The organism is Muribacter muris, assembly GCF_004569585.1.
GTDB lineage: Bacteria > Pseudomonadota > Gammaproteobacteria > Enterobacterales > Pasteurellaceae > Muribacter > Muribacter muris.
Window position 1 is genome coordinate 1 of the sequence record NZ_SPPA01000013.1, and the last position, 57671, is coordinate 57671.

The window sequence follows — 57671 nt, forward strand, 5'->3', positions numbered from 1 at the left end:
CCATGATCAAACTCTTCAATTCAAAAGTTTAATCGCTCAATAAATACTGACTAAAAAATCATTCTAAATGAATTTCAAGTTAAGCACTTATCAAGACTTCAAAATTAAAATATTCTTTTCAAAATCCGTCAACAAGTGCCCACACAGATTGTCTGATACTTTGTTAAAGAGCAAAAAAGAACGACGCACCGTAATTTTAACTTCTTCACAACAGTGCGTCGTTGTGTGGTGTGCATTATAGAGAAATCCAAAACCAATGCAAGCGGTTTTTGAGAAAAAACCGCAAAAAAATCGAAAAATCTTACCGCTTGGTGAAAACACGCTCAAAGAGATAACTATTTAGACGGAAAGCGGTGAGATTTTCACAATCTCTTACCTTTATCTGACTTTGGATAATCTTCTTAAACACTTTCATCAAATTCTAAAGAGTAAAATCAATAAGAAATCTCTCCTTTATATAATGAAAATCCTCTATAATGCCCTTTTTATCTCAACAAGTGACAAGTGGTCAGATCTTGCAAAAAATCAGCTAAATCTCACCGCTTGTTCGTGGTTCGTGAACCTCCCACGCAAAAAAACTAAGGATATGTATGCAACATTCAAATAAAGCCGCCGTGATTTTTTCCGGCGGGCAGGATTCCACCACCTGCTTATTACTTGCTATTCATGAATTTGGCAAGGAAAATGTGGAAGCTATCACCTTTCAATACGGGCAACGCCACGCCATTGAACTGGAAAAAGCTGCTTGGATCGCACAAGATCTTGGCATTAAACAAACGCTAATTGATACTTCTGTCATCAAAGCCATTACCCATAATGCGTTAATGGATGAAAACGCCACTATTGCACAAAATGGGAGTACGCCAAATACTTTTGTGGACGGTCGCAATGCGCTTTTTCTCCTTTACGCCGGTATCTATGCCAAAAGCCAAGGTATTCAAACCCTTTATACCGGCGTGTGCGAAACGGATTTCAGCGGCTATCCCGATTGCCGTGATGTGTTCGTCAAATCAATGAATGTAACGATGAATTTGGCAATGGATTACAATTTCAATATCCGCACGCCGTTGATGTACCTCACTAAAAAAGAGACTTGGGCATTAGCTGATGAGTTAGGGGCGTTTGACTATATCCGCCAGCACACCCACACCTGCTATTTAGGCATAGAAGGTGGCTGCCACGACTGCCCAAGCTGTCAGCTACGGGAAAAAGGGCTGAATGATTACCTTGCGGAGCGTGCCAATGTTTAAAATCGCCAAAGAATTTAGCTTTGATATGGCACATATGTTGGACGGGCACGACGGCAAGTGCCAAAACCTGCACGGTCATACTTATACTTTACAAGTGGAAATCCGTGGCGGACTGCACACCGAAGGGGCAAAACGGGGAATGGTGATGGACTATAGCGATTTGAAATCTATCGTCAAAACCGAGATCCTAGATAAAATGGATCACGCCTTTATTTATGACACCACCAGCGAAAAAGAGTGCAAAGTGGCGCAATTACTCGCCGAACTAAACTCCAAAACATTCGGTATTCCAGCCCGCACGACAGCTGAACAAATGGCAAAACATATCTTCGATACTCTGAGCGATGTCGGACTGCCTGTCAGCCTGATTCGTTTGTGGGAAACGCCAACCTCTTATTGTGAATACCAGCGATAACTCAAACAAGCGGTCGGATCATAGGCATTTTTTGCAAATATTCACAGACATCTTACCGCTTGCAACCTCAAATAATAAAAATGAACCAAACAGAAATTAACTACCGCATTGTCGAAATTTTTGAAACGCTGCAAGGCGAGGGATTTAATACCGGAATACCGAGTATTTTTATCCGCTTCGGCAAATGTAACCTGGCTTGCCCTTGGTGCGACACTAATTACAATCAATTTGAAATGATGAGCCTCACGGCAATTTTAACCAAAGTGGCACAGTTTTCCGCTCGAAATATCATCATTACTGGCGGCGAACCGACCATTCAACCGCATATTGAAATCCTGCTGGATGCACTCAAACAGCAGGGTTATTTTCTGGCAATCGAAACCAACGGCTTAAAACCTGTGCCGCCACAAATTGATTATATCGCCACTAGCCCGAAACGGCTTTATCAGAAAAACTACCTAAAGCATCATATTCCAACAGCAAACGAGGTGCGTATTGTGGTGGACGGTGATGTATTAGATTTCTGCGAGCAGATTGAAAACAGTATTCAGGCACAACGCTACTACCTTTCGCCGTGCGAAAAAAACGGCGAAATGAATATGCTCGCCACTATCACGCAACTTGGGCGACTCAACCAACGCCCGAATAAACCACGCTGGCAACTGAGCATTCAGACCCACAAAATCGCAGGGATTGCGTAATATAAAAAAATCCCCAAACAAAACGTTTGGGGATAATGCTTAAAAATAAGTATTACTACTTCTAACTTAACCAAGGAAATATCTATGAAAACAGTAAATCTTCCACTTAAAAATGGCGGTGAGAGGGGGATTCGAACCCCCGATACGGTTTCCCATATACACGCTTTCCAGGCGTGCTCCTTCAACCACTCGGACATCTCACCTTACCAATTACACCCTATAAAAACGGGCGTTTGAAATATTTTGAAATTATACCTATTTTTTTCTGATCGACAACTATTTTTTTCGCTAAAGAAAATAAATCGATAAAATTTAACCAATTTATTGCCCGACACCAACACAATTTGGCGATAGCGGTGCATTTTCTCCCCACTCACGCCATTCATTCGGCGTATAAAGATGTAAAGCCAAAGCGTGTACGCCGTTTTCCAATTCAACGCTTAGAGTTTGATAAACCGCTTGATGACGTGCAACTGCCCGTAACGGTTCAAAGTAATCGGATACTAAAATTACCTTGAAGTGTGATTCTGCCCCTCGCCCTGAACTATGTTTATGGCTTTCATTCTCAATTATTAGCACCTGAGGTACAAATTTTTCGGTCAGTTTTTCGATAATACATTTTTCAACAAACATTTTCTGTTCTCTCTTTGCAAATTTAGCAAAAATCATACTATACTTTGCTATCGTTTTACCAATAAAAAAGGACTCACCAATGAAATCTATGTCTAAAATCACCTTAGTCGCATTAACCCTCTCTGCGGCTTTATTAACCGGCTGCCAAAGCCAGTCTAATACATTGACTTTCAGTACACCATCACCAACCGCTACTTTTAATACCTATAATCAAACGGCTATCGTTAATGTTACCACGCAAGATCAACGACCATCATCAGAAGTGGCTAGTTACACAAGTAGCGGTAACGTTACCCGCTTAAATGCAATGCCGGAAGTCGCACAAATGTTCCAACAAGCAATGCAGCAAAATCTCAATAGTAAGGGATTTAAAGTTGTAGAAGGGGCAAGTAATGCTAACGTAACTATAAATATCAAAAAGTTTTTCGCAGATGTTGAACAAGGCAACTTACGTCATAAAGTCACCGCTAACATCAATGTAGAAATCGCCGTACAAGGCATAAAAGGCAATTTTACCAAAAACTTCAATACTTCTCGGAGTTATGAAGGTGCATTTGGAGCAGATAATAGTAATATCCAAAAAGTCTTGGAAGAGGCTTACCAAGATTCTATCCGCTCAATCTATAATGACAATGAAATCGGTCAGGCGATTCATCAATTTAAATAGATCTTCTTTATAAAAAATAAAAGGCTAAGTGTTAGATTTTCACTTAGCCTTTTTAATACATATTGTTATGAGGGATTACATCATACCGCCCATTCCACCCATACCGCCCATTCCGGCGCCTAGGTCGGCTTTTTCTTCTTTCGGCAGATCGGTGATCATACATTCGGTTGTAATCATCAAACCTGCGATAGAAGCAGCAAATTGTAATGCGGAACGGGTTACTTTAGTCGGATCTAAAATCCCCATTTCGAGCATATCGCCATACTGTTCGGTTGCGGCGTTATAACCATAGTTGCCGTTGCCGTCTTTAACATTGCGAGCTACAACGGAGGCCTCTTCACCGGCATTGGTTACGATTTGACGCAATGGCGCTTCCATTGCACGAAGGGCAAGTTTAATCCCTACATTTTGCTCTTCGTTATCGCCTTTTAAGGTTGCCACCACTTTATTTGCAGCACGTACCAGTGCAACACCACCACCAGCTACCACGCCTTCTTCAACGGCTGCACGTGTTGCGTGTAGTGCATCGTCAACACGGTCTTTTTTCTCTTTCATTTCAACTTCGGTTGCCGCACCGACTTTAATCACAGCGACACCACCTGCAAGTTTAGCAACACGCTCTTGCAGTTTTTCTTTATCGTAATCTGAAGTTGAATCTTCGATTTGTTGGCGGATTTGTGCAACGCGACCTTTAATTTGCGCTTCATCACCTACACCATCAATGATAGTGGTGTTATCTTTGCTGATGACAACGCGTTTTGCCTGACCGAGTTCTTCTAATGTTGCTTTTTCAAGCTCCATACCGATCTCTTCAGAAATAACCGTACCGGCAGTTAAGATCGCAATATCTTGGAGCATTGCTTTACGGCGATCGCCAAAGCCCGGTGCTTTCACTGCTGCCACTTTTACGATACCACGCATTGTATTAACCACGAGGGTAGCTAACGCTTCGCCCTCAATGTCTTCAGCGATAATTAACAACGGTTTGCCCGCTTTTGCGACAGCTTCCAAGACCGGTAAAAGTTCGCGGATATTGGATACTTTTTTATCTACCAATAAAATATACGGATTATCTAATTCAACTGTACCCGCTTCTGGTTTATTGATGAAGTAAGGGGATAAATAGCCACGATCGAACTGCATACCTTCTACAACATCTAAAGCATCTTCTAAGCCTGTGCCGTCTTCAACGGTGATCACGCCTTCTTTACCGACTTTATCCATTGCTTGTGCAATCAATTTACCGACAACACTGTCGCTATTTGCTGAGATTGTGCCGACTTGCTCAATTTCTTTTGAGGTTTCACAAGGTTTAGAGAGAGCTTTTAATTCTTCCACAACCGCTGTAACCGCTTTATCGATCCCACGTTTTAAATCCATTGGGTTCATACCGGCGGCAACAGCTTTTAAGCCTTCATTCACAATCGCTTGTGCAAGGACAGTGGCGGTTGTTGTACCGTCTCCCGCTGCATCATTGGCTTTAGAGGCAACCTCTTTTACCATTTGTGCGCCCATATTCTCGAATTTATCTTCCAATTCAATTTCACGGGCAACGGATACGCCGTCTTTAGTGATGGTCGGTGCGCCAAACGCCTTATCTAATACAACATTGCGTCCTTTTGGACCTAACGTAACTTTTACTGCATCAGCTAATACGTTTACACCGTTTAACATTTTGACGCGTGCATCGTTACCGAATTTTACATCTTTTGCTGCCATTTTCTCTTCCTCTCCAATTTTATTCAACAATCGCTAAAATATCGTTTTCAGATAAAATTAACACTTCTTCGCCGTCAATTTTTTCTGTTTTTACGCCATAGCCTTCATTAAAAATAACCACATCACCGACTTTAACGTGCATCGGGTGCACCGTGCCGTTTTCTAAAATGCGACCGTGCCCGACCGCTAACACTTTGCCACGGGTAGATTTAGTTGCCGCTGAACCGGTTAAAACGATACCGCCGGCGGATTTGGTTTCCACTTCTTCACGCTTTAAGATAACTTTGTCGTGTAATGGACGAATTTTCATTGCATTTTTCCTCTTAAGTGAATTTAACATTCTGTGTCATCGGCTTTGAAAAATGACACAACGCCACCCTATTTGGAGTTCTCTCGGCTGATTTCAAGGGGATAAAGCATATTTTTGCAAATTTTTCAGCGAAATCGACCGCTTGCAAAAGCCTAAAGTAGATTTGTCTGACAATAAAGGCTATTAAATCGGCACTTCCGTTTAATAGCCTTTATTTTAATGGTTGAAATTACAGTTCTTCTTCGCTGAAAACATCGTTTTCCACATCATTATCATCGAACTCAATCTCATCATCTTTATCTTTCTTATTTTTGCTTTTTTTAGATGTCTCTAAAATCAGCGCTTTCTCAGGATTGTTCGCAAGCAATTCTCGAATATCCTGTTCCAATTTAACCGCAATTTCACTGTTATCGCTGAGCCATTTGATCGCATTATTTTTGCCCTGCCCGATTTTCTCGCCATCAAAAGAGAACCACGCACCGGATTTTTTGATGAAACCGTGGGCTTCCGCAAGAATTAACAATTCACTCATTCTGGAGATCCCTTCACCGTACATAATATCAAATTGGACTTCACGGAACGGCGGGGCAACTTTATTTTTAACCACTTTCACTTTCGTTTGGTTGCCGATAATTTCATCGCCGTTTTTCACTACACCGGCACGGCGGATATCTAAGCGTACCGAGGAATAGAATTTAAGCGCATTTCCGCCCGTAGTCGTTTCCGGATTACCGAACATCACGCCGATTTTCATTCGGATTTGGTTAATAAAGACAACCAAACAGTTCGTATTTTTGATATTTGCCGTTAATTTACGCAAGGCTTGGGACATCAAACGTGCCTGCAAGCCCATATGGGAATCACCCATATCGCCTTCAATTTCGGCTTTCGGTGTCAGCGCTGCCACAGAGTCCACGATAATCACATCGACCGCACCAGAGCGGACTAAAGCATCACAAATTTCCAATGCTTGCTCGCCGTTATCTGGTTGAGAAATCAATAACTCATCGGTATTCACCCCTAGTTTACGGGCATAAATCGGGTCAAGGGCGTGCTCGGCATCAATAAAGGCACAGGTTTTTCCCGCTTTTTGTGCCTGCGCAATGGTGGAAAGGGTCAGCGTAGTTTTACCGGACGATTCCGGACCATAAATTTCCACAATTCTTCCCATTGGCAAGCCGCCAATACCCAGTGCCAAATCCAGTCCTAAAGATCCTGTTGAAATGGATTCAATATCAAGGTGTTGGCTTTGACCGAGCGTCATAATCGACCCTTTGCCAAACTGTTTTTCGATTTGTGCCAGTGCGGCGGCAAGGGCTTTTTCTTTATTTTCCGGATCAACCTGTTTTACAACTGCAGTCGCTTTAGAGGGTTTCTTCTCTGCCATAATCGTTTCCTTAATGTGATGAAGGCGGTGTTAATGTATGCCTAAAAACTGTAAATTATTATACTGTTTAACCATACAGTTTCAAGTCTTTTTCTAAAATTTTTGATCAGTATGGCTTAACATCGTATTGTGCTTTTGTTAATCGGTATTGCACGTCTTGGATCAAAAGGATTAAGCGCATTGATCATCATTATCTGCTGATAGTCGTACAAATTATGTTGAGCAATCTCCGTCAGAATAACCTGTTTTTTATCAATTAGTTGGCTTAGCTGCGTTCCTTTTAATAAATAGTGTGTCGGGCTGTGCCAAATACCGTTTTTTAAAAACAGAAGATTGCCGATAGTACAATCACTAATAAAGCCGTTTTTTATAATAATAAGCTCTTCTCCACTTTTTTTCGGAAATTGTTCGAATAATTGCCGATCGGTATATTTGAATGTATACTCTGCGTCATTAAGTTGTACACAACGAAAATAATCTATCTCTCTTTTCAGATAAGGAAAAAACTCAATACAATATGAACTTTTATTGTAGCTGATTTTACACCTTACTATTCCCGTCTGATAAGATATTGGAATATGAATAATATCCGCTAAATTAACCGTATTTTCTGTGTTAAAATACAATCGCATTGCCTGCTCATAACGTTTTTGATGATAATAAATGTTTTGAACAACGCCATCAATAATTGCGATCGTTTCAAATAGAGGATATTGGCACATAAACTTTTTCCAAAATTTCATTATATTCTGCGCTTAACTCGCTTGATATGGTAATGCCGCCACCGCTACGAAAATAGAGCTGTTGATCTTTTTGTTCAATATAACGAATAGCCACCGCACTTTCTAAGGATTCACCGTCAAAATAGCCAAAAATACCGGTATAGTAACCCCGTATTTGCCCTTCTGCCTGTTGAATAATCTCCACAGTCTTCTGCTTCGGCGCACCACTGATTGAGCCTGCCGGAAGCAGTTTGGCAAGCATTGTGCCGATTTCTGCCTGCCAATTTTCCTTTAATTGCCCACAGATTTCGGAACTGGTTTGATAAATCGCACCACGGTGTGTTTCCACTTTCTCAAGATAACGGTATTTTGACACTTGAATATTGTGTGAAACAAGAGCAAGATCATTACGAATTAAATCGACAATAGTATTATGTTCGCTTAATTCTTTTTCAGAATTTAATAATTTTTCTTTAGCATTTCGTTCATTGGCATTTATTGTCCCTTTCATCGGATAAGAGTAAATTTTATTATTCTCAATCCGAATAAAACATTCCGGCGAAAAGCAAACAAAGTGATCCTCTAAATAACATTTATATTTTGCTTGGCTGGCAATATATAATTCTGCCAAACTATAATTAGTGTCAATTTTAGTCGGATAGGTTAAATTCAATAAATAGCTATTGCCTTTTTGAATTTCACTTTTTACCCGCTCAAAGCCTTTTTGATATTCAGCAAACGGCATTGGCGAAAAGCTAAATTCAAACGCTTTATCTATATTTATCTGCCTATGAGGTTCGGTTTTTTTGCAAAAAAAATCGAAAAACAGACCGCTTGTTTGGGTGTCTTCAAGGGGTAGAATTAAAGGCTTTTGCTGTTCAAAATCAATCAAAAAGAAAAACGGACGTTTGGCTTGCCCGAATTGGTTGGCGGTATGGATAAATGTTTGCATTATTCATTGAATAGTAATAAAAGCACCGGAGCGCTAGTTATAATTCAATTCTAGGGAGATTACAATAGCCAAGAAGAGAGATTCTGTTTGCTTATAATCTTTACATTTTCTATCTTTAGACTACAATACTTTTCAAGTATTTCATCCATAAATATAGGTAAACACTATGAAAAAATCTCTAATAATGACACTTTGCGCCGGCTTATTTTTATCCGGATGCGCAACTGAAGGTAATCGGGTTGTGGAAACGCCTAAAGTCGCAAGCTATAACACAACCTATTCAGGGGTCAAAGCACCGATTTCCGTTGGCAAATTTGATAATAAATCCAGTTACAATAACGGTATCTTTGCAAGCGGTGAAGATCAGCTTGGTAATCAATCAAAGACGATCTTAATGGCTCATTTACAACAAACGGGGCGTTTTAGTGTTTTGGATCGTACTAATTTAGCTGAAACAGCGGCAGAAGCAAAAATTAAGGGTAAGAAGCAAAATCTGAAAGGTGCAAATTATGTTGTTACCGGTGATGTAACGGAATTTGGTCGTAAAGTAGTTGGTGATCATCAATTATTCGGTATCTTAGGAAAAGGTAAAGAGCAGATTGCTTACGCAAAAGTTACGCTAAATATTGTCAATGCTCAAACATCTGAAATCGTCTATTCCGTTCAAGGTGCAGGGGAATATAGCCTGTCTAATCGTGAAATTGTCGGTTTTGGCGGTACTGCCGGCTATGATTCAACTTTAAATGGTAAAGTGCTGGATTTAGCCATTCGTGAAGCGGTCAATAATTTGGTAAACGGTATTGAATCGGGTAGATGGCAACCGGCTAACTAATCATTGAGGTAAATTATGATTATCAATAAAAAACTTGCAATGATTGTTTGCATAATGGGTTTAACGGCTTGTGGTACACGCAGTGAAAAACACTCTATTTATCACTGGGATAGCGATTATAGTCAATCTGTTTATCAAACATTACTACAAGAGGGTAATCCGCAAGAGCAATTGCAATCGTTGGAACAAATGGTTGCTAAAGGTGAAGGTAAAACGCCACCCGGGTTATATGCACAAATTGGTTTGCTTTATAATCAAATTGGTAATGTTTCAAAAGCAAAAGAAGCCTTTACTAAAGAAACCCAGCTATTTCCTGAATCAAAACAGTATATTCAATTTCTGCTCACAAATGGGGTAAAAGGAGTGAAAAAATAATGAAACTGTTTAAATTGCTTGCACTATCTCTCTCTGCAGTTTTACTTGCTGCCTGTGGTGCAAAAACACCTTACGATTACAGTGCATTACAAGAAAGTAAGCCGCGTTCAGTGCTTGTTTTAATGCCAACGGATCAAACCACCGAAGTTAAAGCGGGTGCCGCCGTGCTGTCAAATATTACCGCCCCTCTTGCAGAGGCGGGTTATTATGTTTTTCCGTCAGCATTGGTATATGAAACCTTTAAGTATAATGGATTAACACAAGCTCAAGACATTCATAATGTCAAATTGGATAAAATCAAAAGTATCTTTGGTGCCGATGCGGTTTTATACATTGATGTTGAAAATTACGGCGTGAGCTACCAAATTATTAACAGTGTAACGAGAGTGTCAATGAATGCTAAATTGGTTGATACTAAAACAGGCAAAACCTTATGGACAGGTAAAGGCTATGCCAGTGTCGATAGTAGTGATAATAACAGCGGTTTGCTAGGAAATCTAATTCGGGCTGCGGTAAGCCAAGTGATGAATCATATTAATGATAAAAGCTATGACGTTGCCGGTTTTGCCAGCTGGAATTTACTCCGTACAGGTCAATCCCCTAACATTCTTTATGGTCCGTATCATCCTAATTACGGCAGAGATCCTCAGTTAAATAAGACTAAGTAAAGGTCTTAATTTTACTTAAAATCGGTAGTTAAATACTACCGATTTTTTGATTGCTTATTTGCTCACCGCTTTCTGCCAAGTGGCTAACCATTGTTTGACCGTATCAGTTTCGGGCTGATGAAATTCAATTTGGGTGTAATTCGGCAGGGTTTGAAAGAGCGGATCGGCTTGGCTGCTCACCACCGGCTTCATCACATTATGGTAGGAAATCACTTTTTGGGATTCCGGTTGGTGTAAGAAAGCTAAAAATTGCCGTGCCAATTCAGGCTGCTTACTCGCTTTGGTAATGGCAGCGACTTCCGTTTGCACTAAATGCCCTTCCTCAAAATTTAAGGCGACATAATCTTGGCTTTTCTCGTGCCATTGGTGATAGAGCGGCGAAGTCGCATAACTTAATACTAAATCTGCTTCCCCTTTTAAAAACGCACCGTAAGTTTCCGACCAACCTTTTCCAACCGTTACCGTATGTTTTGCAAGGCTTTGCCACGCAGTTTCAGCCTTGTCGCCATAAACTTGATTAACCCAAAACAGTAAACCACGCCCTACGGTACTGGTGCGGGGATCTTGATAAATCACGCGTAAGTCCTGCCTTTCCACCAGTTCTTTCAGGCTTTTCGGCGGATTAGCCAATTTCTGTTTATGGTAGATAAAAGCGTACTCGCCGAAATCGTAAGGGATAAAGGTGCTATTCATCCACGGTTGTTTGAGGTCGAGCGAACTTGTATCCAGTTGATGCGCAATAAATAGCCCCGTTTTTTCGGCCTCCGGCATCACAAAATTATCAATCCCCAGCATAACGTCCACTTTAGTTTTATGTCCTTCCAGACGAATGCGGTTGAACATTGTAACCCCGTCTTCAAAGGGCATAAATTTCACATCGCAACCGCATTGTTGTTCAAACATTTTTTCTAATTTAGGCGCAGGTCCCCATTCCGATGTGAATGAATCGTAAGTATAAACCGTCAATGTTGGGGAGTCGGCAAAGGCGGATAGGGCAAGAAAAAGACCGGAAAGCGGCAAAATTTTGGTAAGTTTCATAAGTGTTCCTTCTAAAATGGAGATAAATAGAAGGATCTAAAACAGAATACGGCGAAATTGTCTGTCTCAAATCCCTACGCTGATATTAGTCAGATCAGGTTCTATGGGTATTTCTCAGCGTGATATATCACGCACCCCAATGAGAACATTCGCATTCTACTATAAAGAAAGCGGAAAATCGCTTAAAATATCGCAAATTTTTCATTTGTCGATTTTGCCGGTCTAACGACCGCTTGTAAAAAGGATCACGATTTGAACGAACTGATTATTACCCTTGAACCGCAGGATAACGTCCGGCTCCAAGCCTTTTGCGGCGCTTTTGATGAGAATTTAGCCCTTATCGAAAAAAGTTTTAACCTCTGCATCGCCCGCAACGCTTTTACGCTCACCTTACAGCCACAACCTGAAACCGACCATTCCCCCCAACTTTTACAAAAGGTTGCCAAGCTGCTACAACAACTCTACAACGAAACCGCCCCTCTAAAAGGCAAAGTAAAAGAGTTAGATCTTGAAGATGTGCATCTTGCCATTCAAGAAAGTCGCTTAATGTTGCAATCTGCCGACACCTCAACGGCGTATGAGATCGCAATCAAAACCAAACGGGGGGTGATTAAACCGAGAGGCGAGCATCAGCAAGCCTATTTACGCAATATTTTACGCCACGACATTAGTTTTGGTATTGGGCCGGCTGGCACAGGCAAAACCTTTTTGGCGGTCGCCGCAGCGGTGGAATCACTAGAGCGTCAAGAAATCCGCCGCATTCTGCTAACACGACCAGCGGTTGAGGCGGGCGAAAAACTGGGGTTCTTACCGGGGGATCTTGGGCAGAAAATTGAACCCTATTTACGCCCGTTGTACGATGCACTGTTTGAAATGCTGGGCTTTGAACGGGCGCAAAAATTGATGGAACGCAATGTAATTGAAATTGCGCCCCTTGCCTATATGCGCGGGCGGACATTAAACGATGCGTTTATTATTTTAGACGAAAGTCAAAATACCACGATTGAGCAGATGAAAATGTTTTTGACCCGTATCGGCTTTAATTCCAAAGCGGTAATCACCGGCGATATTACGCAGGTCGATCTGCCCCGCTCGCAAAAATCGGGGCTGAAACACGCTATCGAGGTGCTGAGCAAAGTGGAAGATGTCAGCTTCAACTATTTTGACAGCCAAGATATTGTACGCCACCCGATCGTAGCGAAGATAGTGCAAGCCTATGATGCGTGGGAGGCGGAAGATGAAATCCGCCGAGAAAATCGCCGTTTGGAAAAACTGGCATTAGAGCAAGAAAAAATTCTCGCACAGGCGGAAAGTTTATAACACAACGGCGTGATCACATCACGCCGTTTTCTGTTTACAGTGCTTTAAGCACATTAACCATTTCGATTGCGCCTAAGGCACATTCTGCGCCTTTGTTACCCGCTTTTGTGCCAGCACGTTCAATCGCTTGCTCGATATTTTCGGTGGTTAAGACCCCGAACATCACCGGTACGCCTGTCTCTAAGCTCACTGCACCGATGCCTTTTGCCGCTTCGTTACAGACATAATCGTAGTGAGTGGTTGAGCCGCGAATAACTGTGCCTAAGCAAATCACCGCATCATATTTGCCGCTTTGCGCCATCTTTTTGGCAACCAGCGGGATTTCAAATGCTCCTGGCACCCAAACGGTGTCAATATCGGCTTCGCTTGCACCGTGGCGAACCAACGCATCTACTGCGCCGGATAATAATTTGTCGTTAATAAAATCGTTGAAACGGGCGCAGACAATGCCGAATTTTAAGCCTGTCGCCACTAAATTACCGCTGATTTTTGCCATTTTGGTATCCTTATTCAATAAAAGTAAATCTTGTCTTTGCAAGCGGTCGCTAACGCTTGCCTATTTGCAAAAGTCCGACATCATATAGCGATTGCATCATAAGTAGAGGCACTGCCTGCCCCTCAACTATCGGATTTTGCAACGGCGGCATATACCGCCAAAGTCTCTTCAAATTAGACGTTCAGTAAATGCCGCATTTTATGCTGCTTGACCTTGAGATAGCCCAAATCGTGTTCGGTCGGTTCGACTTGGATCGGCTCTCGGGCAGCAATATTCAACCCGACCTGTTGTAATCCCTCAATTTTTGCCGGATTATTGGTGAGTAGCCGAATAGTTTTAACCCCAAGGCTACGGAACATTTGTGCGCCGATATGGTATTCCCGCTCGTCATCGCCAAAACCTAGCGCCAAATTCGCCTCTACGGTATCCATTCCTTGATCCTGCAATTCATAAGCACGCAGTTTGTTGATTAAGCCGATACCCCGCCCTTCTTGGCGGAGATAGAGTAACACGCCGCGCCCTTCCTGCTCAATCTGCTGCATTGCAGCGGCAAATTGTTGCCCGCAATCGCAGCGTTGAGAGCCGAACGCATCGCCGGTCAAACATTCCGAGTGAATGCGGCACAGAACATTTTCACCATCGCCGATCTCACCTTTCACCAGTGCAATATGCTCTTTGCCGCTGATCGTTTCCACAAAACTGTGAGCAGTAAACTCGCCGTATTTGGTCGGCATTTTTACCACGGAAACAGGTTCAACCAAGCCGTCCTTCGCTCTGCGGTAATCTTGTAATTGTTGAATGGTGATAAACGGCATTTGGTGGGCCGTGGCGAAGGCTTGCAGATCCGCCATTTTCATCATTGTGCCGTCCTCCGCCATAATTTCACAGCATAGCCCCGCCTGCTTTAAGCCGGCAAGCCGCATTAAATCGACCGTTGCTTCCGTGTGTCCGTTGCGTACCAATACGCCCCCTTGTTTGGCTAACAGGGGGAACATATGTCCCGGACGGCGAAAATCACTCGGTTTTGCCTGTTCTTCGACCAATTTCATCGCCGTGAGGGAACGCTCAAACGCCGAAATGCCAGTGCCGGTGTCAATGTGATCGATGGAAACGGTGAACGCCGTTTCGTGATTATCGGTGTTATGTGCCACCATTTGCGGCAAATCCAGTTTTTCCGCAATGGTTTGGGAAATCGGCATACAGATCAGGCCCTTGCCGTATTTCGCCATAAAATTGATATTGTCCGGTGTGGCAAATTCGGCGGCACAAATGAAATCGCCTTCGTTTTCCCGATCTTCGTCATCGCTGACTAAAATGATTTTGCCTTGACGCAATGCGTCCAAAGCCTGCTCGACAGTTGAAAATTGAAACATTGATTTTCCTTGTTAATGGCAATGGGGCAGAAAGCGGACATAAAAAACGCCCTGAACAATCTGCCAGAGCGTCTAAAAAGCGTAAAATATCACACTTAAACCCAGTTTAAGTGTGTCTTACTCTTCTCCCATCCAGACTTTTACTGTCGGTTTTGGAATTTCACCAAATCCTGCTTCGGTTGTGCCAAAGCTCGCAGACTATCACTGCCGGTCGGGAATTTCACCCTGCCCTGAAGATTAAAAATTAGGGGAAATTCTGCGTAAATCCGCCGTTGATGTCAAGTATAAAAATGCAAGCGGTCGGTTATCGGCTAAAACGTGTAAAATCAGAAACCTGCATTTTTGAGAAACGCTTCGCTTAAGCGGCTATTAGGTTGGCTATTCGGCGAGCGCAATAATTTCTCCACATATTTCCCGATGATATCGTTTTCCAAATTAACCCGACTGCCAATCTTTTTCGTGCCGAGGGTCGTGTGAGCAAGGGTATGGGGAATAATAGAAACACGGAAACCGCCCTCATCGCAATCGACCACGGTTAAACTGATGCCGTCAATCGTAATAGAGCCTTTTTCAATGATATAACGCATCAACGCCGGTGCGGCTTTGATCCGATACCACACCGCATTACCTGCCGGCGTAATACTGATAATCTCACCTGTGCCGTCAATATGCCCTGACACAATATGCCCGCCGAAGCGTCCGTTTGCCGCCATTGCCCGCTCTAAATTGACCGGACTATTCGGCTGCAATTCGCCAAGTGCAGTACGGTTAAGGGTTTCCGACATCACATCGGCACAAAAATGGTGGCTGCCAAACTCGGTAACGGTTAAGCAAACGCCGTTTACCGCAATACTGTCGCCAAGCTGCATATCGCTAAAAATTTTACTACCGGTGATGGTCAGCACGGCAAATTCGCCTTGCTTATGGATTTTGGCAACCTTGCCGACTTCCTCAATAATGCCTGTAAACATCAGTGGATAACCTCAAAATCTAATAAAATATCCTCGCCGTGTAGGCTAATTTGCGGTGAGCCGAGTTTAACCGCCGCTGCCAACGAAGCGATCCCCTCTCCGCCGATCGGTGTTTTGGCTTGCATACCGCCGATTAACTTCGGTGCAAGGTAACAATGCACCCGATTCACCACGCCGGCACGCAAGGCACTGAAATTGAGCTGCGAGCCGCCTTCCAGTAGTACACTGTCGATCCCAAGTTGCCCGATTTTTTGCAAAAGATCGGCTAAATCGACCCGCTTGTGTTGTTCGGCAACAGGCAAGATTTCCACCCCAAATTGACGATACTCGGCGTGGCGGTCAAGATCTTGATTGAGCGTGGCAATAATGGTGCGGTATTGATGTGCCGTTTGCACGATCTGACAATCAAGCGGCGTGCGAAGTTGGCTGTCGCACACAATGCGTACTGGCTGCTTCCCATTCGGCATCCGGCTGTTAAGCATCGGGTTATCTGCTAATACTGTGCCGACCCCAACCATAATCGCACTGTATTGGTGGCGGGTACGTTGTACGTTCTTCCTCGCCGCTTCGCCCGTAATCCATTTGGATTCACCGCTTGCGGTAGCAATTTTGCCGTCTGCGGTCATCGCATATTTCATCAGAACATAGGGGAGTTTGGTTTGAATATAATGAAAAAAGATCGGGTTAAGCCGATCGCATTCATCGCGTAGCACATCTTCCACCACCTCAATGCCTGCTTGACGCAGTTGTGCCGCCCCTTTGCCCGCTACCAGAGGATTAGGATCACGCGAGCCGATTACCACTTTTTTAATCCCGCTTTCAATGATTAAATCACTGCACGGCGGCGTGCGTCCGTGATGGCAACAGGGTTCAAGGGTAACATACAGCGTTGCGCCTTCGAGATCCTGCCGACAATTTAAGATTGCGTTTCGCTCGGCGTGCCAGTCGCCGTAACGGGCGTGATAACCTTCGGCAACAATGTTGCCCTGTTGCACGATAACACACCCAACCAACGGGTTCGGGTTCGTCCAGCCTCGTCCTTGTTCGGCAAGGGCGATGGCACGTTGCATAAAATCAGCGTCAGTCATTGGAATAATTGAAAAGTGAAAACAAGCGGTCGGTTCGGTCTGTTTTTTAACACAACACAGGGACAGATTGTGTCCCTGTCAGTTCTTAGGTTACGGCTGGTTATCGCCTTCTAACTGTTTGATAAAATCGGGATTGACCTCAATTTTTGCCCGCTCACGCAAGTCTCGCAGAAAATCTTGACGCAGCACTTGTTGATCGACTTGGGCAAATTGTGCGGCGTACGGTGTAAACTCTGCAACGTCGCCGTCTGTTACTTTATCCAATGCGATCACAATCACATCGCCGTGAACATTGCGTGCCGTGTGGTATGTGGCTTTATCCGTTGGTTTTGCCATTTGGAACACCGTTCGGGCAAATAGCGGATCTTGTTGTTGCGCACTAGCAAACACCAATTCACGCGGGGCAGCAAACGCAAGAGACGGGGTTTCACCGGCTTGCAAGGCTTTCACATCTTCTTGTGCTTTTGCCAGTAACGCTTTTTCCGCTTTTTCAAATTTTACGGCATTTTCAACCGCTTGTTTGGCTTGTTCAAAGGTTTGTGGCTGCTCGGCTTGGTAATCGGTTACCCGCACAAACAAGGTTTTCGGATTAGCGTGATCGCCGATTTCAATCGCTTCGGAGTTCTGCCCGCTCTGTTTTAAATCGCCGCTAGAGAGCGCTTTAATGGCGGCATCGTGTTGCAGTGCCTCCGGCACATTTTCACGGCTAAAGGACTCGGTTTTGTGTAAGGATACGCCCGCTGCCTCGGCAACTTTTTCGAGCGAACCGCTATTTTCAAAAGCGGTATTGGTCATTTCACGCACGGCGTTGGCATAATCGGTGATCACGGCTTCATCGTTAATAGCGTCATTACGAATAGCGGTTTCAACTGCGCCTCTTACTTTTTCAAGCGGTGCAACATTTTCGGCTTTGCGAGCGAACACTTTGATAATATGGAAATTACCGTCCACCTTGACCGGTTGGCTGACCTGTCCGATTTGTAAAGCAGCCGCCACATCTTCAAAGGCTTTCGGGAATGTGCCGGTTTTTGCCCAGCCCAAATCTCCCCCTTGAGCGGCAGAAATTTTATCCTGTGAGTATGTTTTCGCTAATGTTGCAAAATCTTCGCCGTTATTGACCGCTTGCATCACACGGTTTGCCGTGGCTTCGTCCGCTACTTGAATGTGGGCAAGGTGTGATTCACCCTGTACGCCAAACTGCGCTTTGTGGCGATGATAGTAATCCTCAATTTGCGCATCGCTCACCTTCATTTTTGCGGCTAAATCCGCCGGTGAGAGCGTTACATATTCAACGGTCAGTTTTTCAGGATTGATAAAGGCGTTTTTATTCGCTTCATAGTAGGTTTGTAACTCTTGCCCTGTTGCAGATTGTTTTGCGGCTTCATCTTGAATCGGGAAGGTGGCTAACCGCACTTGGCGTTTTTGCAGTAATAATTTAGCCAATAACGCTTGTTGTGCCGGAACGCTAAATTGCGATCCTAAAATACCTTCTTGAATTTGTGAAAACAACATTCCCTGCCCGACAATCGCCGCATAGCCGTCTGCTGTGATGCCGTTATTACGCAGGTTTTGTTGATAGAGTGCGTTGTTGAACTTGCCGTCTTGTTGGAAAGCCGGACTATTCACAATTTCCGCTTTGATTTGCTCGGCGCTGATGCCCAATTTAAGCTCTTGGGCGTATTGGCGGAGCAATTCATCGTCCACTAATCCGTTAATAATGCTGTCGTGGAATTGTTTGGCATAGAGCGGATTATCCATTGAATCCCAGAACTTTTCGCCAAGTTGTTGATTTAAAATATTCTGTTGGCGACTTTTGGCATCATTAAACTGTTGTTGGGAGATTTCTTCCCCATTGACTTTCACGGCGGAGGTATCCGTTGCCATCAATGTGCCGCCGATGCCGCCCAAAACGAAAGACAACGAAACCAAGGCGAAAATCACCTTAAACACAGGCCCGTTCGTCTTGTCGTGCATTTTTTCAATCATTGTTGCGTTCCTAAGATTAAGCTAAAAAATTGTGCCGATTATACTGACAAAGTGGCAAATGCTCAAATTTGAATTTTGCAATATTCAGTGCGAAATTGACCGCGTGTTTGTCAATGCGTTCACTTTCGACTTTGCAATTTAGGCGGAAATTTGGTTTAATTTGCGCCCGATTCAATTATCTTTTCTCAACATAAATAGGGATACCGTATGGGTATTTACGCTTATATCTGCTTTCTCTCCGCCTTGTCGATTTTACTCGGCTTTGTCACCAGCAAAATCAGTGCGAAAGTGCAATCGACTATTGCCATTACCGCAGCGGCAATGGTTGGCTCAATGTTACTGCTACTGCTTGGCGCTCTGGGTTGGTTCAATTTGGATAAAATCGCCACCGAGGTAATGGAGCAAATTGATTTCAAAAGTTTCTTATTAAACGGGATCTTAGGCTTTCTCTTGTTTGCCGGCTCTCTCGGCATAAAATTACCGGTGTTAAAAGATCAAAAATGGGAAATCACCATTTTTGCCCTGTTCTCTACTCTCGCCTCCACCTTGATTATCGGTGGGGCAATTTATGCGGTCGCTAATTTGATCGGCTTACAGATTGACTTAATTTACTGTATCGTCTTCGGGGCATTGATTTCCCCTACCGACCCAATTGCAGTATTAGCTATCATTAAAAATTTGCGAGCGCCAAAACGTCTGTCAATGCAGGTAGAAGGGGAGTCGCTGTTTAATGACGGTGTGGGCTTGGTTATTTTCGTAACCGTCTTTGCCGTGGCGTTCGGCGGGCAAGAAGCCACCTTTAGCGGCATACTCAGCTTGTTCCTACACGAAGCCATCGGCGGAATTTTATTTGGGTTTGTGCTGGGCTTTATCGCCCATATTTTGATTTCCAGCACCGATGACGGTAGCTTGGAAATTCTATTAACCCTCACAATTCCAACCGCCGGTTTTATGTTCGCCAATAATGTGTTGCATATTTCAGGGGCGTTGGCAATGGTGGTTTCGGGGATTATGATTGGCAACTGGACACGCCGTTCGGGCTTTTCCGAGCAAAGCCAACGTTATTTGGATCACTTCTGGGAGATGATCGACCACTTCCTCAATTCACTGCTGTTCTTCCTGATCGGTTTTGCGATTTTATTAGTCGATTTTAATATTTACGGCATCGTAATGATGATTATCGCCGTGCCGATTTGCTTGGCGTCCCGCTATGTCAGCCTATGGCTACCGTTTAAAGCATTGCAACAGTTTAGAACCTACAACCCCTATACGCTACGCATTATGACGTGGGGCGGTTTGCGGGGCGGCTTAGCATTAGCAATGGCGCTCTCTATTCCGGCGAAAACGGCATTTGCCAACGGGATTGATGTGAAAGAGTTAATTCTGGTGATGACCTATTCGGTGGTAATGTTCTCGATTTTAGTGCAAGGCTCAACGGTCGAACCGTTAATCCGCAAATCCAAAACGGTTGATCCGAATCGTGAAGCGTATTTACAACCGACCAACCCACCGCATCAGCACTAAATTTTAACGAAGGCATTGCTTTTCAATGCCTTTCTTTTTAGAATAGACGACTTCGTGTCATAGCTGAATTAGAGATCGGCTATTGATGAATTTAAACCCACTTTTTAGGAGTAAACAATGTCTCTAAGCGTAGAAGCAAAAGCAAAAATCGTGGCTGAATTTGGTCGTGATGCAAAAGATACCGGTTCTTCAGAAGTGCAAATCGCACTTTTAACGGCGCAAATCAACCACTTACAAGCACACTTTGCTCAACACAAAAAAGATCACCACGGTCGCCGTGGTTTATTACGTATGGTTTCACGCCGTCGTAAATTATTAGACTACCTCAAACGTACTGATCTGGCTAAATATTCAGACACTATCGCACGTTTAGGTTTACGTCGCTAATTTCTGTTTTAATCGAAAACCGAGCATCAGGCTCGGTTTTTTTATGCGGTGATTTGCAAAACGCCGCCAATAGCTCAATGCGCTGATGTTATGCCGATTGTACAACGGACATAGCATCAAGTGCTTTGCAAAATTTTCTCTGAAACAGAGCGCTTGCAACTTACTTAATCGCCTCTAATCGTGCTAATAACTGCCCACTCGGCATTGCTTGGATTTTTCGCATATAGATAAAAAACAGTCCGGCAGCAAGGCTAAGGGTTAGGCAAAAAACCAGCCAAAAACCGGCGGCAGCCATTGGGTCGGTCAGCCAATCCGTGCGGGCTAAAATCGTACCGAGCGGCATTCCCACCAGCCAGTAGCAGACGATGGTAACCAATAAAATGGGCTTAGTGTATTTGTAGCCGCGTAAAATCCCGTTACAGACCGCTTGTATGGAGTCGGGAATTTGATAAATCGCGGCAAACACCAATAAACCGGAAGCAATCGCCACGGAAGTCGGGTCGCTAGTGAAGGCATATGGGATCAGATCTTTCAGCAGAAAGATAATCAACGCCATCAAGAGCGCAATCGCCGTACAGCTAAAAATGGCGTGATAACTGAGCCATTTCGCCTGCTCCGTTTGTTGCTGCCCCAGGGTTTGCCCGATCATAATCGTCGTAGCAATACTAAAAGAAAGCGGGATCATAAAAAACAGCGAGCTGGTTTGTAGTGCTACTTGATGGCTCGCCACCACTTGCGCCCCTAAAGGCGAAATAATCAGTGAGGACGCAGCGAACAGCATCACTTCGGTAAACAAGGCAAAACCGATCGGCGTGCCGAGTTTGAACAGTTTCACCAGCGTGTCTTTGCACGGTTTTTCGATCCATTTCTCAAATAATTTGATATCCTTTTGCGACGTATTCGTGCGGCAATAATGCAAAATCATCAGGAACATTACCCAATTCACAATCGCCGTTGCCACTCCGCAGCCGACCGCCCCTAATGCCGGTAGCCCGAAATGCCCGAAAATAAAAAGATAATTCAGCGGAATATTGAGCAGTAAACCGAAAAAGGTAATCAGCATCGCCGGTTTGGGATTAGACAGCCCGTCATTCATACAACGCAAATTAACCGCCAATAACGCCGGAATGACCCCGAAACTGAGCGCAAATAAATAGTCCTGTGATTTTTGTGAAAATGCCGCCGGCGTTTGCATAAAATCTAAAATCAGGTGGCTGTTGAGGTAAATCAAAATCAGCGGCGCGCTCAAACTCAACACAATCCACACCCCTTGGCGGATTTGGTGGGCGATTAAGGGACGCTGGTTTGAGCCGTTTAAATAGGAAACGGTCGGCGTAATTGCATTGAGAATGCCCAACACCAACAGAAACAGTGGAAAATAGATTGAGTTACTTACGGCAATCGCCGACACATCATTATCGCTGACCAAGCCTGCCATAATAATGTCCGCCAGCCCCATTCCCGATGCCGCCAGTTGCGAGACAAAAATCGGCAGAGAGAGCTTAAATAAGCGCTTTGCATTTTCGGGGTAGGCGTGCCAATGTGATTGCATAAAAAACCTCAATACTACGGTTGGAAAAAAGGAAACAAGCGGTCGGTTAAAACATCTTTTTTGCAAATAATGTCGCACACAGACCAAAACGGATAATTAAAGGACACAGAACACCACATCAACGTCCGTCAAAAATCATATCATTTCAAACAGAAATGAAACAGATGACGACGTGGCGTTCCTAGCATATAAGTAAGACGATAAATATCGCAAAAATCTGTGCTTAAACGACCGCTTGCAAAGGCAAGAGAATATTAGTTTAAGGTGATACGGGCAAATTTGCGTTTACCGACTTGGTAAACAAATGTGCCTTTTTCGGCATTTTGCTTCACATCGTCAATTTTCACGCCGTCAATTTTTACCCCGCCTTGCTGTGCGGCACGGATAGCTTCTGATGTTGAGCTGACCAAGCCCGCTTCTTTCAATAAATTTGCCAAGCCGATTTCACCTTCAAAGGTAAATTCCGGCATCTCGTCCGGCAGTGCGCCTTTTTGGAAGCGGTTGATAAAAGCTTGCTCCGCCGCATCGGCATCAGCTTCACTGTGAAAACGGGCAATGATTTCTTTGGCAAGCAGAATTTTAACGTCCCGTGGGTTTTTACCGTTCGCCACGTCCGCTTTTAATTGGGCAATTTCAGCAAGCGGGCGGAAAGAGAGCAAATTATACCAATCCCACATCAACTCATCGGAAATCGACATAATTTTGCCGAACATTTCAGACGGTGCTTCGGTTACGCCAATGTAGTTGCCAAGAGACTTCGACATTTTTTTCTCGCCGTCTAAACCAACTAATAACGGCAGAGTCATTGCCACTTGCGGTTTTTGTCCGGCAGATTTTTGCAGCTCACGCCCAATCAACAAATTGAACGTTTGGTCTGTGCCACCCAACTCAATATCCGCCTCTAACGCAACGGAATCGTGCCCTTGCAATAATGGGTAGATAAATTCGTGGATCGCAATGGATTGGTTATTGGCGAAACGCTTTTTGAAATCGTCCCGCTCTAACATTCGCGCGACCGTATAGTTAGACGCCAAACGGATCATTCCGACTGTACCAAGCTCGCCCAACCACTCGGAGTTAAACACGATACGGGTCTTGTTCGGGTCGAGAATTTTAAAAATCTGCTCTTTGTAGGTTTCCGCATTACGTAGCACATCTTCGCGGGAAAGCGGCGGGCGGGTTGTATTTTTACCGGACGGATCACCGACAGTCGCAGTAAAATCACCGATCAAGAAAATCACTTCGTGACCGAAATTTTGGAACTGACGCAATTTATTTAAGACAACCGTATGCCCTAAGTGAATATCGGGCGCAGTCGGATCAGCACCTAATTTCACCCGCAACGGACGGTTTTCTTTAAGTTTTTCAATTAAATCGGCTTCGGAGTAAACATCTTCTACTCCACGTTTCAGTTCGGCGAGAACAGTTTCAAGAGTCTGCATCAACGGAATCCTTCACATTTATAATCTAAAAATCTAACAAGACAGGCATTATAACCCTTAGATGCGTAAAGGGTAACAGGAAAAAGAAAGAAAATCGATGAAATAAAAAAACGCCTCATTTTGTGGGGGAATGAGGCGTAAAGAGTTGGAGTGATTACCTATTATTTTTGAAGTGCGCAAATGATATTAATTCTCAAAAACTTTAGCAATTAAGTTTACGGAAATTTACAAATAAGAATAATTCTCAAATGCTGTTTGACGATTTTCGACAATAGGGTATGCCATTTTTAACGAAAAAGCGACCGCTTGCAGTGTCGTAATCTCTCGCCAAAAATCAAGAATATGGATTTTGTTTATCGGATAAAAAGCGTATAATCTCACCGTTTTTTGAGAAAAGTGAGCCGAAAATGAGCCAATTTTTTTATATTCACCCTGAAAATCCGCAAGGGCGTTTAATTCAACAAGCGGTGGACATTATTAAAAAAGGCGGTGTTATCGTTTACCCGACTGACTCCGGCTATGCTTTGGGCTGCGGTATCGGCGAAAAACAGGCAATGGATCGCATTGTCGCCATTCGCAAGCTGCCCGAAAATCACAACTTCACCTTAGTGTGTAGCGATTTGTCGGAGCTGTCCAACTATGCGTTGGTAACAAATCAATCCTACCGATTGATAAAAAATAATGTGCCGAACCCTTACACCTTTATTTTACCGGCAACCAAAGAAGTGCCGCGGCGGCTACTCACTAAACGTAAAACTATCGGGATTCGTGTGCCGGATAATGCGATTGCATTAGTCTTAATTGCAGCGCTAAGCGAGCCGATTTTATCTTGCTCGCTGATGCTGCCTGATGAAACAATCACCCAATCCGATCCCGATATGATCCGAGATTATCTCGAACATCAGGTCGATTTAATTATTCACGGCGGTTATTTGGGGCAAGCTCCGACCACCGTGGTGGATTTGACCCAAGACAGCCCCGATATAATTCGCATCGGCTCGGGTGATCCTCGCCCGTTTCAATCATTTTGACGCTTGTGAAAGCGACACATAAGGAACTTAAATGACAACATTTCGTAAACCGACTGCGGACAAGCGGTCATATTCCCGCCCAACTGTGCAAAAAGCCGCACACCTTCAACCGACAAAGTCGGTTGTAAAAAAACGCCCGCAACCGACCTCTTGCCAGCCTGTTGATATGGCTAAAAGCGAAAAAGCGGCGGGCGAAAAATTACAAAAAATTCTCGCCCGTGCCGGCAAGGGTTCACGCCGTGAAATTGAAGCCATTATTGCCCAAGGGCGTGTCAGCGTGGACGGCAAAATCGCCAGCTTGGGCGACCGTGTGCAAGTTAATTCTGCCACAAAAATTCGGCTGGACGGGCATTTAGTCAGTTTAATTCCGGCACAAAAAGAGGTGTGCCGTGTGCTGATGTATTACAAGCCGGAGGGGGAATTGTGTACCCGTTCCGATCCGGAGGGGCGAGCGACCGTGTTCGACCGCCTGCCTCGTCTAACCGGCGCACGTTGGGTGGCAGTCGGTCGTCTGGACATTAACACCTCCGGTTTACTCTTATTCACTACGGACGGTGAATTGGCAAACCGTTTAATGCACCCAAGCCGTGAAGTTGAACGGGAGTATTCCGTACGGGTATTCGGCGAAGTCGATGAAGCAATGTTGCAACGGCTACGCAAAGGCGTGCAGTTAGAAGACGGGCCGGCAAATTTCAAACAAATCAAGGCTGTCGGCGGTACAGGGCTGAATCAATGGTTTGATGTAACCCTTACGGAAGGGCGTAACCGTGAAGTGCGGCGTTTGTGGGAATCACAAGGGATTCAAGTCAGCCGGCTGATTCGCATTCGCTACGGTAATATTAAACTGGAGAAAAGCCTCCCCCGTGGCGGTTGGGAAGAAATGGAACTGGCACAGGTCAATTACTTGCGTGAATTGGTCGGTCTTGCGGCAGAAACGGAAACCAAAGTGGACGTGAGCAAAAATCGCCGCCGCACCAGCAGCCGCCAAATCCGCAAAGCAGTGAAGCAACACACCAAATATCGTAAAAATTAGTAAAACGGCTGAGTCGTTAAGGCTCAGCCGTTTTTTTATACAGGAAATGCAATGACACACTACAATTTACACCTTAAAGCCAAAAATGAACTGACACCGCACGCCACCGCACAATATTGGCAGAAATGCCAAGTGGAAGAGCTGTTTGAGATACCGTTTATGGAGCTGGTGTTCAAAGCGGCACAAATTCACCGTACCCATTTTGATCCGCAAGAAATTCAACTTTCGACCCTGCTTTCCATTAAAACCGGCGGCTGCCCCGAAGATTGTGAATATTGCCCGCAATCCGCCCGCTATGATACTGGTTTGGAACGCCAAACAATGCTTGACGTAGCCGAAATTGTCGAAAAAGCCAAAATCGCCAAAGCCCGTGGTGCGAGCCGTTTTTGTATGGGCGCGGCGTGGCGGGGGCCTAAGCCGAAAGATATCGAAACGGTTTCGACAATTATCCGTGAGGTGAAAGCGCTAGGGTTGGAAACCTGTGGTACGTTCGGTATGTTGGAAGAAGGAATGGCGGAAGATCTTAAACAAGCGGGGCTGGATTACTACAACCACAATCTCGACACCGCACCGGAACGCTACAATCGGATTATCCATACCCGCAGCCACGACGACCGAATGGACACCTTAGGCAAAGTGCGAAACGCCGGGCTAAAAGTGTGCTGCGGCGGCATTGTCGGAATGAATGAAACCCGCCCTGAGCGTGCCAGCCTGATCGCCAGCCTCGCTAACCTCGATCCTCAGCCGGAAAGCGTACCGATCAATCAACTGGTTAAAGTGGAGGGAACGCCCCTCGCTGAAGCGGACGATCTTGACTGGACGGAGTTTGTCCGCACCATTGCCGTTGCCCGTATCACAATGCCGAAAAGCTATGTGCGTTTATCCGCAGGGCGTGGCGAAATGCCGGAAGCAATGCAGGCACTTTGCTTTATGGCGGGCGCAAACTCGATTTTCTACGGCGAGAAATTACTCACTACCCAAAATCCCGAACAAGATCACGATCAACAACTGATGGCGAAGCTCGATCTTTATCCGGCAACATTAGAAAACTAATCCCTATTCCTTCAATAAGCGGGCGGATTTGCAAAGATGACTGCAAATCCGCCCGCTTGTTTTTGTAAATTTTACGCTTTTTTCTCTATAACCACTATTTTTTTATGGGATTTATGGCAAAATAGCCGACCTTTTAAGACCATAAAAATTTTAAGGAAAAAGATGAAAGCCTTTTTTACTGCATTAGCAATCATTGTGGCGATTGCGCTGGGGGTATATTTTAGCTCGCCCAATACTGCGCAATCTGCTTCACCACACAACCGAGTGAATGTGATCGCCCCTTGGGAAATCAACAGCATCGATCCCGCCCAAGCCGGTGCGATTTTCCAACGAATGAATCTTGCTGAAACCTTAGTTGAAGCCGATGCTAGCGGGCAATTAGTGCCCAATTTAGCACGCAGTTGGTCAAGCAATGATGAAGCGAGCCTTTGGCGTTTCCAACTGCGTGAGGGAGTGGTCTTTCATAATGGTGAACCTTTAACGGCGCAGGCGGTTGCTAACAGCCTCAATATTGCAAAAACAAAACCGGGGGTACTGCAACAAGCCTTAGTTGAGCAAATTCAAGTGGCAGCACCAGATGAAATTGAAATTCAGCTTCGCAAACCGCTGGTAGCATTCCCTGCCTACTTAACCCATTACAGTACGTTGATTTTGGCAGAGCAAGCCTATAATGCCCAAGGCGACGTTCAGCAATTAATCGGCACAGGGGCATTTCAGGCGAAAAAGATTGAAATACCGCAAAAATTGACCGCAGAACGTTTCGAGCGTTACTGGGGTGAGTTGCCACAACTTGCACAAGCCAACTACATTGCCAGCAGCCGTAGCGAGACACGAATGTTGATGGCGCAAAGCGATCCGGCATCACTGGTATTTAATCTTGATCCCGCCAGTGTGGATCGGTTAAAAAACGATCCGGCTTTAAGCCTAAATAGTGTGTCGATTGCCCGCACCATTCAGCTAAAAATGGATATTGGTAAACCGTTTTTCCAAGATCCGATTATCCGCAAAGCCTTGAGTAAGGCGATTGATCGTCGGGCAATCGCACAGCAGGTGTTAAAAATCAAGAATGGCGCAGCAGATCAACTACTGCCCCCTCTCTTTAGTGAATGGCGGATTGAGCGCCCTGCAATCGACTATTCAACGGCACAGATTAAAGCGGCGCTGATGTCTGCCGGTTATCATTATACCGATGCCGGCATTTTAACCGACCAAAAAGGGCAGCCGTTTCAGTTCACATTACGCACCTTTGCTGATCGCCCCGAACTGCCTTTGATCGCGACCATTTTGCAGGATCAATGGCGGAAAATCGGGGTGGAAGTCAAGGTATCCGTCGGTAACTTTAGCGAGATTCCGGCAGGGCATCAGGACGGCTCGTTAGAAATGGCACTCTATGCCTTTAATTATGGCAAAACCCTTGATCCTGTCAGTGCCTTAACCCAAGTGTTTGCCGAACAAGGCAGCGATTGGGGTGTGATGAACTGGCAGAATAGTCATCTGACTCAAACCTTCCGGCAGCTTGAAAAAGAGCGTGATCCCGTGCGGGCAAATACCCTGAAACAGAAAGCCAGTCAAATTATCGCTGAAGAATTGCCGATCATTCCGGTCGTGTATTATCAGCAAAATGTGGTTGCCCATAAAGCAATGGGAAATGTCATACTCGATCCTTTTGAAAGACGTTTCTTCTTGGAAAAATTGAAACCGGAATAGGATAGCCCGTGTTAAAGATGTTATTAAAACGTGCCGGTCAGCTTGCTTTAGTGATTTGGTCGGTCGGCACACTCACGTTTATTTTAACCCGTCAGCTTTCGGGGGATATGGCATACCGGATTGCCGCCAGCCGCTACGGTTACGATCAAGCCGATGCACAAGCGGCGGAAATGGTACGGGCAGAACTGGGGCTGGCACGGGAGTGGTGGCAGGTTTATGGCGATTGGCTGCTTGAGTTAATTCGCTTTGATTTAGGCAAATCCCTCGTCAGCGGCGAAGCGGTATGGCTGGAAATTCAGCATCAATTCGGGCATACCCTTAGCCTTGCGCTTGCCGCCCTACTGCTTGCTTTACTGATTGGGCCGCCGCTCGGCTTACTCTGCGCTTACAAACCAAACGGCATTTTTGACCGCTTGTGTTTGCTCGTTAGCAGCCTGTTCCGTTGTGTGCCGCCTTTCATCATTGCTATCGACTTAATCAGCCTGTTTGCCGTAACGTTAAAATGGCTACCGGCAGGCGGTTACGGCACATTTTCCCATTTTATCTTGCCAGCCTTGACACTGGCTATTGGGCTGAGTGCCGTATCATTACGCATTACCCGCCAAGCAATGTTACAGGTGATGCAGGCGGACTATTATCACTTTGCCCGTCTAAAAGGCTTATCCTCTTGGCTGACATTCATTCGCCACGGCTTACCAAATATCGCTGTGCCGGTGATTGCCTACCATAGCGTCCAACTTATCTATTTGATCGAAGGGGTGGTCATTGTGGAAAGTCTTTTTGCTTTACCGGGAAGCGGACACGCTTTGGTACACGCCATTATTGCCCGTGATGTGCCGATGATTCAAGGCACGGCATTGGTAATGGGCGGCTTGTTTGTTTTACTCAATTTATGGGTGGATCTGCTCAACCGCAAGCTTGATCCTCGTATTCGTGAAGGGAGATTACGATGAAATTCACTTTCGGACAATATTGCGGGGCAGCTCTACTCACGGCTATTGTGGCACTTGCCTGCCTGCAACCCTATTTTTACCTGCAGGATATCGGCTTGCAAGATCTCAATCAAATTCTGATTACGCCCAATGAATTTCATTGGCTCGGAATGGATCACCTCGGACGAGATATGTTTGCCCGTCTTGCCTCTGCTATTCGGCTCTCTTTCGGGTTAGCACTCTTGTGCGTTAGCTGTGCTTGTATTCTCGGCACAACTTGCGGCATTTTAGCCGGCTTATTTCCCCATTGGGATCGGCTATTCAGTTTTATCTGCGATCTAATAATGGCACTGCCGGGATTGCTACTCATTTTGCTATTTGCCGCTCTTTCGCCCGGCACATTTTGGACGCTCTATCTTGGCATCAGTTTAGTGCTATGGGGGGAATTTTTCCATGTCAGCCGTGCCGTTACCAGCACATTGGCAAGCAGTGCGGAATTGGAATCCTCACGCCTGATGGGAATGGGGTGGGGTTATTGCATCAAACGTCATCTATTACCACGCCTTGCGCCGATGGTATTCACCTTAACCGCCTTTTCGATTGCTAATGCCATTTTAGCGTTAGCTACGCTAGGCTTTATCAGCGTTGGGCTACGACCGCCAACGGCAGAGCTAGGCTTGATGATGACGGAACTGTTCCCCTACTATCACCAAGCTCCTTTGATTTTCTTACAGCCTGTGCTTTGCGTTTTTGCCTTAGTGCTGGGATTACAACTACTTTCCGGAAAATTTAGCCAATGACACTGTTACATATCGAAAACCTAAGCGTCCATACTCTCGAAGGCGAGGTATTAGTCGAGCCAATCAGCTTTACCCTTGACAGAGGCGAGCATATTACTATTTTGGGCGAAACGGGGTCGGGTAAAAGTTTGCTGATTCAAGCCATAATGGGCGCATTGCCACAGGGCTTGGGTGCAAGCGGTCGGATAAGCATTAAAAATGGCAAATTTTCTCCCCAATCGCACCGCTTGTCGCAGCTTTGGGGCAACACACTGACAATGCTGCCCCAAGAGCCACGCCGTGCCCTTGATCCGATTATGACGATTCATCAACAACTGTGGGAAAGCCTACATTTTATCGGCAATCTAACGGTGAATGATGCTAATCGACAAGTAAAACCACAACTTCGCCGTTTAGGGCTGGCAAGCAGCCAGTTTTCCTATCCCCACCAACTTTCCGGCGGAATGGCACAGCGAGCGGCCTTTGCGATTGCCACGGCTGCCGGCGGTGATATTATGCTTGCCGATGAGCCAACCAAAGGGCTTGATGAGGCAAATAAGCAGGCGGTGATTCGTTTGTTAAAACAAACCACCCAATCCGGCGGCGGACTACTGACCATTACCCACGATATTGAGGTCGCCACCGCATTGGGGGGTTATATCTTTGTGATGAAAAAGGGGACATTGGTCGAACAAGGGCAAGCGCAGGACATTTTGCATTCACCAAAGCACGCCTACACCCAAGCACTGATCGCAGCCGACCCGAAACGTTGGCAAGCATTACCCAAAATCACGCCAAACCAATCGCTTGTATCAGTCAAACAACTGACGCTAAGGCGGGGAAAACGCACATTATTTTGCGATCTCAACTTTACAGTAGGGCGAGGTGAAATTTTGGGCATTATCGGCAAAAGCGGCGTGGGCAAAAGCAGTCTTGCCGATGCGTTGTGCGGTTTACTCAAACCCGCACAAGGTGAGATCAGTTGGCACAGCCGACCCTATCAAAAACACCAAGTGTTAAAACTCTACCAAGATCCGCCCGAAGCCTTTGCCGCGAATGTGCCGTTGCAAACATTATTGGACGATGTGATTAAACGGCACCGCCTTGACCGTTCGCAAATCCCGCCGTTACTCGCCCAACTCGGTTTATCCGAAGCAATTTTAGCACGCACGGCAGACACCGTTTCCGGCGGCGAATTGCAGCGGGTGGCGATTTTACGGGCATTGTTGCTTAAACCGATCTTACTGTTTGCCGATGAAGTTACCTCACGGCTTGACCCGATTACACAGCGAGATACGATCGATTTATTGGTTTCATTGTGCCGAAAACGGCAATTCGGGCTTATTTTAGTCAGCCACGATCGCTATTTAATCGAAAAAAGTTGTGATAAAGTAATCAACCTTGAAGAGTACGCCATTTCTCACCATAATGTCGATTAAAGCCTTATTTACTCAAAAACCGCTTATCTCAAATCAGCACGGCGCATTAGCAATGGCTTTTGTGCCGTTTTTATATGGGATTTTTAGTGGGCATTTCGCCGTGTTACATATTTGGCTCGGCTTAAGTTGGTTATTTTTATATTTATTCTCTTACCCGTTTTTAGCCTTATTTAACCGTAACAATAAGGCTAAATATCAAAAATGGGCGCTGATTTATTTCAGTTTGAGCGTGATTGCCGGATTACCGGTGATATTTGCAATACCTGCAATTTTGCAATTTATTTTACCGATCTTACCCCTTGCCGGTATCCAAATCTATTATGCCAAACAAAAAGATGAACGGCATATTGCCAATGATATTGCGGGCTTCCTTATCTTTGGCGTAATCGGTATGGCAAGCCATTATCTCACTACGCAGCACTATGCGTTTTCTATCTTGCTCCACCCGACACTCTTTTTTATTGCCACGACATTTTATGTGAAAAGCGTAGCGCGTGAACGCAAAAATCCCCGTTATGTTAGTATAGTCTGATTATTCATTTACTATTCGGGCTGGCTTATGTAGCCGCCGCAAACTATAGCCTCGCCTTTGTTTATTTGCTTGCCTTATTGAGAGCAGTGATTTTTCCCCGCTTACATTTCACGATTAAACAAATCGGCTTATGGGAATTTCCATTACTTATCCTGTTTTTAATGGCGCTTTATCCGTTTAACGCTTAATCCTAAAAAAATAGCTGACGACTGTCAGCTATGTTTATGATTATGAGTGCAACGCCCGTAGAATTTGACGTTCAATGCCGGCGCTATCTAAACCTAATTCGGCATAGGCTTCCGCTTGGGTTGCCTGCGGCACGAACATATCAGGAATGCCGAGCATAACAAGCGGTTTGATTTTGCCGATTGTTTGCAAATATTCATTCACCGAGCTGCCCGCCCCGCCTTGAATGGCATTTTCTTCTAGGGTAACGATCAAATCGTGGCTTTCAGCCAACTCAGCAATTAACTGCTCGTCCAGTGGCTTGACAAAACGCATATCGACCAAAGTGTAACCGTATTTTTCCGCTACGCTTTTTGCTTGGTTGAGCAATGCGCCAAAATTTAATATCGCCACTTTCTGCCCTTGGCGGATCAAGCGGGCTTTGCCGACCTCAAGTGCTTGCATCGGGTGTAGTTCCACCCCTTGCGCATTCCCCCTTGGGTAACGCACTGCAACCGGCGATGACATTGTATAAGCTGTGTAGAGCATTTGGCGGAGTTCGTTTTCATCGCTTGGGCACATTATCGTCATATTCGGAATACAACGCATAAAGCTCAAATCAAATGCGCCTTGATGCGTCTGCCCGTCCGCCCCGACAATGCCGGCACGGTCAATCGCAAAAATAACCGGCAGATTTTGAATGGCAACATCGTGAATGAGTTGATCGTAGGCACGTTGCAAGAAGCTGGAATAAATCGCCACCACCGGTTTATAGTCGGCAATCGCCAAGCCTGCGGCAAAGGTAACGGCGTGTTGTTCGGCAATGGCGACGTCAAAATATTGCGCCGGAAAACGTTTGGAAAACTCCACCATTCCAGAGCCTTCACGCATTGCCGGCGTAATGCCGATGATCTTCGGATCTTGCTCTGCCATTTCGCAGAGCCAATCACCGAAAATTGTGGAATAAGTCGGTGCGGCTTTAGTTTGCGGCAATTTACCGCTAGTGTGGTCGAATTTCGGCACACCGTGAAAGCCGATCGGATCTTGCTCTGCCGGATGATAACCTTTACCTTTTTTGGTTTTGATGTGTAGGAATTGCGGGCCGGGCATATTCCGCATATTTTTGAGGGTGGCGATCAGCTCGTCAATATCGTGCCCGTCAATCGGTCCGATATAGTTAAAACCAAGGGTTTCAAACATTGTGCCGACCGGTGAAACAAAGCCTTTCATTTGTTCTTCGGTGCGACGGACAAACTCTTTAATCGGCGGCAGACCGGACAGCAATTTTTTGCCGCTCTCCCGCAAACTACCGTACAAAGATCCGGTAAACAGGCGGGCAAGGTGATTGTTTAACGCCCCCACATTCTCTGAAATCGACATTTCGTTGTCGTTCAAAATCACCAACATATCCGTATGTAGCGAGCCGGCGTGATTGATCGCTTCAAACGCCATTCCGGCGGTAATCGCACCGTCGCCGATAACGCAGACGGTTTTCCTGCCCGCATTCTCTTTTTGCGCCGCAATCGCAATGCCTAATCCGGCACTGATTGAGGTGGAAGAATGCCCGACACTCAGCACATCGTAGGGGCTTTCTTCACGCCACGGGAAAGGGTGCAAGCCGTCTTTTTGGCGAATAGTGTGCATTTGATCCCGCCGACCGGTCAGAATTTTATGCGGATAAGCTTGATGCCCCACGTCCCATAACAGTTGGTCAAACGGGGTTTGATAAACATAATGCAAGGCAACGGTCAGCTCCACAACGCCCAAGCCGGACGCCAAATGCCCGCTGGTTTGGCTGACCGATTCCAACAGATAAGCACGCAATTCATCGCAGAGCGGGGCGAGGTTTTCTTTAGGCAGTAAACGTAAATCGTCAGGAGAGTTGATTTGACTGAGCAGAGGATAAGTTTTTTGCATAGGTTTATCTTTATAAAAATAGGGTTGCAAGCGGTGAGTTCAGCACAATTTTCTGCAAGCCGCCTGCAAAACCAATTATTATTTTAAGTCGTCCGTTAAAATCGGTTGGAAACAGCCCAAAATGTCTTTCACCACGCGTCCATTGCCGACAACAACGTTGCCGGAGGTTAAATAGTCAGTGCCACCGACAAAATTGGTTACGATTGCACCGGCTTCACGGGCGATTAAATCCCCTGCCGCACAATCCCACGGTTTTAGACCGATCTCAAAATAGCCATCGACACGCCCTGCTGCAACATAGGCGAAATCCAACGCTGCCGAACCGGTACGGCGGAAATCTGCCACCCCTTTATTCAATACCGCTTCAATCATATTTAAATGGGTTTTCTGATGTCTTGCCGCTTTGAACGGAAAGCCGGTTGCCAATACCGCACCGTTTAAATCACGGCGTTCGTTATCGACACGCAGACGAAATTCGTTGAGCTTCGCCCCTTTACCACGCACCGCCGTAAACAGCTCATTTGCCATCGGGTCATATACCACGCCAACCTCGGTACGTCCTTCCACCCTGACCGCAATCGACACGGCAAAGTGCGGAAAACGTTTGATGAAATTGGTTGTGCCGTCTAACGGGTCGATCACCCATTGCACATCGGTATTTGTCCCGACAATCGCCCCCGATTCTTCTCCCACAATAGAATGTTCGGGGTAAGAGGCGTGAATAGTTTGAATAATGGCTTGCTCCGCCGCTTTATCAATGGCTGTTACATAATCGTGATGACCTTTTTGTGCGACTTGCATCTCTTGAGGAGATTGCTCATAGGCTTTGGCAATAATATTGCCCGCTTTGCGTGCCGCCCGAATGGCGATATTTAACATTGGGTTCATTTTTCCACCGCATTTTAAAGAACATAAAAAAGTGCATTATAGTGAAAGTTGGCAGATAAAGGAATAAACAAGCGGGCAGATTTTGCAAAAGTTTTGCAAAACGCTACCGCTTGCGTTGCCAGTTGCTATAATAGCCCAATCATTTTTTAAGAGAAAAAAGTATGTCTGAAACATTCAACCCAAAACCGCGTTTTCATACCTTAGCCGAAAAACGCACGCCTAAATCGGCTAAAAAATCCTCGCCATATCACGAGCGTCCACGCAGAAATGCGGCACAACGCAGTGAAACTGTTTATCCCACTGAAGCGAAAAAAGCCGGAAAGGCGAGCGGCAGTGTGAAAATCAGCCTCAAAAGCGGGAAAAGCGGCGAGAAAAAGACCGGCCCGCTTTCGCCTTGCGCGCCGGAAAAGATCCGTCAAAACCGTGCGACCGAAATGAAAATTTACGGTGAAAATGCCTGCCATACTCTGTTTAAACAGCGCCCCGATGCTATCGTGCGTCTATGGGCAACGGTCGAAGGAGCTAAAAAAGCCGGCGAATTATTAAGCTACTTAGCGGCACATAAAAAAGCCTATCACGTTGTGGATCGGGCAGAAATGGAACGGGTAACAGGAACGGAGCATCACGGCGATATCTGCTTGCTAGTGAAAAAAGCGCAGGTGCTTGCCCTTGAAGGCTACTTGCAACTGCCTCGCCAACGGGATTGCTTGGTACTCTTGGACGGGGTAAATAATGCGCAAAATATCGGCGGCATTGTGCGAACTTGTGCTTTCTATGGCGTAAAAGGGGTGATTGTCGAACAACATGATGCGCTACATTCCGGCAATACGGCACGAGTGGCGGAAGGCGGCTTGGAGTTTGTCTATTCCCTCGAAACCAAGCACAAGCACAAGCAAATCGCCCTTGAGCAACTCCGTCAAGCCGGTTATCAAATCGTGCATCTCACCCGCCAAAAACAAGCGAAACATTTAGCACAAGCCCCCCTCAGTGAAAAGGTTGTGTTTGTTCTCAGCGAAATTGTGTCAAATGACATTGAATATCCGCAAGATACCAATGTGCAACTTTCCGTTGCCAACCCGCTCAATAGCGGCTTAAACGTCGCGGTGAATACCGGTATTTTGTTGAATCAATGGTACACACGGCATATTTTATAAATTGGCAGGCGACCGCTTAACGCAAGCGGTCGGTTTTGGGATTTTTTTAACATTCTACTGCCGTCATACACATTGATCTTTTTAAAAGGGCGGCAGGTTTCATACCTAAATTATTATGCGTTCAGCTCACGCCTGCGAAACTCCTCTGCCATTGCTCTTTCCTACATTTTTCTATGCTCACTTCAGCAAATAAAGGGGTATTGATTGGGCTTTTATGTGTTCATCTCAACAACTCTACACCGATCAGTTACTGCTTTTGCCTAAAATAGCAATGAAATCAATTTGTTAATATTTTGTTTTTTAAATGTATATTTATCGTTGGATTAGCATAACATTATCGGTTAAAATATCGGCGTGCAGAAGTATGCGCACATCGGTTATTACAGATAAAGTATGCGATTATAAGGAGGCCCTCTATGAGCAGAACAATGAAAGCAATGACTTATTACGGTGCAAACGATCTTCGCTTTGAAGATCGCCCAATCCCAACACTCATTGACCCTACCGATGCCATTATTAAAATGGAAAAAACCACCATTTGCGGTACGGATTTAGGCATTTGGAAAGGCAAAAATCCGGAAATCGAAAATACCGTGTTAGAGAAAACGGGGCAGTGGAACGGTCGTATTTTAGGGCACGAAGGGATCGGCATTGTTGAGGAAGTCGGCAGTGCGGTGAAAAACTTCAAAAAGGGCGATCGGGTGATTATCTCCTGTGTAAGTAAATGCGGCTCTTGTGAGAACTGCCAAAAACAACTTTATGCACATTGCCAAAAACAAGGCGGGTGGATTATGGGTTATATGATTGACGGTACACACGCCGAGTATGTGCGTACGCCTTTCGCCGATAATTCCTTATTTTTACTGCCCGATAATCTCAATACCGATGTTGCGGTTTTCCTCTCCGATGTTTTACCGACCAGCCACGAGATCGGCGTAAAATACGGTCAGGTTCAGCCGGGCGATGCGATTGCGATTATTGGTGCCGGCCCGATTGGAATGGGCTGCTTGCTGACTTCACAATTCTACTCACCTTCTACCATCATTGTGGTGGATATGGACGACAATCGCCTCGCCCTTGCCAAAGAGCTGGGCGCGACCCATATCATCAATTCCGCCAAAGAAAATGCCGTTGAAAAAATCTTAGCGATTACAGAACAACGTGGGGTCGATTGTGCAATGGAAGCGGTCGGTTTACCGGCAACGTGGGATATTTGTCAAAAAGTGGTCAAAGAGGGAGGTAACTTGGCAAATGTCGGGGTACACGGTCAATCGGTGAACTTTGAAATTGAAAAACTGTGGATCAAAAATTTAACCATTACCACAGGGCTAGTGAATACCAACACCACCGGTATGTTGTTGAAATCCTGCCAATGCGGCAAACTGCCCCTTGAGAAACTGGCGACCCACCATTTCAATTTTAGCGAAATGGAAAAAGCATACGACGTGTTCAAACACGCCTCTGATGAAAAAGCGATGAAAGTAATCATCGAAATGAGTTAATCAGATTTTGATACAAAAGGAAAATCGCCGTTTATTTTGCAAAATAAACGGCGAATTGACCCGCTTGTCTATGCTGAGATAGCATAATTTTCGACATTATATCGCAGATACGCAAAGCGAAATGAAAGCTGACAGATAGGGAGGTAATGCTTATCCGTTTAATACCATCTTGAAATGCTTAGATTTTATGATGAAGGCGTTCCTCCCTTTATATCTCAACAATCGCCTAGTATTTGCGAGCTAATCCTACGATTTTACAATCAAAATACTCTGCGCCTTCATTGTAGATCGTATTCCTACTGTTAAGGCGCAGATATTATTTCATCGGCAGCGCCGTTTTGACGGAAAATTACGCTACTTTAGGTTTAATCATTGAATAAACAACGCCGGTTACCACTGATCCCGCCGCAATCGCCGCCAAATACATAAGAGGCTGTGAGACAAACGGAATGACGAATAATCCGCCGTGAGGGGCTTTCAGTTCAATCGCTAACGCCATTGAAATAGCGCCGGCAGTTGCACCACCCAGCACGGAAGAGGCAATCACACGCACCGGATCAGCGGCTACAAACGGCAACGCCCCTTCAGAAATAAAGCATAATCCTAATACAAACGAGGCTTTACCGGCATCTCGCTGATTGGTGGTAAATTTGCGTTTTGCCATCCAAGTAGCAATCGCCATACCGATTGGCGGCACCATACCGGCAGCCATTACCGCCGCCATTGGCATATAAGCCGGCGAAGATACCGCGCCCGCCCCGGAGGCAATCAGCCCTGTGCCGAACATATAAGCCGCTTTGTTCACAGGCCCACCCATATCCACACACATCATTGCCCCTAAAATAATGCCCAATACAACCGCTTGGCTGCCTTGCATTGTTTTTAACCACTCAATCAGGCTATCCATCACCAATTTAACCGGCGGGTTAATGAAGTAAATCATCGCCAGCCCGACAATCGCCGCCCCTAATAACGGCAAAATTAAAATCGGTTTGAGGGAGGTTAAACTTGGCGGTAACTGAATGGCTTGATTGAGGAACTTCACCACATAACCGGCTAAGAACCCCGCAACAATTCCGCCTAAAATCCCCGCGCCTGCGCTGGTGGCGAGCATTCCGCCGATTAAACCGACCGCCAAGCCCGGTCGATCGGCAATCGAAAAGGCAACATAACCGGCAAATACGGCAATCATTAAATGGAACGCCGCACCGCCGCCAATATCCATTAACGCTTTTGGTAAACCGAAAGCAATGGCGGCATCTTGGAATGCCTCGTGTCCGAACATAAAGGAAATCGCAATCAGCAAACCGCCTGCGACGACCAACGGTAACATATGTGAAACGCCGGTCATCAGATGTTTATACACGCCTTTTTTCTCGCCCTGCGCCGATTCAGCTTGTACAGTTGCCGTATTACCGCCTTGATAGATTTGTGCTTGGGCAAAGGCTTTGTCAAATTCTTGCGCCGTTTTCTTTAACGCTAAGCCGGTTGAGGTGCGGTACATCGGTTTACCTTTGAATTTGTCCAAATCCACGTCAATATCCGCCGCCACAAACACTAAATCCGCCGCTTCAATCTCCGCAGCCGAAATCGGGTTGCCAGCCCCCACTTGCCCACGGGTTTCGACCTTCACATTCCAGCCTTGCGCTTTCGCATAATGCTCGATGGCTTCGGCAGACATAAACGTATGCGCCACACCGGTCGGGCAAGCGGTAACTGCCACGATATTTTTAACACGGCTCGACGTTTCTGCTGATGTTGCATTTGCAAATAATTGCGCAGAAGCGACCGCTTGCGTGACTGTGCTGTCAGGCTCTTGCAGGGCTTGTGCCAAACTCACGATCGCCCCTTGCTTGCCGACCGCAACCGCCGGCACTTGTTCGTCAAATAGCAGGATAAAATCCGCCTGCTCGGCAGGCACAGTGTTATGCCCTTGTGCTTGTGCGGCACGGGAAAGCATTTGCTCCGCTAAAAACGCCCGTGCCTTGCCCAGTTGGGCAGGGAAAATAAACGAAATATTCATATCTGTCTGTTCCTTTGATGTGTAAATTTAAAAGAGGGGCGACTAAATTGCCGTTAATTGCACCTTTTCCATAATCTCTGCCAGTGCCTGTTTATCGCTGATCCCCACATTACTTTGTGAAACGGCAAGCGCCGATGTGCCACTAGCAAAACGCAAGGTATCGGCTTTGCTCCAGCCTTGTGCAAGCCCGTAAATCAGCCCCGCTACCATTGAATCGCCTGCACCAACCGTGCTGACAACATTCTCACAACGTGGCGGCTGTGCCTGCAAAACGCCTTCTCGGTTTAGCCAAATCGAGCCTTGCTCGCCCATTGAAATCACCACATTTTCAATACCTTCGGCGCTTAATTGCTGTGCTGCCAGAATAATCTCGTCCATTGTGGTGAGAGTGCGGTTTGCCCACACCTCAAGTTCTCGGCGGTTCGGCTTCACGAGCCAAGGCTGCGTTGTTAAGCCGGCGGTTAGGGCTGCATTGCTGCTGTCGAGTACCACCTTCAGCCCTTGAGCCTTCAGAGATTGCAGCCAGTCGGCAAATTGGTTTGGGCTTACGCCACGAGGGAGCGAGCCGCACACTGCCACCAAATCAAACTGCTCATGCCAACGTTGCGACAGGGCGGTAAATTTCACCCAATCCCCCGTGCAAACTTCAAAACCTAAAAAGTTAAGATCAGTTACATCGGCAGCAGTTTCGGTGATTTTTACGTTAATGCGGGTTTTGCCAGCAATCCGGTAGAATTGATCGTCAATGCCGTTTTGTTGAAAGGCGTGGACGAAATCTCCTTGATTATCCTGCCCAAGAAAACCGCTCACGCTCAGGCAAAGCCCTAAATCGGCTAAGACTTTTGCCACGTTGATCCCTTTACCGGCAGGGTAAAGCCCTAAGGTTTCAACAGTATTGACTTCGCCCAATTCAATGCGTGGCACTCGCCCGACTAAATCAAAAGCAGGGTTAAGGGTAACGGTCGCAATGCGTAATTGTTGTGTCATTTCGCCCCCTATTCGCCTAGCCCGTTTGCAATCGCTTCGCCAATACCGGCTAAGGCTTGCTCGGCGTCTTCACCGCTTGCCACGAAACGTAGGCGATGCCCTTTTTGTACGCCGAGTGCGACAATCTTCATCAAACTTTTGGCACTCACGAGCGGGCTTTGGCGATCCACATTTTGCACTTGCACGGTCGCTTTGTATTTTTTCACTTCATTGACTAACACGGCACTTGGGCGAGCGTGCAAGCCGTGTTCGTTTTTCACAGTGAAAGTGGCTTCCTGTTCGTTTGAGGCAATGCTCTCATTTGCAATATTTTCCTTTAAACCGCCCGCTTGCATTGCCGTTTGACCGACAACTTCAATGCTATCTTCAACACTTGGCACAAAGCTCACACTTTCGCCTAACCCGTTGATAAAGGCTTGCTGTAACGCTTGTAAAGCCGCTTGAGCGTCCTGCCCCTCCGCCACAAAGCGTAGGCGTTGCCCTTTGGTTGCACCTAATGCGACCACTCGCATTGTGCTTTTCGCATTGACCGGTGTGGATTGCCGATCGAGGTTTTCCACGCTCACTTTTGCTTCAAACGGTTTCAAGGTTTGCACTAACACAGCACAAGGACGAGCGTGTAAGCCGTGTTCATTGCGTACCGTGAAAGTACCGATGGCTTTGTCCTGTTCACAAGCGGTGGATTGTGGCGCAGTATTTGCAAGATCTTGTGCAGAACCGACCGCTTGCACGGCTTTGCCCGATAAGCACGCTACCATTTCCGCAGCGGACAAACGGGTAAGCTGTTGGCAGACTTCGATACTCAATAGGCGGGATAAAATTGGTTGAAGGCTATCGTCCTTCATTGCAATAGTGAGCAAAGTTTTGCCCTGCTGATTACGGGCAATCGCAATGCCGTTGTGTAAATTGCCGCCGGCACAATCATTGACAAAAAGGTTGTCGCCTAAGGCAGTCGGCTCATCATTGAGAATATCGCTGATAAACTGTTGATTAACATAGCCTTTTTCTTGCAGGTTAGCCGCATTAACAGCAGTGAGGGCAAGTAAACTGTTGCTGTCGAGATTGAGGGAAACCAGTGTTTCGGATAACACAGGCAACGTGCTTTGCCCTTGAAAAATCGCAATAAATTCTTCAATGCTTTGGGTTTGAGCCAATTTTTCAGCAGCCGCTTCATCACCCAGCACACTGGTTAATTGACGTAAAATGGTTAAGTGTTCATCGGATTTTGCCGCAATTCCGATCACCACATAGGCAATATTGCCTTCGCCCCACTCTACCCCTTGCGGAAATTGGTAAACTTGCACGCCGGTTTGCTGTACCAACTCACGCGTATCCAGCGTACCGTGCGGAATAGCAATGCCATTGCCTAAAAATGTTGAGGTTTGGGCCTCACGGGCAAACATTCCGTTTTGATAGCCTTCATTCACATTGCCGTTGGCAATCAATCCTTGTGCAACAAGGCGAATGGCGTCCTCTTTAGTTTGTGCCGAGCTATTCAGGCAAATATTGTTAGCTGATAGATTTAGCATTTAAACTCCTTTATGGGATTTAATTTAAAAAATAAAATAATAGTAAATTGTACTCTATTTTATGCTAAATCGATCTAGCTAAGGCTTTTTAGCCAAAAGAGAACGCTATTTTTGTGATAAAGATCACAAAATTTGCCTCTATTGATGATTGATAGGTCAAATTATGCTTGCCCGTACATTTGCCATAATCCTTCTTGTAAGCTGAACGGTGTTTCATTTTCTTTCGGCACGAGCTGTTTATAGCTGCCGTCCGGCTGCATTTCCCACGCTTTCGTGTTATCTTTTAACGCCATCGTCAAACTTTCTTCAATCACGCGTGCTTTTAGGTCGGGGTGTTCAATCGGGGTTGCCGTTTCAATGCGGCGGAAAAAGTTTCGCCCCATCCAGTCAGCACTGGAAATGTAAGTATTTTCCGCCCCGTTATTGTAAAAGTAGTACACTCGGGAATGTTCAAGTTGGCGACCGACTATTGAACGCACTCGAATGGTTTCCGACAACCCCGGCACGCCCGGACGTAATGTACACATTCCTCTGACGATTAAGTCAATTTGCACACCGGCTTGGCTGGCGGCATAGAGTGCTTCAATCACTTCCGTTTCGACCAATGAGTTCATTTTTGCAATAATCCGAGCGGATCGCCCCGCTTGTGCATTGAGCTTCTCTTGGTTGATATGCTCAAGCATCATCTGATGCAGTGTAAACGGACTTTGGTAGATTTTGTTGAGCTTGGCAGGCTTGCCCAAGCCGGTAATTTCAATAAAGAGCGTATTCACATCATCGGTGATCTGCTCGTCATCGGTTATTAAGCCGAAATCCGTATAAATGCGAGATGTGCCTTGGTGATAATTGCCCGTTCCTAAATGCGCATAACGTTTCAGTTGCCCGTTTTCACGGCGGATAATCAGCAGCATTTTAGCGTGCACTTTATAGCCGAATACGCCGTACACCACCTGTGCACCGGCATTTTCCAACTGCTGCGCCCAATTGACATTGGTTGCCTCATCAAAACGAGCCATTAGCTCGACAACTACGGTAACCTGCTTGCCCGATAACGCTGCTTTCATTAAGGCGGCTACTAATTCAGAGCGATTACCGGTACGGTAGATCGTCATTTTAATCGCTAAGACATCAGGATCGGCGGCGGCTTCACGGATCATCTGCACCACCGGATCAAACGATTGATAAGGATGATGCAATAAGATAGGGGCTTGCCTGACACGCGCCCAAATCGAGCTGTTTTTACTGGGTTTGGGCAAATTAGCCGGGCTGATCGGACGAAATTTCAGATCGGGGCGTTCAACCAAATCCGGCACTGCCGTCAGACGAATAAGGTTTACAGGGCCTTTGACTTGGTAAAGTTCATCGGCGGTCAGTTTAAATTGTTCAAGCAGAAAACCATAAATATGCGCAGGGCAGAGATCGGAAACTTCCAGCCGCACGGCATCGCCGTATTCTCTGTCGTGTAACTCGCTTTGGACAGCGGTGCGTAAATTATCCAGCAATTCTCTATCGGCTTCGACACTCAAATCGCTATCACGCGTTAAGCGAAATTGGTGGCAGCCCTTCACTTTCATTCCGGAAAACAGTTTATGTACATTGGAATGTAAAATCGAGGAAAGCAGCACAAAACCGTCCGCCCCCTGACAAATTTCCGGCGGTAGCTTTAATACACGCGGCAAAATGCGGGGAGCTTGTATAATTGCCATACTGGAAGGTCTGCCAAAAGCATCGTTGCCGTCAAGTTCTATCGCAAAATTCAGCGATTTATTCAATACCCTTGGGAAAGGGTGGCTCGGATCAAGCCCGACAGGGGTTAAAATCGGCAATACTTCCCGATCAAAATACGCGCTGATCCACTGGCGTTGCTCGGCAGTCCAAGTCGGGCGGCGGTAAAAATAAATGCCCTCTTTCGCTAATTCGGGTTGAAGTACATCATTAAAGAGACTGTACTGTTCGTTAATCAGATTGCGGGCTTCCATAGAGGCTAAGGCAATCGCTTGGGCGGGCGTTTTGCCGCTGTCGAGCAGCCGATGTGGGTGTAATTTGCTCTCTCGGCGTAAACTGGCAATCCGTACTTCAAAAAATTCGTCCAGATTGGAAGAGACAATACATAAAAAGCGTAGCCGCTCCAGTAACGGCACACTCGGATCTTGCGCCTGTGCCAGCACCCGACGGTTAAAGGCGAGTAAACTCATTTCACGACAAAGAAAGCGGTTATAGTCAGTCATTTTATGATTCTCCCACGTTGACGATATAAACAGAAGAAAGATAACTGACAAAAATGACAGAATGATGACAATCAGAAAAAAAGGTTGACAGAAAAAACGGAATAGATCGTTCTATTCCGCATTTTATTTCAAAATCAAACAGATAGACGTTTATTCACTATCGTTTATCGGTTCAATTTTCATTCTGCTGTGATCGGTGGCAAAGCCGTTGCAATAGAGTTTAGGGAAAGGAATTGCAAATTTTTTACCTTTCACGACCGCTTGGTATTCACAGATAAAACGTTCTTGCTCTAAAATCGGATAAGATCCGTCTTTTCGTGGCACCGGATCGATTTGACTAAATAACTGCCATTTAACGCGGGTATTTTCGGGGTAATGACAGCCGACATTGATAATATTTGCCGTTTCCACTGTGCCGACGTGGCCGGTCGGGGTGTTCCCTTCATTATCGGGAAATGGATGAGCGTTTAAAAAGCCAAAAATGCTGTCAGAGGCATATAGGCTTTGACGGACATACTGCCACACAACGTGGCGTAAGAAGAATTGATCGGCAAATCGTCTGTCTAAATCTTCCGTTTCCGCATAGTGCAGCATTTTTTGAGTGATGTCGGGGATCGCCCCGCCTTTTGCGCCCCAAAGCCCCGCAAGTATAAGCTCGGTATGCGATCCGGAATCCCGAATGGTGTGGAACGTTTTACCGCTGGCGATCCACTCGTTTACGATATCGACTTCCCGCCAAGAGAGCACCGAATCGACATCTCTAAAGATCACATTTTCAATGGTCGAATCATCAATCGCCAAAAAGCGCCACATCGTACCGGGCAGTTTCTCCGCCAATTCGCCTTCCATCAATATAATTTCAGCGTTATTTTGACGTAGCCTTGCCACTGCATCAGTCGGTACACTTTGATCGATATAATAACGACAAACCCAGCCGGGATAGAGTGTGCCAACCACCTGCGCATTCAGCACTGCCCCCTCAAGATATTCAATCCCTGACCCGAATAGCGAAAAGGCAATCACATTTTTCCCCGTTGAATGAGGTACGGGAAGTTCGGGTAATTCACCGTTTGCCATCACTCGTTCATCACGCAAAGTAAGCGCTTTCAAACCGGCTTGGCGGCATTGCGCCATATCTCGTTTGAAATAGTAAGCGTGGGATAACACATCATAAGCATTCAAAAAACTCGGATCACGCTCAAGAATTTGGTGAGCATAATCAATCGCCCGATCCCACTCGGCACAATAGATCGCACAGGTTGCCGCATTACTCAAGGGTTCGTCTTCTTCAGGGCATATTTTATGCCACGCTAATGCCGTATCCTGCGCCTTTGCATACTCTTTTTGGCGATAATAAAGATAAAACAGCGCTTTTAATTCGGCACGAATATGTTGAATTTTCTGTTCAAGTGTCGGCATAGTATTTTTACGATTATCGCCTTGCGGCAATATTTATCGGATAATTTCAGCAGGGGTGAAAAAATAGGCAATTTCACGGGCGGCGGATTGAATGGAATCCGAGCCGTGTACCGCATTTTCACGGGTACTTTGCCCGAACATTTTGCGGATCGTCCCCATTTTACGCTGTTCCGGCAAGGTAGCCCCCATTAACTCTCGGTAATTCTGCACCGCATTTTCGCCTTCTAATACGGCAACCACCACCGGTGCAGAGGTCATAAACGCAATCAGCGGGTCAAAAAACGCTTTACCTTGATGCTCGGCGTAGAAGCCTTCCGCCTGATCGGTGGTTAATTGCACCATTTTTAACGCTTTGATCGCTAAGCCGTTTTTTTCAATGTGGCTTATTACTTCACCTATTAAGCCGTTTGAAGTCATATCCGGTTTAATGATCGCTAAAGTTTGTTCCTTCATTATTTCTCCCTTGTAAGCGGTCGGTTAAGGTGAAATCCTTGCAAATTTACGCTCTCTCTTTGACTGAACTTTTGCACATTTTTCAACGCAACCGACCGCTTGCTGACTATTTCACCTGCATACCTGCGCTAACGCCTGCATCGGCGGACAGTAAGAACAGATCCGCTCCGCCTGTGCCTGTGCCGGCGGATAAAATCATTCCTTCCGATAAGCCGAACGACATTTTGCGTGGCGCAAGGTTTGCTACCATAATCACGAAGCGACCTTCTAGCTCTGTCGGTTGGTTATAGGCTGCTTTGATGCCGGAAAACACTTGGCGGGTATGGTCGCCGAGATCCAATTCAAAGCGGAGTAGTTTGTCGGACTTTGGCACGGCTTCACATTTTAAAACTTTAGCAACCCGTAAATCGAGTTTGGCGAAGTCGTCAATCGTAATTTCAGGGGCAATAGGTTCGATATTGGTATGACAAGCGGTCATTTTATCCTCTTTTTTCGCAGATTCGGCAAATAATGCTTTGGTTTCTTCAATCACCGCATCAATCTGTTTTTTCTCTAAACGGGCAAACAGTGCTTTAAACGGGGCGATTTGGTGGTTAAATAGCGGGGTGTCAATATTATCCCAACGCAGCTCCGTCTGTAAAAAGGCTTCGGCACGAGCGGCAAGCTGCGGTAACACCGGTTTGAGATAGCTGATTAACACACGGAATAATTCCAATCCCATTGAGCAGACAGCTTGTAGCTCCGCCTCTTTGCCCGCTTGTTTGGCGATTACCCACGGGGCTTTTTCGTCAATATATTTATTCGCTTTATCCGTTAAACTCATAATTTCTCGGATCGCTTTATTATATTCACGCTTTTCAAAATAGTCGGCAATCTGTGCCGATTGTGCGGTAAATTCGCCGAAAAGTGCCGGATCAGCCAATTCAGCGGCAAGTTTGCCGTCAAACCGCTTTGTAATAAAACCGGCATTACGAGAGGCTAAATTCACCAATTTATTGACAATATCGCTATTGACCCGTTGCACAAAATCATCAAGATTAAAGTCTAAATCTTCAATGCGATCATTGAGTTTTGCCGCATAGTAGTAGCGTAAACATTCCGGATCAATGTGTTTGAGGTAGGTGCTGGCTTGAATGAATGTGCCACGGGATTTGGACATTTTCTGCCCATCTACTGTAACGTAGCCGTGGGCAAACACGTTGGTTGGCTTGCGATAGCCGCTGCCCTCCAACATCGCCGGCCAAAACAGACTGTGGAAGTACACAATATCTTTACCGATAAAGTGATAAAGCTCGGTTTTTGCCTCTTTTTGCCAGTATTCGTCAAAGTCTAAACCGATACGGTCGCACAGGTTTTTAAACGATGCCATATAGCCGATTGGCGCATCTAACCAAACGTAGAAGAATTTATTCGGTTCGTCCGGTATTTCAAACCCAAAATAAGGCGCATCACGGCTAATATCCCATTGCTGTAAGCCGCTTTCAAACCATTCTTGCATTTTGTTGGCAATTTCCGGCTGTAACGAACCGGAGCGTGTCCACGCCTGTAACATTGCTTCAAAGTGAGGCAGGTCGAAGAAAAAATGCTCGGACTCTTTTACCACAGGGGTCGCACCGGATACGGCGGAACGAGGGTTGATTAAATCCATTGGGCTGTATGTGGAGGCACAGACTTCGCAGTTATCTCCGTATTGATCTTCAGCTTTACATTTCGGGCAAGTCCCTTTCACAAAACGATCAGGCAGAAACATCTGTTTTTCAGGATCAAATAACTGTGCAATAGTGCGGCTTTTAATAAAACCGTTTGCCTTTAATTGCCGATAAATTGTTGCGGTTAGTTGGCAATTTTCATCACTGTGGGTGGAATGGTAATTATCAAAGCTGATGTTAAAGCCGGCAAAATCGGCAATGTGATCGGTTTTGGCTTTTTCGATAAGCTGTTCCGGCGTAATGCCCAGCTTGGCGGCGTTAAGCATAATCGGCGTGCCGTGGGCATCGTCAGCACAGACGAAATGGACATCGTGCCCGCGCATACGCTGAAAGCGTACCCAAATATCCGCCTGAATATGTTCAAGCATATGCCCTAGATGAATTGCGCCGTTGGCATAGGGCAGCGCACAGGTTACTAACATTTTACGTGGGTTATTTGACATAGTGTTCTCTCTATCGCAATTTTAGGGGGAATTGTAGCGGAAACAGGGCGTTTTTCCTAGCCGAAACGACTAGCTAATCACGCCGATTTGCTGTAAACTATGCTCCCGTCCTGATGGTATGAACCATTCCTTTTATCAAATTCTTATCAATTATTAATCGCACAAGGCAATAGTATGGCAACGAATTATATTTTCGTGACCGGTGGCGTTGTTTCTTCTTTAGGGAAAGGCATTGCTGCTGCGTCATTAGCGTCGATTTTGGAAGCGCGCGGCTTAAAAGTTACGATGATGAAACTTGACCCTTACATCAATGTCGATCCGGGTACAATGAGTCCGACACAGCACGGGGAAGTGTTTGTTACTGAAGACGGTGCAGAAACCGATCTTGATTTAGGGCATTATGAGCGTTTTATCCGCACCAAAATGAGTAAGGCGAACAACTTTACAAGCGGTAAGATCTACTCGGAAGTTTTGCGAAAAGAGCGTCGTGGCGATTATTTAGGGGCAACTATCCAAGTAATACCGCATATCACCAATGAGATCAAAGCCCGTGTGATTGCCGGCGGTAAAGGACACGATGTGGCGATTGTCGAAGTGGGCGGTACGGTCGGCGATATTGAATCGCTTCCGTTTTTAGAAGCCTTGCGTCAATTAGCGGTGGAAGTCGGGCGTGGAAAAACCCTATTTATGCACCTGACCCTTGTGCCGTATATCCCAACGGCGGGCGAGGTGAAAACCAAACCGACACAACACTCAGTGAAAGAGTTATTGTCGATCGGCATTCAACCGGATGTACTGGTATGCCGTTCCGACCGAATGATTCCGGCAAACGAGCGTTCCAAAATCGCCTTGTTCTGTAACGTGCCGGAGCGTGCGGTCATTTCCCTTAAAGATGTGGATTCCATTTACCGTATCCCTGCGTTATTGAAATCGCAAGGCTTAGACGATTTTATTTGCGATCGTTTCCATTTAACCTGCAAAGAGGCGGATCTCTCGGAGTGGGAGCAAGTGCTTTATCAGCAAGCTAATCCAACGGGCGAAGTAACTATCGGTATGGTCGGGAAATATGTTGAATTGCCGGATGCCTACAAATCGGTAAACGAAGCCTTAAAACACGCAGGGCTAAAAAATCGTTTAACGGTTAATATCAAATATATTGATTCACAAGATGTCGAAACCCGTGGTGTTGAAGTATTGCAAAGGTTGGATGCGATTTTAGTACCGGGCGGCTTTGGCTATCGTGGTGTGGAAGGCAAAATTTTAACCGCACAATATGCCCGTGAAAATCAAATTCCTTACTTGGGCATTTGTTTAGGTATGCAAATTGCCTTGATTGAGTATGCACGGAATGTTGCCAAAATGCCGGGGGCAAACTCCAGCGAGTTCGACAAAGAGGCGCAATTCCCGGTTGTCGGTTTGATTACCGAATGGCAAGATGCCGAAGGGAATGTGGAAGTGCGTTCGGACGACTCCGATCTCGGCGGCACAATGCGTTTAGGCGCACAGGCGTGCCACCTTGTGAAAGGCACACTTGCCCGCCAAGTCTATGGTTCGGACACTATTTTTGAACGCCACCGCCACCGCTACGAAGTCAATAACACCTTGTTACCGCAAATTGAAGCGGCAGGGTTAAAAGTGAGCGGGTTGTCGGCGGATCGCAAATTAGTTGAGATTATTGAAGTGCCAAACCACCCTTGGTTTATTGCGGCACAATTCCATCCGGAATTTACGTCGACCCCGCGTGATGGACACCCACTGTTTGAGGGCTTTATCAAAGCGGCTAAAACCCATCAAGCACAAAAAACAGCTTAATTGCAACTCAAAGCGGATTATCGGTTTAATCCGCTTTTTCTTTGCGGCAAAGTCAGCTCTCTAAACGCAATAAATCCGGCAAGGTAGCAAAACTCTCTTCCGTAACGGTTTTATGGAAATCCTCGATATAAGCAATATGTTGGTCGGTTTCCCGAATCGCTCCGTATAAATTACTGTATAGCCCCGCCTCTGTAATTTTACGGGCGACAACATAGCCTCTCTCCAAGTAGGGTTTCACCGCCCAATAAGGCAACGCAGCAATCCCTCTTTTACTGGCAACCAGTTGAATAATGGCAATGGTCAGTTCGCTGGTACGGCGGTTAGGATTGATCCCCGCAGGGTGCAACACTTTGCGGAGCAGATCCAACATATCGTCCGGCACGGGATAGTGAATAAGTGTTTCATTTGCAAAATCTTCCGCATTCCAGACCGCTTGATGTGCCAATGGGTGATCCTTAGAACAAATCCCCACCATTTCGTAAGCAAAGAGCGGCTTGTAAATAATATCGCTATTATTTTCCTTCTCCGCTACCACTGCCCAATCGGCACGGTGGGAGAGCAATAGCCCCACTGTATCGGTATGAAAACCCGACACAATATCCAACTCAACCAACCCCCAATTTTTACGAAAGCTATCCATCGCCGGCATCAGCCAGTCAAAACAGGTATGGCACTCCACCGCAATGCGTAACTCTCCGACTTCTCCCTGCTTTACACGCACTAAATCCAATTCCGCCTCCGCCACTTTCGGTAAAATGTCGTGGGCTAATTTAATCAAACGCTCGCCGGCGGGCGTAAAATGAATTGGCTGCGTTTTGCGTTCAAACATTATCAGATCGTATTGTTCCTCAAGTTGTTTAATCTGATGAGATAATGCCGATTGGGTAAGATGCACTTGTTTGGCCGCCAATGACACGCTCCCCGTTTCTTTTAAGGCAATCAATGTTTTTAAATGGCGAAGTTCAAGGAAGGTTGGTTTTATCATTAAAAATATATATTCCGGTTAAGTTGATGATGAATTTTATCCCGACAAGCGGTCGGTTTCATCTGTTTTTTTACATAAAGCAAAAAACGGTTTGCGAAGAGAATAAAAGTTATAGCGGAAATTATTTGAGATTAAACTTGCAGCAAGCGAATTGTCTTTCCGACTAAAAGCGATTATAGTGGAGAGTGAGCATCTTAATTCATATTTCGCAAGAGATAGCGTTAATTTCATTTAATAAAAAGAAGCCTTTATCCTTAATAGAGCTAATATATTATGAATAAAAATCTTGAGCATCGTATAAATCATCTTTCAAAAAATTTTATACAAGATATGTTAATTCCTTTAAAAAACTTCCCCGCTTCAATAACGAAATACCCAAGAGAATACGTCAAAATAACCAGACCTGAAGATATTGAAGAATATGATTATCTTGCATCACTGACACCGGGTTCTGAAATAGACTTTAGCCGATTTAGAAGTGTGTCTTCCGATCTTAATTGGGAGGGCATATATTATTTATTACCCATAGCGCAACGTAGGTATTTACAATTCATAGATGAGAGTATCATTGATTTCTTTGACGGTTTTGTTTGGCTATTAGGTTATCTTAATGGAATAGATAAATTAAAGCGCTTAATGAGTCAAGATGATATTCAGCGGTTAATTTACTGGCTTAGATTTCTTTTAGAAGATGAAAATCCCGATATAAATTTTATTGATTTCGATGAAGATGAAATTAACGGGTATATTGATTACTTAGAAAAGGGACTGACCCTATATGGAAAGAACAAATATATTCAATAAGTTTATTTCAAAACACCATTTATATCTAGATGAATGGAAACGTATTTACCCTAAAGAGCAAAATCAGGATAATAAATTCTCTTTTTTAAATACCGAAAAAGAGGCGACTGCTTTAATATTCGTTGCTGCCAATATTTGTGATTGGATCACTCAAAACAGTGATAGGGTATATTTTCAACTCTCCTCTTTATTTAGCTGTTTAAGTGAATCTAAATATATTTTAGCCCGAATATTAGGGCTAAAATATATAGATAAGCCTTTTGATGAAAATCTATTTTCTTTAAAAGAACTTAGGCTAAACACAATAAATCGCTATCATTTACATCTCAATAAAGTTCAAATACAAGAGCTTATCCATTTTTTACTGGTCTATGAAGAATTTGGTAGCTTTATCGCTTTAAGTCATAATGGATATAAATTATTGAATATAAATGATGGTTTTATTTCTCTTACATTAAATCATTATGTTGTAAATCAATCCTTAGCGAATCAATTATTACATTCACCTTCTGGTTGGAATAAGTGGATATGGGAACTAGATGAATGTTGAAAGAGCGTTATTTTATATTAATTGAGAAATAAAAAATGAACTTACCTTTTATTCTAAATGATAATGGTGATATTAATTTATTTGCTACGGTATCTGATTTAGAACGTTATGTTGAACCTGATGATATAACATCATACGAACTATTTGATGCGCTCGGTAATGAAATGAGATTATCGATTGAAAAAAAGCCGAAGAAAATAATGTTTACCCACTATGATATAGAAGTTGTCAAATTATCTGACAAGGCAACTGTCAATAGACAAGCCTATTTAGCCGATTTATTATATCGTGTATGTATTAAGATTGATTTGAAATTTGAACATTCAAAAAAATCCGATATACCATACTTAATTTCAACCCTGATTAACTATCAAGGCTATACGAGATAATATTATCTATTGCTTAAATTTGGTATTGGTCAGCAAAATAAACTCTCAGAAAAAGAATAATGTGTATTTTTACAAAATATGCGCTCAATCTCACCGCTTGCTCGATAAACAACTTTTTTGATAATGTATTGTCTAAGGTCTGCCTTTTATCAACCACTAGGAGCATTTTATGAATTTTAATGACATTTTGAACGGCGTACTTAAATCAGTCGGCAATACTGCAAATCAAGGAAAAGCCGATTTAGGCGGGATTTTAGGCTCGGTGCTCAATTCGGCAAAAAATTCAGCCGCTGAAATAAAAGCCGGCAATACCGATACGATTGCCAAAGTGGGCGGCGGAGCGGCATTGATGGGGATTTTATCAATGGTATTGGGGCGCAACGGCGGGGCTAACTTAACGAAATTAGGTTCACTGGCGGTTTTGGGCAGTATGGCGTACAAAGCCTATCAAGACTACCAAAGCAATCAGACGAACAAAGCAGGGTTATTAAGCGAAAATGCCTTTGAAACTGCTGCACAAAATGAGCAAAGCGGCGCGGTCATTTTACGCACAATGATTACCGCAGCACTTTCAGACGGGCATTTAGATGATGAAGAATTAGCTGCGATCCAGCGCGAAGGTGGTGATGTGCCAGAATTTCAACAATGGTTAGCCCACGAAGTGCGTCAGCCGATTTCAGTAGAAGAAATTGCAACACTTGTGGGGCAAGATACCGCACTTGCCGCACAAGTCTATTTAGCTGCCCGTATGGTATGCAAAGATCTATCCCGCAAGGAAATTGTCTTTTTATCGCAGCTTGCCGAAGCGTTAAACCTTGATGATGCCTTGGTAGAACAATTAGAGAAGCAAGCAGGATTTTAAGTTCTAAATTAAACGGCAAGCGTTGCTTGCCGTTTTTATATTGCAAAAAATCCCCTCAAACCCACCGCTTGTTAGGCTTGATTGCTGACAATCACCCGCAAGCTATCAAGTCGCCAATTCGCTTTGCCGAGTTGAGCGAGCGAGTCCGCTTTAATTTGCTCAAGAGCAGCAATTTCATCGGCTCGGATATTTTTATTCACCGCTTGTAACGAGGTTAAACGGTGTAGCTCCGCACTTAATGTCTGCTCCGCGGCTTGTTTAGCTTGGACAATCTGCTGTTGTGCTTTTTCGGCAATATGCCCTTCACCCATTTGAATTAGCTTTTCAATGTCCGTGCGTGCCATTTTGGCTATTTTATTCGCCATTTGCTTATTAACCGGTTTGAGCTGTTTTTCCAAGCCGCTAAAAGAGACTTGCGCCGCCATATCGTTACCTTTATTGTCCAGTAGAATGCGTATCGGCGTTGGTGGTAAGAAACGGGTAAGTTGTAAGCCTTTCGGCGCTTGTGCTTCAACAATATAAATCATCTCTAGTAACAATGTCCCTGCCGGCAAATGTTTATTGATGAGCAAAGAGACGGCACTTTTGCCAATATCGCCTCCGGTGATTAAGTCGATACCGTGGCGGATCATCGGGTGATCCCACGTTAAAAATTGCAGCTCCTCCCGCATTAACGCAAGCTGTCGGTTGAAAGTAACTGTGCAGCCTTCCTCGGAAAGCCCCGGAAAATCCGGCACAAGCATATGACCGGTCGGGCTGATCACAATGCTTTTTTCGCCCAAATCTTCCTGTTCTAATCCGATAACATCAAATAAATTCAGTGCAAACTGGATCAGTTGCGGATTTTCATCTTGCTCGGCTATCGCTTGCGCCAACTGTTGAGCCGCTTCGCCGCCGTTAGAGTGGATCTCCAACAGACGATCCCGCCCTTTTTCTAAGGCAAGTTTAAGCTGCCGGCGGCGTTTTTGTACTTGCGTAATAAAGTCGTCAAACTCTGCCGAGGGTTGTGGGTTAAATAAAAATGCCTCCAATTCCGTGCCGAACTCACGGAATAAATTTGCCCCCATCGGGCAGGTTTCTTCAAATGCGTTTAGCCCTCGTTGATACCATTCGGCTAAAATCATTTGAGCGGAGTGTTCAAAACACGGCACATAAATTTGAATGTCGTGTTTTTGTCCGATACGATCCAAACGCCCGATACTCTGCTCCAATAAATCCGGATTATCCGGCAAATTAAACAGCACTAAATGGCGGGCAAATTGGAAATTTCGTCCTTCCGAGCCAATGGCAGAGCTAATTAGTACCTGTGCGCCCTCTTCCTGTTGAGCAAAGTACGCCGCAGCTTTATCCCGTTCGACAATCGACATTTTTTCGTGGAACACGGCGGAGCGGATCGCCTCTTTTTCTCTTAGGGCTTGTTCAAGTTGAATCGCTGTATCTGCTTGTTTACAAATGACGAGAATTTTTTCATCACGGTGATTTTTCAAGAAAGTGATTAACCATTCAATGCGGGGGTCGAAATCATACCACTTTGCCGCCGGGTTCATTCGTTGGAACAAGCGTTCAGGGTAAAGCAAATCCGCTTTTTTATTGCCGCCCATCAAGCCCATTACTTTAAGCGCATTGGCGTATTGGCTTGGCATTGTCAGCGTGATTTGGTGATAAATACGGTGCGGGAAACCTTTTACCCCTTGACGAGTATTGCGAAATAGCACACGGCTTGTCCCGTGGCGGTCGATCAATTCGGCAATCAGCTCTTGGCGAGCCTCTAAACGCTGCTCGGCACTGCAATTTTCTGCATTGATAATCCGCAGCATCGGCTCAACGTCTTCCTCGGCTAACAGCTCGCCGATACTGTTTTGTTCCGCATTGCTTAACGGTTTATCGTTTAACAGGGTTGCCACTGCATCGGCAACGGGCTGATATTGCTTTTGTTCTTGTACAAAGGCTTGATAATCGTAGAAACGATCCGAGTCCAGTAAGGCAAGGCGGGCGAAATGGCTCTCTTGCCCCAGTTGTTCCGGGGTCGCCGTCAGCAATAACACGGACGCAATCTGCTTTGCCAGTTGCGCAACAAATTGATAGGCAATACTCGGTTCGTTTTCGTGCCATTCTAAATGGTGAGCTTCATCAACAATCAGCATATCCCACGGGCTGTCGGCAACTTGTTTGGCACGTTGCGGGTTGTTAGCCAACCAGTCAATCGAAGCGATCACCAACGATTCTGTTTCAAACGGATTTTCGCTCACATCATTGCCGCTATCGTCCTGCTTGCTGAAATCGCCGCAACGTTCTTCGTCAAAAAGCGAGAAATGCAGGCTGAAACGGCGTAGCATTTCGACCAGCCACTGATGTTGAAGGCTTTCCGGCACTAGCACCAATACCCGCTCAACCCGTCCGGCAAACAGTTGTTGCTGCAAGATCATACCGGCTTCAATGGTTTTACCTAAGCCGACTTCGTCTGCCAGTAATACCCTCGGTGCAAGGCGTTGTCCCACCTCTTTAGCGATATGTAATTGGTGTGGAATCAAGCTGGCACGCGTCCCCCGCATTCCTCTCAATGCAGATTGAAATTGAGCTTGTTGATGTTGTAAGGCACGGTAGCGAAGTGAAAAACGGTCGCTGCGATCAATTTGGGCGGAAAAAAGCCGATCCTGCGGTTTGCTGAAGCTCACTTTATGGTCGAGCTGCGTTTCGGGTAACACGGAATCTTCGCCGCTATCGACCCGTTTACCCAAATAGATTAAATTGCCTTGATTTTCCACCGCATCATCAACGTCCAACTGCCAGCCGTCCACACTGTTAATCCGATCGCCTTTTTGGAATTGAACACGGGTAAGCGGGGCAACGGCAACCGCATAAACCCGCACTTCATCGGCAGCCGGAAAGGCAATGCTCACCGTGCGATGATCGACTGCGGTAACAATGCCGAGTCCTAAATTATTTTCCGATTCACTTAACCAACGTTGTCCAACAACAAAGCTCATTATTACCTCTCTGTGAAAAATGTGAATGTTTTTTATCGTTTTAAATAGGGGGCGCATTTTACCTGAATTTTGCCGCATTATGTAGCCAACGTACCAAACGGCTTCAGATTAAAACGAACAAAATGCAAGTCTGTGCCACAGCAGCGGGCTATCGTAATGCGAAAGTACAAAAATAGGGGTAGTAGGGTACTTGGCATACCCTAAACCGAGTGAAATTAGAGGGAAAGAAGCCGTTCAAGACTCGGGGCAAAATAGTAACTGCCGCTCATTGCTTGGGTGAAGCCGAGCAAGCGGTCGGTTTTGCCGTCTAATTCGCCAAACATACTTTTTAGCTGCTGATCAATATTATGCAAACGTTTGGAAAAAGCGAGGAAATACAAGCCGTGCGCCCCGCTTGCCGTGCCGTATGGCATACTATGGCGGAGAATTTTTAAGCCTTTGCCGTTCTCTTTTAAATCGACCCGTCCAACATGGGAATGCGGCGGCACATCGTCAAGTTCCACACTATCCGCTTTAGTGCGCCCGATAACCTGCTCTTGGCGGGCAACTGG

The 57671-nt window shown here is 45.4% G+C and carries 51 protein-coding genes, 1 tRNA gene, 1 pseudogene and 3 riboswitches (1 of these 56 running past the window's edge); of the genes and pseudogenes, 25 read left to right on the top strand and 28 right to left on the bottom strand.

The genetic code is table 11. The features are described from left to right. Positions 1-543: 543 nt before the first annotated feature. A riboswitch (PreQ1 riboswitch) is annotated at positions 544-588 on the top strand. Positions 589-590: 2 nt separating this feature from the next. The 3 genes from queC (at position 591) to E4T80_RS06750 (ending at position 2366) form a co-directional block, all read left to right on the top strand. Further along, complete coding sequence (queC, locus tag E4T80_RS06740; RefSeq protein ID WP_135056446.1) at positions 591-1250, top strand: 7-cyano-7-deazaguanine synthase QueC; 660 nt, start codon at positions 591-593, stop codon at positions 1248-1250. Further along, positions 1243-1665, top strand: coding sequence for a 6-carboxytetrahydropterin synthase QueD (gene queD / locus E4T80_RS06745; RefSeq protein ID WP_135056450.1), 423 nt, complete (start codon positions 1243-1245; stop codon positions 1663-1665). Before queC ends, queD begins: the two co-directional genes overlap by 8 nt. A gap of 80 nt (positions 1666-1745) precedes the next feature. After that, positions 1746-2366: a 7-carboxy-7-deazaguanine synthase QueE gene (locus tag E4T80_RS06750; RefSeq protein ID WP_135056453.1), complete on the top strand. Its 621-nt coding sequence runs from the start codon at positions 1746-1748 to the stop codon at positions 2364-2366. 113 nt (positions 2367-2479) lie between these two features. Here the strand turns inward: E4T80_RS06750 and E4T80_RS06755 are convergent. Next, positions 2480-2569 (bottom strand) — tRNA-Ser (locus E4T80_RS06755). A gap of 118 nt (positions 2570-2687) precedes the next feature. Then, on the bottom strand, positions 2688-2999 hold the full coding sequence (locus E4T80_RS06760) for a BolA family protein (protein ID WP_135056599.1): 312 nt from the start codon (positions 2997-2999) through the stop codon (positions 2688-2690). 79 nt (positions 3000-3078) lie between these two features. On the opposite strand from E4T80_RS06760, the gene E4T80_RS06765 reads away from it, so the two are divergent. Then, positions 3079-3666 carry a YajG family lipoprotein gene (locus tag E4T80_RS06765; protein ID WP_135056456.1) on the top strand — a complete coding sequence of 196 codons (588 nt, stop codon included), beginning with the start codon at positions 3079-3081 and terminating at the stop codon, positions 3664-3666. 75 nt (positions 3667-3741) lie between these two features. Here E4T80_RS06765 and groL read toward each other — a convergent pair whose 3' ends face one another. From groL to E4T80_RS06790, 5 genes are all read right to left on the bottom strand, one after another. Continuing rightward, on the bottom strand, positions 3742-5385 hold the full coding sequence (groL, locus tag E4T80_RS06770; RefSeq protein WP_135056459.1) for a chaperonin GroEL: 1644 nt from the start codon (positions 5383-5385) through the stop codon (positions 3742-3744). Between the two features lie 19 nt (positions 5386-5404). Then, positions 5405-5695 (bottom strand): co-chaperone GroES, encoded by a 291-nt coding sequence (locus E4T80_RS06775; protein ID WP_047976921.1) that lies wholly within the window; start codon positions 5693-5695, stop codon positions 5405-5407. 229 nt (positions 5696-5924) lie between these two features. Continuing rightward, a complete protein-coding gene (gene recA, locus E4T80_RS06780; RefSeq protein ID WP_047976922.1) occupies positions 5925-7082 on the bottom strand; it encodes a recombinase RecA in 1158 nt (385 codons plus the stop codon). A gap of 116 nt (positions 7083-7198) precedes the next feature. After that, on the bottom strand, positions 7199-7804 hold the full coding sequence (locus E4T80_RS06785) for an aminotransferase class IV family protein (RefSeq protein WP_135056603.1): 606 nt from the start codon (positions 7802-7804) through the stop codon (positions 7199-7201). Then, positions 7782-8756, bottom strand: a complete 975-nt coding sequence (locus E4T80_RS06790; RefSeq protein WP_135056462.1) for an aminodeoxychorismate synthase component I — start codon at positions 8754-8756, stop codon at positions 7782-7784. The genes E4T80_RS06785 and E4T80_RS06790 overlap by 23 nt, the downstream gene beginning before the upstream one ends. 166 nt (positions 8757-8922) lie before the next feature. Here E4T80_RS06790 and E4T80_RS06795 point away from each other — a divergent pair, with 166 nt between their 5' ends. From E4T80_RS06795 to E4T80_RS06805, 3 genes are read left to right on the top strand one after another with little or no spacing between them, the layout of a single operon-like run. Further along, a complete protein-coding gene (locus E4T80_RS06795; protein WP_135056465.1) occupies positions 8923-9588 on the top strand; it encodes a CsgG/HfaB family protein in 666 nt (221 codons plus the stop codon). A gap of 15 nt (positions 9589-9603) precedes the next feature. Then, positions 9604-9963 carry a DUF4810 domain-containing protein gene (locus tag E4T80_RS06800; protein ID WP_047976926.1) on the top strand — a complete coding sequence of 120 codons (360 nt, stop codon included), beginning with the start codon at positions 9604-9606 and terminating at the stop codon, positions 9961-9963. Further along, entirely contained in the window at positions 9963-10631 is a 669-nt protein-coding gene (locus tag E4T80_RS06805) for a DUF799 domain-containing protein (protein ID WP_135056468.1), read from the top strand. The genes E4T80_RS06800 and E4T80_RS06805 overlap by 1 nt, the downstream gene beginning before the upstream one ends. A 54-nt stretch (positions 10632-10685) precedes the next feature. Here E4T80_RS06805 and thiB read toward each other — a convergent pair whose 3' ends face one another. Further along, positions 10686-11669, bottom strand: coding sequence for a thiamine ABC transporter substrate binding subunit (gene thiB / locus E4T80_RS06810; protein ID WP_135056471.1), 984 nt, complete (start codon positions 11667-11669; stop codon positions 10686-10688). A gap of 53 nt (positions 11670-11722) precedes the next feature. Continuing rightward, positions 11723-11818, bottom strand: a riboswitch (TPP riboswitch). A gap of 103 nt (positions 11819-11921) precedes the next feature. Between thiB and E4T80_RS06815 the strand changes: the two genes are divergently transcribed. Next, on the top strand, positions 11922-12989 hold the full coding sequence (locus tag E4T80_RS06815; RefSeq protein ID WP_135056474.1) for a PhoH family protein: 1068 nt from the start codon (positions 11922-11924) through the stop codon (positions 12987-12989). Between the two features lie 34 nt (positions 12990-13023). Here the strand turns inward: E4T80_RS06815 and ribH are convergent, their stop codons facing one another. From ribH to E4T80_RS06840, 5 genes are all read right to left on the bottom strand, one after another. Continuing rightward, positions 13024-13485, bottom strand: coding sequence for a 6,7-dimethyl-8-ribityllumazine synthase (gene ribH, locus E4T80_RS06820; protein WP_135056477.1), 462 nt, complete (start codon positions 13483-13485; stop codon positions 13024-13026). A 173-nt stretch (positions 13486-13658) separates the two neighbouring features. Further along, complete coding sequence (locus E4T80_RS06825) at positions 13659-14858, bottom strand: bifunctional 3,4-dihydroxy-2-butanone-4-phosphate synthase/GTP cyclohydrolase II (protein ID WP_135056480.1); 1200 nt, start codon at positions 14856-14858, stop codon at positions 13659-13661. 116 nt (positions 14859-14974) lie between these two features. Beyond that, positions 14975-15100, bottom strand: a riboswitch (FMN riboswitch). 84 nt (positions 15101-15184) lie between these two features. Beyond that, complete coding sequence (locus E4T80_RS06830; RefSeq protein WP_135056483.1) at positions 15185-15829, bottom strand: riboflavin synthase; 645 nt, start codon at positions 15827-15829, stop codon at positions 15185-15187. Continuing rightward, positions 15829-16917, bottom strand: coding sequence for a bifunctional diaminohydroxyphosphoribosylaminopyrimidine deaminase/5-amino-6-(5-phosphoribosylamino)uracil reductase RibD (gene ribD, locus E4T80_RS06835; RefSeq protein WP_135056486.1), 1089 nt, complete (start codon positions 16915-16917; stop codon positions 15829-15831). Before ribD ends, E4T80_RS06830 begins: the two co-directional genes overlap by 1 nt. Positions 16918-17007: 90 nt before the next feature. Next, complete coding sequence (locus E4T80_RS06840; RefSeq protein WP_135056489.1) at positions 17008-18903, bottom strand: SurA N-terminal domain-containing protein; 1896 nt, start codon at positions 18901-18903, stop codon at positions 17008-17010. A gap of 207 nt (positions 18904-19110) precedes the next feature. On the opposite strand from E4T80_RS06840, the gene E4T80_RS06845 reads away from it, so the two are divergent. After that, positions 19111-20427 carry a cation:proton antiporter gene (locus tag E4T80_RS06845; RefSeq protein WP_135056492.1) on the top strand — a complete coding sequence of 439 codons (1317 nt, stop codon included), beginning with the start codon at positions 19111-19113 and terminating at the stop codon, positions 20425-20427. 117 nt (positions 20428-20544) lie between these two features. Further along, complete coding sequence (gene rpsO / locus E4T80_RS06850; RefSeq protein ID WP_047976935.1) at positions 20545-20814, top strand: 30S ribosomal protein S15; 270 nt, start codon at positions 20545-20547, stop codon at positions 20812-20814. A 160-nt stretch (positions 20815-20974) separates the two neighbouring features. Here the strand turns inward: rpsO and E4T80_RS06855 are convergent, their stop codons facing one another. The 3 genes from E4T80_RS06855 to E4T80_RS12990 all read right to left on the bottom strand — a co-directional run bounded on the left by E4T80_RS06855 (position 20975) and on the right by E4T80_RS12990 (position 24189). Next, complete coding sequence (locus tag E4T80_RS06855; RefSeq protein ID WP_135056495.1) at positions 20975-22366, bottom strand: MATE family efflux transporter; 1392 nt, start codon at positions 22364-22366, stop codon at positions 20975-20977. Positions 22367-22620: 254 nt separating this feature from the next. Continuing rightward, complete coding sequence (gene tyrS / locus E4T80_RS06860) at positions 22621-23808, bottom strand: tyrosine--tRNA ligase (protein WP_407662368.1); 1188 nt, start codon at positions 23806-23808, stop codon at positions 22621-22623. A gap of 225 nt (positions 23809-24033) precedes the next feature. Beyond that, complete coding sequence (locus tag E4T80_RS12990; RefSeq protein WP_209304372.1) at positions 24034-24189, bottom strand: hypothetical protein; 156 nt, start codon at positions 24187-24189, stop codon at positions 24034-24036. A gap of 26 nt (positions 24190-24215) precedes the next feature. Here E4T80_RS12990 and E4T80_RS06865 point away from each other — a divergent pair, with 26 nt between their 5' ends. The 8 genes and pseudogenes from E4T80_RS06865 (at position 24216) to E4T80_RS06900 (ending at position 32502) form a co-directional block, all read left to right on the top strand. Further along, a complete protein-coding gene (locus E4T80_RS06865; protein WP_135056501.1) occupies positions 24216-24839 on the top strand; it encodes an L-threonylcarbamoyladenylate synthase in 624 nt (207 codons plus the stop codon). 31 nt (positions 24840-24870) lie between these two features. Beyond that, entirely contained in the window at positions 24871-25872 is a 1002-nt protein-coding gene (rluB, locus tag E4T80_RS06870; RefSeq protein WP_135056504.1) for a 23S rRNA pseudouridine(2605) synthase RluB, read from the top strand. A 51-nt stretch (positions 25873-25923) separates the two neighbouring features. After that, positions 25924-26925: a biotin synthase BioB gene (bioB, locus tag E4T80_RS06875; RefSeq protein WP_135056507.1), complete on the top strand. Its 1002-nt coding sequence runs from the start codon at positions 25924-25926 to the stop codon at positions 26923-26925. 162 nt (positions 26926-27087) lie between these two features. Beyond that, complete coding sequence (locus E4T80_RS06880; protein WP_135056510.1) at positions 27088-28632, top strand: ABC transporter substrate-binding protein; 1545 nt, start codon at positions 27088-27090, stop codon at positions 28630-28632. Positions 28633-28640: 8 nt separating this feature from the next. Continuing rightward, positions 28641-29585, top strand: a complete 945-nt coding sequence (locus tag E4T80_RS06885) for an ABC transporter permease (RefSeq protein WP_135056513.1) — start codon at positions 28641-28643, stop codon at positions 29583-29585. Continuing rightward, positions 29582-30364, top strand: a complete 783-nt coding sequence (locus tag E4T80_RS06890) for an ABC transporter permease (RefSeq protein WP_135056516.1) — start codon at positions 29582-29584, stop codon at positions 30362-30364. Before E4T80_RS06885 ends, E4T80_RS06890 begins: the two co-directional genes overlap by 4 nt. Then, positions 30361-31782: an ABC transporter ATP-binding protein gene (locus tag E4T80_RS06895; protein WP_135056519.1), complete on the top strand. Its 1422-nt coding sequence runs from the start codon at positions 30361-30363 to the stop codon at positions 31780-31782. The genes E4T80_RS06890 and E4T80_RS06895 overlap by 4 nt, the downstream gene beginning before the upstream one ends. After that, a pseudogene (locus E4T80_RS06900) lies at positions 31772-32502 on the top strand (YwiC-like family protein). The gene E4T80_RS06895 and the pseudogene E4T80_RS06900 overlap by 11 nt, the downstream one beginning before the upstream one ends. Before the next feature lie 40 nt (positions 32503-32542). Here E4T80_RS06900 and dxs read toward each other — a convergent pair. Then, positions 32543-34396: a 1-deoxy-D-xylulose-5-phosphate synthase gene (dxs, locus tag E4T80_RS06905; protein ID WP_135056522.1), complete on the bottom strand. Its 1854-nt coding sequence runs from the start codon at positions 34394-34396 to the stop codon at positions 32543-32545. 78 nt (positions 34397-34474) lie between these two features. After that, positions 34475-35284, bottom strand: a complete 810-nt coding sequence (suhB, locus tag E4T80_RS06910) for an inositol-1-monophosphatase (RefSeq protein WP_135056525.1) — start codon at positions 35282-35284, stop codon at positions 34475-34477. Positions 35285-35445: 161 nt separating this feature from the next. Between suhB and E4T80_RS06915 the strand changes: the two genes are divergently transcribed. Then, complete coding sequence (locus E4T80_RS06915; protein ID WP_135056528.1) at positions 35446-36438, top strand: TrmH family RNA methyltransferase; 993 nt, start codon at positions 35446-35448, stop codon at positions 36436-36438. A 416-nt stretch (positions 36439-36854) separates the two neighbouring features. Next, positions 36855-37940: a zinc-dependent alcohol dehydrogenase family protein gene (locus E4T80_RS06920; protein ID WP_135056531.1), complete on the top strand. Its 1086-nt coding sequence runs from the start codon at positions 36855-36857 to the stop codon at positions 37938-37940. A 349-nt stretch (positions 37941-38289) separates the two neighbouring features. Here the strand turns inward: E4T80_RS06920 and E4T80_RS06925 are convergent, their stop codons facing one another. The 7 genes from E4T80_RS06925 to metG all read right to left on the bottom strand — a co-directional run bounded on the left by E4T80_RS06925 (position 38290) and on the right by metG (position 48731). Then, complete coding sequence (locus E4T80_RS06925; protein ID WP_135056534.1) at positions 38290-39963, bottom strand: fructose-specific PTS transporter subunit EIIC; 1674 nt, start codon at positions 39961-39963, stop codon at positions 38290-38292. Positions 39964-40005: 42 nt separating this feature from the next. Continuing rightward, entirely contained in the window at positions 40006-40950 is a 945-nt protein-coding gene (fruK, locus tag E4T80_RS06930) for a 1-phosphofructokinase (RefSeq protein ID WP_135056537.1), read from the bottom strand. A gap of 8 nt (positions 40951-40958) precedes the next feature. Then, positions 40959-42479 (bottom strand): fused PTS fructose transporter subunit IIA/HPr protein, encoded by a 1521-nt coding sequence (fruB, locus tag E4T80_RS06935; protein WP_135056540.1) that lies wholly within the window; start codon positions 42477-42479, stop codon positions 40959-40961. A 161-nt stretch (positions 42480-42640) separates the two neighbouring features. Further along, positions 42641-44707: a polyphosphate kinase 1 gene (gene ppk1 / locus E4T80_RS06940; protein WP_135056543.1), complete on the bottom strand. Its 2067-nt coding sequence runs from the start codon at positions 44705-44707 to the stop codon at positions 42641-42643. A gap of 150 nt (positions 44708-44857) precedes the next feature. Then, positions 44858-46126: a tetratricopeptide repeat protein gene (locus E4T80_RS06945; RefSeq protein ID WP_135056546.1), complete on the bottom strand. Its 1269-nt coding sequence runs from the start codon at positions 46124-46126 to the stop codon at positions 44858-44860. A gap of 33 nt (positions 46127-46159) precedes the next feature. Continuing rightward, positions 46160-46579 (bottom strand): nucleoside-diphosphate kinase, encoded by a 420-nt coding sequence (gene ndk, locus E4T80_RS06950; protein ID WP_135056549.1) that lies wholly within the window; start codon positions 46577-46579, stop codon positions 46160-46162. A 106-nt stretch (positions 46580-46685) separates the two neighbouring features. Beyond that, positions 46686-48731 carry a methionine--tRNA ligase gene (gene metG / locus E4T80_RS06955; protein WP_135056552.1) on the bottom strand — a complete coding sequence of 682 codons (2046 nt, stop codon included), beginning with the start codon at positions 48729-48731 and terminating at the stop codon, positions 46686-46688. Positions 48732-48905: 174 nt separating this feature from the next. On the opposite strand from metG, the gene pyrG reads away from it, so the two are divergent. Further along, on the top strand, positions 48906-50543 hold the full coding sequence (pyrG, locus tag E4T80_RS06960) for a glutamine hydrolyzing CTP synthase (protein WP_135056555.1): 1638 nt from the start codon (positions 48906-48908) through the stop codon (positions 50541-50543). Positions 50544-50595: 52 nt separating this feature from the next. Here the strand turns inward: pyrG and E4T80_RS06965 are convergent, their stop codons facing one another. Continuing rightward, a complete protein-coding gene (locus E4T80_RS06965) occupies positions 50596-51525 on the bottom strand; it encodes a LysR family transcriptional regulator (protein ID WP_047976738.1) in 930 nt (309 codons plus the stop codon). Between the two features lie 276 nt (positions 51526-51801). On the opposite strand from E4T80_RS06965, the gene E4T80_RS06970 reads away from it, so the two are divergent. The 4 genes from E4T80_RS06970 (at position 51802) to E4T80_RS06985 (ending at position 54133) form a co-directional block, all read left to right on the top strand. Further along, on the top strand, positions 51802-52332 hold the full coding sequence (locus E4T80_RS06970) for a hypothetical protein (protein ID WP_135056558.1): 531 nt from the start codon (positions 51802-51804) through the stop codon (positions 52330-52332). After that, positions 52307-52882 (top strand): hypothetical protein, encoded by a 576-nt coding sequence (locus E4T80_RS06975; protein WP_135056561.1) that lies wholly within the window; start codon positions 52307-52309, stop codon positions 52880-52882. Before E4T80_RS06970 ends, E4T80_RS06975 begins: the two co-directional genes overlap by 26 nt. A 35-nt stretch (positions 52883-52917) precedes the next feature. Beyond that, entirely contained in the window at positions 52918-53271 is a 354-nt protein-coding gene (locus tag E4T80_RS06980) for a hypothetical protein (protein ID WP_135056564.1), read from the top strand. A gap of 169 nt (positions 53272-53440) precedes the next feature. Next, complete coding sequence (locus E4T80_RS06985) at positions 53441-54133, top strand: tellurite resistance TerB family protein (RefSeq protein WP_135056567.1); 693 nt, start codon at positions 53441-53443, stop codon at positions 54131-54133. Between the two features lie 71 nt (positions 54134-54204). On the opposite strand, the gene rapA is transcribed toward E4T80_RS06985, so the two are convergent. After that, complete coding sequence (rapA, locus tag E4T80_RS06990; RefSeq protein ID WP_135056570.1) at positions 54205-57120, bottom strand: RNA polymerase-associated protein RapA; 2916 nt, start codon at positions 57118-57120, stop codon at positions 54205-54207. A gap of 215 nt (positions 57121-57335) precedes the next feature. Then, positions 57336-57671, bottom strand: partial view of a Dyp-type peroxidase gene (locus E4T80_RS06995; RefSeq protein ID WP_135056573.1) — the end only. Its footprint extends 561 nt past the window's final position; 336 of the gene's 897 nt are visible here — the last part of the coding sequence; its start codon lies off the right edge, out of view; the stop codon is at positions 57336-57338.

Bases quoted from the DNA above. Each gene is read 5' to 3' on its own strand.
- queC (WP_135056446.1), top strand. From the start codon at position 591: ATGCAACATTCAAATAAAGCCGCCGTGATTTTTTCCGGCGGGCAGGAT.
- queD (WP_135056450.1), top strand. From the start codon at position 1,243: ATGTTTAAAATCGCCAAAGAATTTAGCTTTGATATGGCACATATGTTG.
- E4T80_RS06750 (WP_135056453.1), top strand. From the start codon at position 1,746: ATGAACCAAACAGAAATTAACTACCGCATTGTCGAAATTTTTGAAACG.
- E4T80_RS06760 (WP_135056599.1), bottom strand. From the start codon at position 2,999: ATGTTTGTTGAAAAATGTATTATCGAAAAACTGACCGAAAAATTTGTA.
- E4T80_RS06765 (WP_135056456.1), top strand. From the start codon at position 3,079: ATGAAATCTATGTCTAAAATCACCTTAGTCGCATTAACCCTCTCTGCG.
- groL (WP_135056459.1), bottom strand. From the start codon at position 5,385: ATGGCAGCAAAAGATGTAAAATTCGGTAACGATGCACGCGTCAAAATG.
- E4T80_RS06775 (WP_047976921.1), bottom strand. From the start codon at position 5,695: ATGAAAATTCGTCCATTACACGACAAAGTTATCTTAAAGCGTGAAGAA.
- recA (WP_047976922.1), bottom strand. From the start codon at position 7,082: ATGGCAGAGAAGAAACCCTCTAAAGCGACTGCAGTTGTAAAACAGGTT.
- E4T80_RS06785 (WP_135056603.1), bottom strand. From the start codon at position 7,804: ATGTGCCAATATCCTCTATTTGAAACGATCGCAATTATTGATGGCGTT.
- E4T80_RS06790 (WP_135056462.1), bottom strand. From the start codon at position 8,756: ATGCAAACATTTATCCATACCGCCAACCAATTCGGGCAAGCCAAACGT.
- E4T80_RS06795 (WP_135056465.1), top strand. From the start codon at position 8,923: ATGAAAAAATCTCTAATAATGACACTTTGCGCCGGCTTATTTTTATCC.
- E4T80_RS06800 (WP_047976926.1), top strand. From the start codon at position 9,604: ATGATTATCAATAAAAAACTTGCAATGATTGTTTGCATAATGGGTTTA.
- E4T80_RS06805 (WP_135056468.1), top strand. From the start codon at position 9,963: ATGAAACTGTTTAAATTGCTTGCACTATCTCTCTCTGCAGTTTTACTT.
- thiB (WP_135056471.1), bottom strand. From the start codon at position 11,669: ATGAAACTTACCAAAATTTTGCCGCTTTCCGGTCTTTTTCTTGCCCTA.
- ribH (WP_135056477.1), bottom strand. From the start codon at position 13,485: ATGGCAAAAATCAGCGGTAATTTAGTGGCGACAGGCTTAAAATTCGGC.
- E4T80_RS06825 (WP_135056480.1), bottom strand. From the start codon at position 14,858: ATGTTTCAATTTTCAACTGTCGAGCAGGCTTTGGACGCATTGCGTCAA.
- E4T80_RS06830 (WP_135056483.1), bottom strand. From the start codon at position 15,829: ATGTTTACAGGCATTATTGAGGAAGTCGGCAAGGTTGCCAAAATCCAT.
- ribD (WP_135056486.1), bottom strand. From the start codon at position 16,917: ATGACTGACGCTGATTTTATGCAACGTGCCATCGCCCTTGCCGAACAA.
- E4T80_RS06840 (WP_135056489.1), bottom strand. From the start codon at position 18,903: ATGATTGAAAAAATGCACGACAAGACGAACGGGCCTGTGTTTAAGGTG.
- E4T80_RS06845 (WP_135056492.1), top strand. From the start codon at position 19,111: ATGGGTATTTACGCTTATATCTGCTTTCTCTCCGCCTTGTCGATTTTA.
- rpsO (WP_047976935.1), top strand. From the start codon at position 20,545: ATGTCTCTAAGCGTAGAAGCAAAAGCAAAAATCGTGGCTGAATTTGGT.
- E4T80_RS06855 (WP_135056495.1), bottom strand. From the start codon at position 22,366: ATGCAATCACATTGGCACGCCTACCCCGAAAATGCAAAGCGCTTATTT.
- tyrS (WP_407662368.1), bottom strand. From the start codon at position 23,808: ATGCAGACTCTTGAAACTGTTCTCGCCGAACTGAAACGTGGAGTAGAA.
- E4T80_RS06865 (WP_135056501.1), top strand. From the start codon at position 24,216: ATGAGCCAATTTTTTTATATTCACCCTGAAAATCCGCAAGGGCGTTTA.
- rluB (WP_135056504.1), top strand. From the start codon at position 24,871: ATGACAACATTTCGTAAACCGACTGCGGACAAGCGGTCATATTCCCGC.
- bioB (WP_135056507.1), top strand. From the start codon at position 25,924: ATGACACACTACAATTTACACCTTAAAGCCAAAAATGAACTGACACCG.
- E4T80_RS06880 (WP_135056510.1), top strand. From the start codon at position 27,088: ATGAAAGCCTTTTTTACTGCATTAGCAATCATTGTGGCGATTGCGCTG.
- E4T80_RS06890 (WP_135056516.1), top strand. From the start codon at position 29,582: ATGAAATTCACTTTCGGACAATATTGCGGGGCAGCTCTACTCACGGCT.
- E4T80_RS06895 (WP_135056519.1), top strand. From the start codon at position 30,361: ATGACACTGTTACATATCGAAAACCTAAGCGTCCATACTCTCGAAGGC.
- dxs (WP_135056522.1), bottom strand. From the start codon at position 34,396: ATGCAAAAAACTTATCCTCTGCTCAGTCAAATCAACTCTCCTGACGAT.
- suhB (WP_135056525.1), bottom strand. From the start codon at position 35,284: ATGAACCCAATGTTAAATATCGCCATTCGGGCGGCACGCAAAGCGGGC.
- E4T80_RS06915 (WP_135056528.1), top strand. From the start codon at position 35,446: ATGTCTGAAACATTCAACCCAAAACCGCGTTTTCATACCTTAGCCGAA.
- E4T80_RS06920 (WP_135056531.1), top strand. From the start codon at position 36,855: ATGAGCAGAACAATGAAAGCAATGACTTATTACGGTGCAAACGATCTT.
- E4T80_RS06925 (WP_135056534.1), bottom strand. From the start codon at position 39,963: ATGAATATTTCGTTTATTTTCCCTGCCCAACTGGGCAAGGCACGGGCG.
- fruK (WP_135056537.1), bottom strand. From the start codon at position 40,950: ATGACACAACAATTACGCATTGCGACCGTTACCCTTAACCCTGCTTTT.
- fruB (WP_135056540.1), bottom strand. From the start codon at position 42,479: ATGCTAAATCTATCAGCTAACAATATTTGCCTGAATAGCTCGGCACAA.
- ppk1 (WP_135056543.1), bottom strand. From the start codon at position 44,707: ATGACTGACTATAACCGCTTTCTTTGTCGTGAAATGAGTTTACTCGCC.
- E4T80_RS06945 (WP_135056546.1), bottom strand. From the start codon at position 46,126: ATGCCGACACTTGAACAGAAAATTCAACATATTCGTGCCGAATTAAAA.
- ndk (WP_135056549.1), bottom strand. From the start codon at position 46,579: ATGAAGGAACAAACTTTAGCGATCATTAAACCGGATATGACTTCAAAC.
- metG (WP_135056552.1), bottom strand. From the start codon at position 48,731: ATGTCAAATAACCCACGTAAAATGTTAGTAACCTGTGCGCTGCCCTAT.
- pyrG (WP_135056555.1), top strand. From the start codon at position 48,906: ATGGCAACGAATTATATTTTCGTGACCGGTGGCGTTGTTTCTTCTTTA.
- E4T80_RS06970 (WP_135056558.1), top strand. From the start codon at position 51,802: ATGAATAAAAATCTTGAGCATCGTATAAATCATCTTTCAAAAAATTTT.
- E4T80_RS06975 (WP_135056561.1), top strand. From the start codon at position 52,307: ATGGAAAGAACAAATATATTCAATAAGTTTATTTCAAAACACCATTTA.
- E4T80_RS06980 (WP_135056564.1), top strand. From the start codon at position 52,918: ATGAACTTACCTTTTATTCTAAATGATAATGGTGATATTAATTTATTT.
- E4T80_RS06985 (WP_135056567.1), top strand. From the start codon at position 53,441: ATGAATTTTAATGACATTTTGAACGGCGTACTTAAATCAGTCGGCAAT.
- rapA (WP_135056570.1), bottom strand. From the start codon at position 57,120: ATGAGCTTTGTTGTTGGACAACGTTGGTTAAGTGAATCGGAAAATAAT.